41 protein-coding genes and 1 tRNA gene are annotated in these 44,750 nt (G+C 58.2%); 27 read left to right on the top strand and 15 right to left on the bottom strand.

Annotation, left to right across the window (positions count from 1 at the left end):
* The 12 genes from BRD58_RS12780 to BRD58_RS12725 all read left to right on the top strand — a co-directional run.
* On the top strand, nucleotides 1-2,671 hold a 2,671-nt coding region (locus tag BRD58_RS12780), incomplete at its 5' end, for a phage tail tape measure protein (protein WP_073383220.1).
* Nucleotides 2,672-2,724: 53 nt separating this feature from the next.
* Entirely contained in the window at nucleotides 2,725-3,072 is a 348-nt protein-coding gene (locus BRD58_RS17955; protein WP_073383217.1) for a hypothetical protein, read from the top strand.
* A gap of 58 nt (nucleotides 3,073-3,130) precedes the next feature.
* Complete coding sequence (locus tag BRD58_RS12770; protein WP_015461979.1) at nucleotides 3,131-3,460, top strand: phage tail protein; 330 nt, start codon at nucleotides 3,131-3,133, stop codon at nucleotides 3,458-3,460.
* 9 nt (nucleotides 3,461-3,469) lie between these two features.
* Nucleotides 3,470-4,168: a phage minor tail protein L gene (locus tag BRD58_RS12765; RefSeq protein WP_073383213.1), complete on the top strand. Its 699-nt coding sequence runs from the start codon at nucleotides 3,470-3,472 to the stop codon at nucleotides 4,166-4,168.
* A gap of 35 nt (nucleotides 4,169-4,203) precedes the next feature.
* On the top strand, nucleotides 4,204-4,938 hold the full coding sequence (locus BRD58_RS12760; RefSeq protein WP_015461977.1) for a C40 family peptidase: 735 nt from the start codon (nucleotides 4,204-4,206) through the stop codon (nucleotides 4,936-4,938).
* Nucleotides 4,833-5,480: a tail assembly protein gene (locus BRD58_RS12755; protein WP_034168787.1), complete on the top strand. Its 648-nt coding sequence runs from the start codon at nucleotides 4,833-4,835 to the stop codon at nucleotides 5,478-5,480. Before BRD58_RS12760 ends, BRD58_RS12755 begins: the two co-directional genes overlap by 106 nt.
* A gap of 59 nt (nucleotides 5,481-5,539) precedes the next feature.
* Nucleotides 5,540-8,635, top strand: coding sequence for a phage tail protein (locus tag BRD58_RS12750; protein ID WP_073383209.1), 3,096 nt, complete (start codon nucleotides 5,540-5,542; stop codon nucleotides 8,633-8,635).
* Nucleotides 8,632-9,633, top strand: coding sequence for a hypothetical protein (locus BRD58_RS12745; protein ID WP_073383205.1), 1,002 nt, complete (start codon nucleotides 8,632-8,634; stop codon nucleotides 9,631-9,633). The genes BRD58_RS12750 and BRD58_RS12745 overlap by 4 nt, the downstream gene beginning before the upstream one ends.
* A gap of 53 nt (nucleotides 9,634-9,686) precedes the next feature.
* A complete protein-coding gene (locus BRD58_RS12740; RefSeq protein WP_034162697.1) occupies nucleotides 9,687-10,349 on the top strand; it encodes an Ail/Lom family outer membrane beta-barrel protein in 663 nt (220 codons plus the stop codon).
* 179 nt (nucleotides 10,350-10,528) lie between these two features.
* Nucleotides 10,529-11,401: a hypothetical protein gene (locus BRD58_RS12735; RefSeq protein WP_071881868.1), complete on the top strand. Its 873-nt coding sequence runs from the start codon at nucleotides 10,529-10,531 to the stop codon at nucleotides 11,399-11,401.
* A gap of 60 nt (nucleotides 11,402-11,461) precedes the next feature.
* Nucleotides 11,462-13,192 carry a prophage tail fiber N-terminal domain-containing protein gene (locus tag BRD58_RS12730; protein ID WP_225865104.1) on the top strand — a complete coding sequence of 577 codons (1,731 nt, stop codon included), beginning with the start codon at nucleotides 11,462-11,464 and terminating at the stop codon, nucleotides 13,190-13,192.
* Nucleotides 13,192-13,548, top strand: a complete 357-nt coding sequence (locus BRD58_RS12725) for a tail fiber assembly protein (protein WP_321970052.1) — start codon at nucleotides 13,192-13,194, stop codon at nucleotides 13,546-13,548. Before BRD58_RS12730 ends, BRD58_RS12725 begins: the two co-directional genes overlap by 1 nt.
* Before the next feature lie 97 nt (nucleotides 13,549-13,645).
* Here the strand turns inward: BRD58_RS12725 and BRD58_RS12720 are convergent, their stop codons facing one another.
* From BRD58_RS12720 to BRD58_RS12700, 5 genes are all read right to left on the bottom strand, one after another.
* On the bottom strand, nucleotides 13,646-14,803 hold the full coding sequence (locus tag BRD58_RS12720; protein ID WP_034162696.1) for a tyrosine-type recombinase/integrase: 1,158 nt from the start codon (nucleotides 14,801-14,803) through the stop codon (nucleotides 13,646-13,648).
* Nucleotides 14,804-14,963: 160 nt separating this feature from the next.
* A tRNA-Arg gene (locus tag BRD58_RS12715) sits at nucleotides 14,964-15,038 on the bottom strand.
* 190 nt (nucleotides 15,039-15,228) lie between these two features.
* Nucleotides 15,229-16,893 carry an FUSC family protein gene (locus BRD58_RS12710; protein ID WP_073383200.1) on the bottom strand — a complete coding sequence of 555 codons (1,665 nt, stop codon included), beginning with the start codon at nucleotides 16,891-16,893 and terminating at the stop codon, nucleotides 15,229-15,231.
* A gap of 8 nt (nucleotides 16,894-16,901) precedes the next feature.
* On the bottom strand, nucleotides 16,902-17,891 hold the full coding sequence (locus BRD58_RS12705; protein WP_012849292.1) for an HlyD family secretion protein: 990 nt from the start codon (nucleotides 17,889-17,891) through the stop codon (nucleotides 16,902-16,904).
* Nucleotides 17,892-17,902: 11 nt separating this feature from the next.
* A complete protein-coding gene (locus BRD58_RS12700; protein ID WP_015461971.1) occupies nucleotides 17,903-18,112 on the bottom strand; it encodes a DUF1656 domain-containing protein in 210 nt (69 codons plus the stop codon).
* Nucleotides 18,113-18,873: 761 nt separating this feature from the next.
* Between BRD58_RS12700 and ccmA the strand changes: the two genes are divergently transcribed.
* The 10 genes from ccmA to mlaA all read left to right on the top strand — a co-directional run bounded on the left by ccmA (nucleotide 18,874) and on the right by mlaA (nucleotide 26,866).
* Complete coding sequence (gene ccmA / locus BRD58_RS12695; protein WP_015461970.1) at nucleotides 18,874-19,497, top strand: cytochrome c biogenesis heme-transporting ATPase CcmA; 624 nt, start codon at nucleotides 18,874-18,876, stop codon at nucleotides 19,495-19,497.
* Nucleotides 19,494-20,153 carry a heme exporter protein CcmB gene (ccmB, locus tag BRD58_RS12690; protein ID WP_012849289.1) on the top strand — a complete coding sequence of 220 codons (660 nt, stop codon included), beginning with the start codon at nucleotides 19,494-19,496 and terminating at the stop codon, nucleotides 20,151-20,153. Before ccmA ends, ccmB begins: the two co-directional genes overlap by 4 nt.
* Before the next feature lie 175 nt (nucleotides 20,154-20,328).
* Nucleotides 20,329-21,081, top strand: coding sequence for a heme ABC transporter permease (locus BRD58_RS12685; RefSeq protein WP_015461969.1), 753 nt, complete (start codon nucleotides 20,329-20,331; stop codon nucleotides 21,079-21,081).
* Nucleotides 21,078-21,311: a heme exporter protein CcmD gene (gene ccmD, locus BRD58_RS12680; RefSeq protein WP_012849287.1), complete on the top strand. Its 234-nt coding sequence runs from the start codon at nucleotides 21,078-21,080 to the stop codon at nucleotides 21,309-21,311. Before BRD58_RS12685 ends, ccmD begins: the two co-directional genes overlap by 4 nt.
* On the top strand, nucleotides 21,311-21,799 hold the full coding sequence (ccmE, locus tag BRD58_RS12675; RefSeq protein ID WP_015461968.1) for a cytochrome c maturation protein CcmE: 489 nt from the start codon (nucleotides 21,311-21,313) through the stop codon (nucleotides 21,797-21,799). The genes ccmD and ccmE overlap by 1 nt, the downstream gene beginning before the upstream one ends.
* Nucleotides 21,796-23,766, top strand: a complete 1,971-nt coding sequence (locus tag BRD58_RS12670; protein ID WP_012849285.1) for a heme lyase CcmF/NrfE family subunit — start codon at nucleotides 21,796-21,798, stop codon at nucleotides 23,764-23,766. Before ccmE ends, BRD58_RS12670 begins: the two co-directional genes overlap by 4 nt.
* Entirely contained in the window at nucleotides 23,763-24,317 is a 555-nt protein-coding gene (locus tag BRD58_RS12665) for a DsbE family thiol:disulfide interchange protein (RefSeq protein WP_012849284.1), read from the top strand. Before BRD58_RS12670 ends, BRD58_RS12665 begins: the two co-directional genes overlap by 4 nt.
* Nucleotides 24,314-24,817 carry a cytochrome c-type biogenesis protein gene (locus BRD58_RS12660; protein WP_073383195.1) on the top strand — a complete coding sequence of 168 codons (504 nt, stop codon included), beginning with the start codon at nucleotides 24,314-24,316 and terminating at the stop codon, nucleotides 24,815-24,817. Before BRD58_RS12665 ends, BRD58_RS12660 begins: the two co-directional genes overlap by 4 nt.
* Entirely contained in the window at nucleotides 24,814-26,028 is a 1,215-nt protein-coding gene (gene ccmI / locus BRD58_RS12655; RefSeq protein ID WP_078057747.1) for a c-type cytochrome biogenesis protein CcmI, read from the top strand. Before BRD58_RS12660 ends, ccmI begins: the two co-directional genes overlap by 4 nt.
* 70 nt (nucleotides 26,029-26,098) lie before the next feature.
* Nucleotides 26,099-26,866, top strand: a complete 768-nt coding sequence (gene mlaA / locus BRD58_RS12650; protein WP_012849281.1) for a phospholipid-binding lipoprotein MlaA — start codon at nucleotides 26,099-26,101, stop codon at nucleotides 26,864-26,866.
* Nucleotides 26,867-27,117: 251 nt separating this feature from the next.
* Here the strand turns inward: mlaA and fadL are convergent, their stop codons facing one another.
* A complete protein-coding gene (gene fadL / locus BRD58_RS12645) occupies nucleotides 27,118-28,434 on the bottom strand; it encodes a long-chain fatty acid transporter FadL (RefSeq protein ID WP_012849280.1) in 1,317 nt (438 codons plus the stop codon).
* Between the two features lie 397 nt (nucleotides 28,435-28,831).
* Between fadL and BRD58_RS12640 the strand changes: the two genes are divergently transcribed.
* Nucleotides 28,832-29,128, top strand: a complete 297-nt coding sequence (locus BRD58_RS12640) for a YfcZ/YiiS family protein (RefSeq protein ID WP_015461965.1) — start codon at nucleotides 28,832-28,834, stop codon at nucleotides 29,126-29,128.
* Nucleotides 29,129-29,519: 391 nt separating this feature from the next.
* The gene (gene sixA / locus BRD58_RS12635) at nucleotides 29,520-29,996 is read left to right on the top strand and encodes a phosphohistidine phosphatase SixA (protein WP_012849277.1); all 477 of its coding nucleotides are present in this window, start codon (nucleotides 29,520-29,522) and stop codon (nucleotides 29,994-29,996) included.
* 50 nt (nucleotides 29,997-30,046) lie between these two features.
* Here sixA and smrB read toward each other — a convergent pair whose 3' ends face one another.
* Entirely contained in the window at nucleotides 30,047-30,592 is a 546-nt protein-coding gene (gene smrB, locus BRD58_RS12630) for an endonuclease SmrB (protein WP_015461963.1), read from the bottom strand.
* Nucleotides 30,593-30,802: 210 nt separating this feature from the next.
* Here smrB and prmB point away from each other — a divergent pair, with 210 nt between their 5' ends.
* The 3 genes from prmB to mepA all read left to right on the top strand — a co-directional run bounded on the left by prmB (nucleotide 30,803) and on the right by mepA (nucleotide 33,756).
* Nucleotides 30,803-31,735: a 50S ribosomal protein L3 N(5)-glutamine methyltransferase gene (gene prmB / locus BRD58_RS12625; RefSeq protein ID WP_012849275.1), complete on the top strand. Its 933-nt coding sequence runs from the start codon at nucleotides 30,803-30,805 to the stop codon at nucleotides 31,733-31,735.
* A 91-nt stretch (nucleotides 31,736-31,826) separates the two neighbouring features.
* The gene (gene aroC / locus BRD58_RS12620; RefSeq protein ID WP_015461962.1) at nucleotides 31,827-32,912 is read left to right on the top strand and encodes a chorismate synthase; all 1,086 of its coding nucleotides are present in this window, start codon (nucleotides 31,827-31,829) and stop codon (nucleotides 32,910-32,912) included.
* 25 nt (nucleotides 32,913-32,937) lie between these two features.
* Complete coding sequence (gene mepA / locus BRD58_RS12615) at nucleotides 32,938-33,756, top strand: penicillin-insensitive murein endopeptidase (protein WP_034168301.1); 819 nt, start codon at nucleotides 32,938-32,940, stop codon at nucleotides 33,754-33,756.
* A gap of 131 nt (nucleotides 33,757-33,887) precedes the next feature.
* Here the strand turns inward: mepA and BRD58_RS12610 are convergent, their stop codons facing one another.
* The 8 genes from BRD58_RS12610 to BRD58_RS12575 all read right to left on the bottom strand — a co-directional run.
* Nucleotides 33,888-37,670 carry a type VI secretion protein IcmF/TssM N-terminal domain-containing protein gene (locus tag BRD58_RS12610; protein WP_073383192.1) on the bottom strand — a complete coding sequence of 1,261 codons (3,783 nt, stop codon included), beginning with the start codon at nucleotides 37,668-37,670 and terminating at the stop codon, nucleotides 33,888-33,890.
* Entirely contained in the window at nucleotides 37,667-38,317 is a 651-nt protein-coding gene (locus tag BRD58_RS12605; RefSeq protein WP_015461959.1) for a DotU family type IV/VI secretion system protein, read from the bottom strand. Before BRD58_RS12605 ends, BRD58_RS12610 begins: the two co-directional genes overlap by 4 nt.
* A complete protein-coding gene (gene tssK / locus BRD58_RS12600; RefSeq protein ID WP_034168299.1) occupies nucleotides 38,314-39,702 on the bottom strand; it encodes a type VI secretion system baseplate subunit TssK in 1,389 nt (462 codons plus the stop codon). Before tssK ends, BRD58_RS12605 begins: the two co-directional genes overlap by 4 nt.
* A gap of 98 nt (nucleotides 39,703-39,800) precedes the next feature.
* Nucleotides 39,801-40,442, bottom strand: a complete 642-nt coding sequence (locus BRD58_RS12595; RefSeq protein WP_012849269.1) for a type VI secretion lipoprotein TssJ — start codon at nucleotides 40,440-40,442, stop codon at nucleotides 39,801-39,803.
* Nucleotides 40,429-41,496, bottom strand: coding sequence for a type VI secretion system protein TssA (tssA, locus tag BRD58_RS12590; protein WP_015461957.1), 1,068 nt, complete (start codon nucleotides 41,494-41,496; stop codon nucleotides 40,429-40,431). The genes BRD58_RS12595 and tssA overlap by 14 nt, the downstream gene beginning before the upstream one ends.
* Before the next feature lie 13 nt (nucleotides 41,497-41,509).
* Nucleotides 41,510-41,812, bottom strand: coding sequence for a PAAR domain-containing protein (locus BRD58_RS12585; protein WP_012849267.1), 303 nt, complete (start codon nucleotides 41,810-41,812; stop codon nucleotides 41,510-41,512).
* A 94-nt stretch (nucleotides 41,813-41,906) separates the two neighbouring features.
* Complete coding sequence (locus BRD58_RS12580; protein WP_015461955.1) at nucleotides 41,907-43,892, bottom strand: type VI secretion system Vgr family protein; 1,986 nt, start codon at nucleotides 43,890-43,892, stop codon at nucleotides 41,907-41,909.
* Nucleotides 43,892-44,750 (bottom strand): AAA family ATPase (locus tag BRD58_RS12575; protein WP_139263915.1); only part of this gene is annotated, 859 nt, incomplete at its 5' end. The genes BRD58_RS12580 and BRD58_RS12575, both read right to left, overlap by 1 nt.

Genomic DNA, 44,750 nt, shown 5'->3' with positions numbered 1-44,750 from the left:
TGTAGTGTCCGGCGGGACGGTTGCCGGGAGCACCATTACATCGGCCCTGATCCCGGCGTTGGGGACGGGGCTGACCACGGCGATAGAGAAGAGCACCGGTGGGTTACAGCAGCAAAAAGTTGCATTTTTTGAGGCGATGACTGCGCAGGCCGAGCACGCGCAAGGAGTCATCAGCGGCATAAAGGCAACGCGAGAGCAGGCCCAGGCTCAGGCAGATATCGCCCGTAAAACGATCGACGCAGCAACTGCTCAGCGTGAGCAGGCGTTCGCGCTGGATGAGTATTTAGCGAATCAGTCTCAGGTCAATAAGGAATATGGCATCCTGCTTTCTTATGAAAAAGAGCATGAGCAAAATGCCAGGGTGATCGCTGAGGCTAACCTCGCTGAGGCCAACGCCAAGAAAAAGCTGGTTGCGGCCAATTTGCAGATGGTGGAGTTGGATTCCACCGAAGCGACAGCAAAGAAACAACTGGCAGCTGCAACGGATCAGTTATCCGCCGCCAATCAGGAGCTGTCGTTTAGTCAGCGCATGGCAGCCAGTAGCGCTGGCATGTTGCGTGGGGCGATGTCTCTTTTGGGCGGTCCCGTTGGTATCGGCATTATGGCGGCATCGGCTGCAGTCACGATGCTGTACTCAGCGTATAACACCGCCGAAATGGAGGCGCAAAAGTTCAATGCTGCGCTGATGAAAAGCGGCATGCAGTCTGTAATGACGGTTTCTGATCTGCGTCGGTTAGCCACCCAACTTGGCGGGACAGAGAGCGCTATGAAGGGGGTTCAGGCGGCGGTATCCGCTGGGTTCTCCGGGGGGGCATTGACTGAGGTTGCCGATCTGGCCAGGCAGATAGATGAAGCCGGCGGTAGTGCGGATGAGTTGGTCAGCCAGCTGAGCGCCCTGCGTGATGATCCGCTACGTGCCATGGAACAGTTGACGCAGCAGGGCGTGGTGTTAAATGAAACCATCATTCAGCAGATTGCCGCGCTGGAGCGCCGGGGGGAAAAGGTCGCTGCCGGTGATCTGGCGCAAAAGGAGGCGGCAGAGGCGGCCAAGCGCAATCTGGAAGAGCAGAAGCGCCTGACAGATGAACAGACCGAGTCGCTGAAGCACCTGGCGTTGGGCTGGCGCGGCGCCAACGTTGCGATGGGGGAGTTTGGTCTGTTATCTGCGCAGATACCGCAGATTAAGGCCGCCTCATCCTCCGCGGCCGATGATAAGGCAAAAGCCGAAGAGCGAACCCGTAAACTCAAGGATGAGCAGCAGCAGGCATTAGAAACACTGCGCACGGAAAGTCAGATCGCGGCTGTGATGAAAGCGGGCGCCGATAAGAAAGTCGAGGCTATCAAACTCACCGATGCAATCAACGCCCGCTATAAAGCAGGCAGGATGACGGCTGACGAGTATGCACAGGCGTTGAAAGGCGTCGATAAGATGTATAGCGAACGCCAGAAGAAAGCAACGGGAGCTCATAAGGATGATGAGGCCACTCGCCGCTTGGCGGAGTTAAAGCAGCAGGAGGTGGTGCTGCGCCAGCAGAATACGACGACTGAAGATCTGACCGCCGCTGAGAAAAAGCTGTTGGCCTTTAATCAGGAAATGGCAGAGATAAAAAGCAAACGGATACTGACAGCCAGTCAGAAGAGCTTGCTGAACGCCGAGGCCCAACTACGCGCCCAGCTGCAGATCAACGTCAGCCTGGAGAAAGCCGCGCAGCAGCATCAGATTGCGTTGAAAGCCCAGGAGCAGATGCGTGATGTGGCCGAATCTACCCGCCAGTTGCAGCAGGAGCATAACAACAAAATTGCGCAGATGAGCATGACCCCAGCCGCCTATGATCAGATGGTTGAGATCCAGCGCATTCAGGACGATTTTCGGAAGCGGAGAGAGCAATTAGATAAGTTATTCAATGATAAGAGCTCGAAGTGGTATTTAGATAGGGTAGAGCAGCTCCGCAATGCTGAAAGTGCGCAGCTGGCTATAGTTCAGGCTAGTAACGATAAAAAAGTTACGATTGAAGCCGATGGCTATGAGGGGATGAAAAAAGGGCTGCAGGACTGGCAAGAGGCTGCAGGTAACTCCTTTAGTCTGGCGCAGGATGCGGCGATGAATACCATGAACTCGATGGGGGATGCGGTAGCGAACTTTGTCGTGAAGGGTAAGGGCGATTTCCGCTCCTTTGCAACCTCAGTATTATCTGATATTGCCGCTATGATGGCAAAAATGGCCATATTTAATTTGGTTAAAGCCGGAACCAGTCTCATGGGGTGGGCCAGTGGTGGCTATACCGGTGATGGCGGAAAGCATGACGTTGCAGGTGTCGTTCACCGAGGAGAATGGGTTGTCCCTCAAGAGGTGGTAAAGCAACCGGGTATGTTGGGCTTTCTCAATCAACTGACTTATGGAAAGGGTTATGCTGATGGGGGGTTGGTTGGGGGGAGATCGCCATCGACGCCATCACCCTCTGCGTCAGTGGCAACGCCAAAGGCGCCGATTACGCTGAGCATTTCGGTTCCTATATCAGTGCATCAAGACAAAGGTGATGTCGATAATACGCAGCAGCCGGCTTTCACGAAGGAGGTTAAACAGTGGGTGATCGGCACGGTAGAGGCTAAGTTGCAAGATGCAATGCGTGATGGCGGCGATCTGGATCAGTTCGTCCGGCGTCGGTCTTAGCGTTTTCTCCTGGATTGTGCCAGTATTCGGGCACAACACAGATAGGAGGCGTTATGAGAAAATTAATATTGTTAGTCCTATGTGGTGTGTCGGCGTTTGTTTCGACATCTGTCATGGCGAGGGAGCTGGTGCAATCAGAAAAGCAAGTGATTATTGGTGTAATCAGCTCTCAACTTAAAGATCCAGACAGTGCCAAATATATTTGGCAAGATTACAAAGGCGGTGATACATACTGTGGATATGTTAACTCTAAAAATTCATATGGTGGATATGTTGGGAATACGCCTATTATCTTAGAGGTAAGAAAGAATAAAAGTGGCGTGATAAATTGGGCGCAAGGTATGGTGACTAATGATTCTATATTTTTCCCAACATGTACGGACGCCGGTTATAAAATATAAGTAATTCTATCTATCTAACCCGCCATTCGGCGGGTTTTTACTATTGAGATAAATAAATATGGATACTTTTCACTGGTCGCCACGGCCAGCTATGGGGGCGTCCATTAAGCCCAGCGTTACGGTGGTTAAATTTGGCGATGGCTATGAGCAGCGGCGGCCAGCTGGCATTAACCATATCCTGGAGAGCTATTCCCCGGTATTCCGCGTTAGCCATGACGAGTTTAGGGAGATCGAAGCGTTTTTCCGTCGTCAAGGTGCAGTAAAGGCGTTCCTGTGGCGCTCTCCACAGAGGCACGTCCTGATCCGTGTGGTATGCCGTGAATGGTCTGAGCAGGTCTATAACAACTATGTTGACGTATCCTGCAAGTTCGATCAGGTGGCGGCATAAGGAGGCTGTATGCAAGATATCCCTCAAGGCACACTGAGACAGCTGGGGGAGTTTACGCAAAATCCCCACCTCGATTTGTGGGAGATCGATCTCACCCCATTTGGCGGTACACGCTTCTTTTTCCACGATGGGGTTAATGAGCGCGGAAAGGCTATTATCTGGCAGGGGCGTAAATATGAACCATACCCTGCCGGTGGTGATGGATTTGAGTTTAACGGCAAGGGGCCCGGTAACCGCCCAACGATGAAGTTATCCAATCTGTTTGGCCTGATTACTGGGCTAGCAGAGGATTATGATGGCTTGGTTGGCGCTAGAGTAGTACGGAGACAGGTCTATGCCTGCTTTTTGGATGAGGAGAACTTTGAGCGTGGGAATCCTACGGCAGATCCCACCGAGGAGGTTGTATCTCGCTATGAGGTTCAGCAGCTGTCGGAGCTAACCTGTGAGTGGGCTATATTCACGCTCTCTATTCCGACAGAGACTGATGGCGCTCAGTTCCCTGGCAGGACCATGTTGGCGGACATTTGCTCCTGGGTATATCGCTCTGATGAGTGTGGTTACCGGGGGGCGGCTGTGGCCGATGAGTTTGATAAACCGACTAGCGATCCGCTCAAAGACAAGTGTGGGAAGTGCCGTAAATCGTGTGATCTGCGTAATAACATGGGCCGCTTTGGTGGATTCCTGTCGATCAGTAAGCTATCGAGGTGAACCCACCTTGGTGGGCTTTTTTCATTGGGAGTCATATGGTTGATGATCTCATCGCGTACGCCAGCCAATGCGCGCCTATGGAGGCGTGCGGTTATGTAGTACGCACACAACAAGGTGATATTTTCCTGCCGGCTGAGAATCGTTCGATTGAGCCAACGCAGTATTTTCGAATGACGCCAGAGGACTTTTTGACGGCACAGACCAAAGGCGATGTTATCGCGCTGGTGCATAGCCACCCGGATGGCCCCCCGCATTTAAGCTCTGCAGATCGGTTACTCCAAGTACAAAGTGCTTTGCCTTGGTGGTTGGTCTGTGATGGTTCAGTCCAGAGATTCCGCTGCGTTCCGCCGTTGTTGGGCAGGCAATTTGAACATGGCGTGATGGACTGTTACACCCTGTTCCAGGATGCCTATCATCTGGCTGGAATCGCTATGCCGGATTTTCCTCGTGAGGATGATTGGTGGCGACATGGGCAAAATCTCTATCTGGATAATATGGCGGCCACAGGATTCAGGCAGGTCAAAGGTGCGGCACAGGCAGGTGACATTATGCTGTTCTGCTATGGCTGCTCTGTCGCTAACCACGCCGCCATTTACTGTGGTGGGCAGACCATCCTGCATCACCTTCCAAACCAACTCAGCAAGCGAGAGGAGTTAACCGGATCATGGCAACGACGCATACACAGCCTGTGGCGACATGCGGAATGGCAACCTTCCTCCTTCACGGGGATCTGCAACGATTTGGCCGCAGAATTCCATTACAGGTCATGACGGCAGCTGAGGGGCTCCACGCCTTGCTAGTGCAGGTTAGTGGTTTACGTCAGCACTTACGCGCAGGGTGGTATCAGGTGCGTATTGCGGGTCATGATGTGGCACCAGACAAAGTAATGCAGCGTTTGCATGAGCCACTTCCCATCGGGGCGATTGTGCATATCGTCCCGCGTATGGAGGGCGCGGCGAAAGGCGGTATCTTCCAGTTTATTGCTGGTGCCGTACTCACTACCGTTGGTTTATTGACATCTTGGACAGGGATTAGCTCAGCCCTTACAGCGGCGGGTATCGGGATGATGTTGGGAGGTGTTGCTCAAATGCTGACGCCAACACCTCGGACGCCAGCGTCATCACAGAGCGATAACGGAAAGGGTAACAGTTATTTCTCTAACCTGGATAATGCTGTTTCACAGGGAAATGTCATGCCCATTCCCTATGGCGAGATCCTCACCGGGTCGCGGGTTATATCGCAGTCTGTCAGTGTATGGGATGGCAACGGTGATACCGATGTCGATCTCGGTAAGGCTGGTCAGAAGTTATAATTTTCGCGCTATTCAATAAGCCACCTTCGGGTGGTTTTTCTGTTTCTGGAGCACAGACCATGGGAAAAGGTGGGGGCGAGCAGCATACGCCTTATGAACAACCCGATAGCCTGAAATCAAAGCAGAAGGTTTCAATTATCGATGCGATCGGTGAAGGGCCAATCGAGGGACCGGTTAATGGCCTGCAGAGTGTCCTGCTGAAAATGACGCCGGCGGTGGACAGTAACGGCAACAGTAACGTGAATGGCATGAGCCTGCAGTGGGTAGCTGGTGAGAACGAGCAGCCGGCACTGAAAGGGTTTGAAGGGTCGGGAACGGAGGTGCCGGTAAACGCTGAAATTAAAAACGGCGCACCGTTGACTCGCACCATTACCTCTACAAACATTGACCGCCTGCGCTTTACGTTTGGTGTGCAGTCCTTGGTGCAGGTTAAGGACAACGGCGACCGTGTTGGAACGTCAGTTGATTTGCAGATCCAGATTATGCGGGATAAGGCGTGGGTGACAGAGCGAAACATTACGATCTCTGGGAAAACAACATCGCAATATCTGAATGCGTTGGTGATCGACGATCTCCCGCCGCGTCCGTTTGATATCAGAATGGTGAGAAATACACCTAACAGCAGCAGCGACACACTACAAAACAAAACGCTGTGGGCCAGTTACACCGAGATTATTGACGTACAACAGCAGTATCCCAATACGGCAGTTGTCGGGTTGACATTTGACAGTGAGCAGTACGGTAGTGAAATCCCAAGTCGTAACTATCACATCCGTGGGCGCATTGTGCAAATCCCCGCGAATTATAACCCGCTGACCAGGGAGTATAGCGGTATATGGGATGGCTCATTCAAACCAGGATGGACAGATAATCCTGCTTGGTGTCTATACGATGTGCTGACCCATCCCCGCTATGGTCTCGGTAAAAAAATTGGCTCAGTTATTGTGGATAAATGGGCTCTTTACGCAATAGGACAATATGCTGATGCCATGGTGCCCAATGGTTATGGCGGTGACGAGCCGCGTATGCGCTGTAATGGGTATATTACCGATCGCCGTTCTGCTTATGAGGTGATTAGCGATTTCTGCTCCATCATGCGGTGTATGCCCGTCTGGAACGGTCAGCAACTTACCTTTATTCAGGATCGCCCCGCTGATTGCGTTTGGCCCTATACCAATGCCAATGTGGTAGATGGTAAGTTTTCGTATACCTTTAGCCCAAAATCATCTAGGCATAATGCGGTACTCGTTCGTTGGATTAACCCTGACAACGGGTGGAAAGAGGATTTTGAGTATGTATCAGATGATTTATCGATTGCTGCTAATGGGTTGAATCAGATCGATGTCGACGCCTTTTGCTGTACAAGCAGAGGACAAGCGCATCGACATGGCCTGTGGATTTTAACGACGGAAAAACTTGAGGTGCAAACCGTATCTTTCAAAGTCGGTGCTGACGGGCTCAAGCATTTACCGGGTGATGTGATCGAGGTCGCTGATAATGACTATGCCGCTAACCAGATTGGCGGGCGATTGCTTCATGTTGATGTTGCGCGGCGGACTATTACCTTGGATAGGGCCGTCACTCTGCCAAACGGTAAGGTTACCGTAAACACTATTGGTGATGATGGTCGTCCTGTTCGCCTGGATGTTGAAGGGCATCCGGCCCCTGATACGCTGTTGTTAAAGCGTATCCCCGTCGGGCTAAAAGAGTTTGGCGTGTGGTCATTGCTGTTGCCGTCCCTGCGTCAGCGTTTATATCGTTGCATATCTATCAAGGATAATCGAGACGGCACTTATAGCGTTGTGGCCATTCAACATGTCCCAGAGAAAGAGGCAATTGTTGATAATGGTGCTAACTTTGACCCCAAACCAGGCTCAGATAGCTCCTCTATTCCTCCAGCCGTAGAGCATCTCGCTGTAGAGGTAACCCCGGACGATGGTCAATACCAGGCCATTGCGCGGTGGGATACGCCAAGGGTAGTTAGCGGTGTGCAGTTTGAGCTAAAACTGAATCGCTCTGATCGTGTTGTCGGAACGCAGACAACCTCCGATATGGAATATCGTTTTTCATTACTTCCTCTCGGTAAATATGAGTTGTCTGTAAGAGCAATTAACCAGTTCGGTCAGAAAGGTGATCCATCCTCTGTGGCGTTCAATATATCTGAACCGGAGGCGCCAGCATTTATTGAGTTAACGCCAGGCTATTTTCAGATAACGGTTAATCCGCGTCTTAGTTATTACCAGAAAGATACGCAGTTCGAATTTTGGTTTTCTGAAAATCGAATTGTTGATGTACGGCAGATCGAATCACAAGCATCGCGGTTGGGGATCGCGAGTTATTGGGTAAAAGATCAGTTGTTGAAGTTAGGTACAGATTATTACTTTTATGTTCGCAGTGTTAATCAGGTTGGAAAGTCTGTTTTCGTTGAGGCTGTTGGTCAGGTAAATAGTGATGCTGATGGTGTCCTCGATATTCTGAAAGACAAAATCACCTCTGACCAAATGACGCAGGATTTTCTGAAAGGCATTGATAATAATCTGGTGCGTGATGAGTTTAATAAAGCTCTGGATGATTCAGAAGCTAAAGTTGATCAGGCGCTGACGGTTCTGGAGTCTGCTGTTGGTGACTCTAAGGCTCAATTGCAGGCGTTGTCTCAGACTGTTGCGACGGAGGATGCTGCGTTATCTCAGAAGATTGATAACGTTAATGCTCAGGTCGGTGAAAATGCTTCTGCTGTCCAGGTGATTTCTAAGGCGCAGGCAGATCTTAAGGGCGATGTGTCTGCCATGTGGTCAATGCAGGTTCAGACCACACAAGACGGTAAAAAGGTTATTGCCGGGATTCAGGCCACGGCTGAGGGAGGTGTTGGCCAAGTGCTGATACTTGCCGATCGTTTTGCCGTTATGAATCCCAATAATGGCAGCGAGTTGTTGCCTTTCATCATTCAGAATGGCCAGGTTATTATTGATGAGGCTTTTATGAAATCACTCAATATTAACGATAGGTTTATTGTTACTCCAGATGGACAGCTCACCATTCGATCTCACAAAGATAGCCACGTTGGTTTAATGATGGATAGCGATCTGATACAGATTAATGATGAATCAGGCCGGCCAGTTATAAAATTGGGAGATTTGAGGAAAACGCTGGTATGAGTGACTATGGTCTGAGAATTTTTCGTGATGATGGTTCATTCCTAACGCTGAACAGCGAGACAACCGTATCAAAAATTTTGGGAGTATCAAGAGTTCCTGGTGATGGCTTAAATCTCGCCAAGGCGCCATTCAATACAGGTGTCGTTATTCCTGATGGGTACGATTACTATTGCTGGAATAGTGCCCCCATCGCTGGTTATGACAGGTTATCGATAGGAGGGCCGTGGGGGTTTCATCGGAGATACTCGCGCCTTGATGGCGCAAGGCGAGTGCTTATAGATACAACCAATACCGCCGATTATCGTATTCCTGCCCTGTTTTATGCTGTCATTGCGTGGCCGACTAAAACGCAGCAGAAAGCCACATATGGTTTGGAAGTGTTAAATGGGTCTGCATTATTTAGGTTGACAGGTGATACATCATTTAGCACTGAGCTTTTCAGAGGAGAGGTAACCATAGATTACGGATGGGCTCCGTCCAGAATCAACCCAGCATTTAATCGATATAACTCTGTGGTATTTTTCTATACTACTGATCCTAATGTTTGTATATCGTGCCATGAGGAACCGCAGCAAATAAATTTTTACCCGGTAGATATCAGTAATGCGGCGCCAAGATCTGTTCGTGCTAAAGTTGTTATCTTTGGTACAGGAAATGGAGGTGGCGGGCTTCAACGTGATACCTATGGCCTTGAGCTATACAATAATGGCGTGCTGGCCTATAACTCAGGGTGGCGTATGCTAACACGACCAATACTATTAAATATGAATGGCATGGCTCAAAATAGTATGACCGGGGTTTCCGGCGTTCGCAGGCCAATGTATATGCCTACTGGTGTTGGTCAGTGTGGGGTTCGCAAGCTATATCAGCGTAGCGATGGCTTTTCGATCGGCGCAGCAATGGGGCGGGTTTCTGGTGAGTTTGCTCATTCATCGCCATGGTTTGTTGGTGACTCGCCATTGATGGTACTCGACGCAGAAGATTACTTCTCCTTTTAACTTCCTCCCTTATTTCTACTATTTCACATTAACCCTTCATAAAAGGATCTGGTATGCGTGTATGCATTTTATGTCCTGCTATTTTGCTTTTTGCTGCTGGTATGGCCCAAGCGAGTTCAGGTGATTCAACAATAACGCTGAATTATATACAGCAATCGAATATCCAGGTTGAGAAAGATCTGGTTGAGTTTAAGCAGATTACAGATCAGTTTATTGGATCTGAACACTTTGGTGCGTCCACGGCGCCATACCGCGATGCTGAAGGTGTTGCACTTTCCTATCGCTATGAGTTTACCGACTGCTGGGGCGTGATAGGGCGGCTAAGTTACACGGGATTACGCCGGGGAATGCAGATCCGGCGCGGGCATAATTATGGACCGGGTGTCCCTGTACTTGTTGATGGGCGTAGCCGTTCCCAGCGATGGGGGATCATGGCGGGTCCATCGTATCGAGTTACCGACAATCTCAGTTTATATGGGCTGGCGGGTGCCAGCGTTGATCGGCTGAGCTGGCATATTCAGGTGGATGATGGCGCTAACGATGCGCTTGGGACGGCTTTGCACACTGCGGAGCAGCAGTTAACCCGTGTATCGATGGCTTACGCCGCCGGAGTCCAGCTTAACGCTGGAGGTTATGTCCTGGACTTCTCATATACCGGTGTTGGCGGTGATGACCGCAGCCATGGCTTTTTGGTTGGGGTTGGTCTTATTTTTTAGAGTTTTGACATGACGGGTAAGTGTGGTGCGATTAAATGTTATTGGTTCGCTTTGCACTTTCTTATAAATCAATAAGATGTGTATTCATTTTGTTGTTTTCTCTCTATGGGGTGGAGAAAGCATCCACCTGTATCTATTCTTAATTAAAGAAAAGCCTAAGGATGGTTGAGATGAGATAAATGAATAAGAGAAAATATGTTTTTTTATTGTTTTTTATTTTTCCGATATGTGCTTTTGGTGCTGATGGTGCAGAGGACTCTGTTCCCGTGTTTACCACCCCGTGGTCTCGCCTTTTTTCTGGTTCAGAAGCGAGATTGTCTACAGCTATTACTTATAATGCACCATTGTCTAATCAAGACAAGTATATACCAGTAAGTTATACTGAGAGTGAGACCAAAAACATATATAACCAAAGAGTCTTTGTTAGTTTTCAGTACTCCCCATTAAGCTCTTTTTTTGCTAATTTGACGGTTAGGACACCATTGCAAAATATTAATCGTTATAGAGCTGATTTTGTTTATAGTTTTGGCTATGATGATTGGAGGCCAGGAACATTCAGCCTAGTATATAGCAATTATGGTGACAATAATAAATTCTTCCCACAAGAAGGTGATCGCAGAACAAAAATAGAGCAAGGAATGATTACTGCGGCATATAAGTTTTCGCTTCCGAACTCATGGAATAAAAATATATTGATATATCCTAGTGATAGCCTAACATGCCAAATAGGCTATTTATATGGCCCAAGATATTACTCGACACAAGAGAGTAGAATACGGAAAGGGAAGAGTGTATTGCTTGGAAGTTGCGGGTATACATTAAAACATAATTATTTTTTCAGGGTTTCGACGTTCTTTTACCCAGATAGATCTCAGCAACAACCATGGGATGCAGACTATACCTATAGCATTGGCTATGTTTCAGGTTATCAACCTGGTGATTTATCAATTTCATATAGTAACTATAGCGGAACACGGTATTTTTGGCGAGGTGATCGTAATGCTAACTTTCGAGATGGGACCATTAGTATTACTTGGACTCTCCCATTCTGAATAAATAGTCACTAAGTAACAGGGCCACCATCGGTGGCCTTTTTTATTTATGGAGTCAATATGGCACGCATTACCGGCATCCTAAAAAATGGGATGGGGAAACCTATTACCCATTGTGAAATTGCGTTGAAAGCGCTACGAACGAGCGCAAGCGTCATTGTTCATACTGTCGCATCACAGAGCCCTGGAGAGGCAGGGCTATATGACATGGCAGCGGAGCCAGGGCAGTACCGCGTAACGCTCTGTGTGGATGGATATCCGCCGGAGTATGTCGGGGATATTCAGATTTACCACGACTCTCCTGATGGTACGCTGAACTATTTTCTTGGGCTCCCACAGGATGGTGATTTACGCCCTGACGTGATGAAAGAGTTTGAAGTGATGGTGGCCAAAGTGTCGGCCCAATCTGCAGAGGTTGAAAAGAATAGGGATGCCACCGCAGAGAGTGCTCGCGCTGCTTTAGATAGTCAAAATGCTGCCCATGCATCTGAATCAGCAGTAGCTGCGAGTGCTTCCGCAGCGCTGGCCAGCCAGAACGCCGCGAAAGCGTCGGAGTTGGCGGCTGCTAGTGGCGCCCAGTCTGCGCAGTCCAGCCAGCAAGCGGCCAAAGCCTCGGAGTCTGCGGCAGCAGACAGCGCAGCTGCAGCGCTGGCCAGTCAGAATGCAGCTAAAGAATCAGAACGGGCGGCGGCCAGTAGCGCCCAGGCCGCGCAGGCCAGTCAGCAGGCGGCGCATGGTTCAGAATCGGCAGTGGTAGACAGCGCAGCTGCGGCGCTGGCCAGCCAGAACGCCGCGAAAGCGTCGGAGCTGGCGGCGGCCTCCTCTGCGGAAACTGCAGCAACAGATGCCGCTGTAAAAGCGGCACAGGCAACCGAGGCCACTCTGAGGGAGGCTGTGCGTGCAGATGCAGATCGCGCCGCATCCAGTGCCACGGAAGCACATTCCTTTGCAGAGCAGGCTGCAGGATCGGCAAGCGGTGCTCATAATTCGCAAACAGCAGCCGCTCAGTCAGCATCACAGGCGGCGGGATCGTCCAGTGCTGCAACTGGCAGTGCTAGTGCTGCTAAAGCCTCGGAAACTGCAGCAGCTGGGAGTGCATCATCTGCTGCGCAGTCAGTGTCACAGGTATCAAGCTCCGCCAGCGCAGCAGCTGGTAGTGCTAGTGCAGCGAAAGCCTCGGAGACAGCCGCTTCCGGTAGCGCATCAGCGGCGGCAGGATCAGCTCAGAGCGCCAAGACTGAGGCCGATCGTATTCTTGGGAAGCTGGACACAAAGCAGGATAAGGCCCCCATATTATCTGCGATTGCTGCGTTGCCGGCTGCGGCAAATAAGCTATCGTATTTCACTGGCGCTGACCGTGTAGGACTTGCTGATTTTTCACAGGTAGGTCGTGATATCGTGGGGGCTGGTACTGCTAATGATGTTATCCAATACCTTAAATTGGGGAATGCGGCAAAACTGGACGTTGGTATAACGGCAGGAAGCGTTGCCGCTGGTGATACCACAATGGGGGGAAGCTACACAAACGTAACAAGCGGCAGGGTCATGGGGGTAACATATACAAATAGTTCTACACGGTCGATGCTGGTCATATTTTCTTATCACGGCGCAAGCTGGGGAACTGTAGAAGCAAGGGTTGGTGGTGCTATTGTTGCTAGGGCTGTTAGCGTTAATAACTCATCAACCCATTCTGGGCCATCACTATCATTCATCGTCCCATCAGGCGAAACTTATTCAGTAACAAAGACGGACGGGGCAGTCGCTTCTATTATTTGGTCGGAGATGGTGTGATGATGAAGTATTTTAAAGATGCTCATGATGTTGTGTATGCTTACGAGTCTGATGGCAGTCAGGATGACTATATAAGCGAGGGCCTTACGGCAATCACGGAGCGCGAGGCCATGGCAATTGTTAACCCTCCGCCAACGCACGAAGAACTTGTCATACAGGCTGAAGCGTACAGGCAGTCGTTATTAGATGAAGCTAATGCTGTAACTGCAGACTGGCGGACTGAACTAGCGTTAGGCGTCATCAATGATGTCGATAAGGCGAAGCTTATTGCATGGATGGAGTATATCAAGGCGGTGAAAGCTGCAGATACTTCAACCGCTCCTGATATCACATGGCCGCCAAAGCCAGCTGGTTGAGTGATTGGGGGGGCATGGACGCCATAAACACGTGGGACGGTGTGAGCGCGGCGTTGGTTATGTTATAAGGCAATTCTTTGAGTTCGTAACGCGAAGGTCATGCGGCATTGCCGTCTATCCAGTCAGCCCACCACTGCATCATCTCTCGCCTTTTATCCATATATTGTGCATGGTTATAGATCCCGCGCACGGACTGTTTATCTGTGTGAGCAAGCTGGCGCTCTATCGCCTCAGAAGGCCATTCGTGCTCGTGTAGAATGGTGCTAAATTGGTGGCGGAAACCGTGACCACTCGCCAGCCCTTCATAGCCGATTTGGCGAATGACCAATAGAACGGCATTTTCACTGATCGACTTATTTTTATCATTTCTACCGGCAAATACAAACTGCGATACAGGTTCAGTGACTGGCTTTAATGCTTTGAGCAACTCAGCGACTTGGTGCGACATAGGGACAATGTGAGGCTTACGGCTCTTCATTTCCGATTCGTCGATCGTAATTAGTCCGGAAGTGAAATCGACGTTAGGCCATTTCATAGATCTGAGCTCTTTGGTTCGCAAGGCTGTATACTGCAACACCATAGTGGCAATCTTCGAAACTATACTGCCTGAATATCCAGCCAATGCCTGGTTGAATGCAGGGATCTGTTCAGCAGGAAGGAAAGGGAAATTTTTCTTCCTGTATCCCTTCATTGCATCAGCGAGATCCGGCGCTGGATTGTATTTTGCTCTCCCCGTTACTATGGCGTAACGAAACACCTCACCACAACGACGCCGGGCCTTGTTTGCTCTCTCCATGGCTCCGCGCTCTTCAATCCGCCTCACAACAGACAAAAGGGCCATAGGCTCGATTTCATTCATCTCCATCGCGCCTATGAGCGGGAGAATATCAGTTTCAAACATCCGCTGTAATTCATTCGCATACCCTTCAGACCATACCTGGCGCTTGTGGGCGTACCATTCCTTATAGATCACTGAGAATGAGTTATCCTTCTCGCTTTCCTTTTTGGTCCTTACTGGATCTATACCATCGGCAATATCCTTTCTTGCCTGGTAGGCTTTGTCGCGAGCTTCTTGTAAAGAAACAAGAGGATATTTACCCACGGTTAAAATTTTCTCTTTACCGCCTAGTTTGAAACGCAGTTGCCACACCTTTTTTCCAGAGGCTGGTATGTAGAGGTATAGCCCGTTGCTATCCAGTAGGCGATAGGGCTTGTCTTTTGGCTTTGCTGCTTCAATCTGTTTAACCGTGAGCATGGGTAAAATCCCGGTGGGTAAAATGTTTTACCCGCTTTTTACCCGCAAAAGAGTGCGGCTGTCAACGATCTAAATCGAACGGTAGCGGACGGAAATTATCTGTGATTGCTTATCTGGCGTGGGGTTAGCGAACTTATGCGGATGTTGACGAACTATGTAATGGCGTTCCCTGCAGGAATCGAACCTGCAACTAGCCCTTAGGAGGGGCTCGTTATATCCATTTAACTAAGGGAACACGTGTATACGGTGTGGCGCAGCGGCGCTATCCGTGCCGAAGCATTGAGCTATCCTACCGTATTCCCTCTCTTTTTTTCAAGCCGATCCTCGGGAGAGGGGACAGAACGCGCTCTTTTTGCGCGGCGCCGCCTACTAAATGCGCAGTCCGCGGCGCCGCGCTGAGCGGGGGCGCCGTAGCCCCGCCGGCATCAGGCGCTTGTCGATGCCGCGGGGGTATCGAGATGTTCCCAGCGCTGGATGCGCGTCAGCATCAACGGTATTGTCGATACCCTTTTACGCCAATTCTCCTGCTGCGCCGGATCGAGCTTGCTGTACATGCTAAGGATGATGTCGGTGCGGCGCTCTAGGCGTACCAGTATCTTGCTCCGCGCCTGGCTGCGGCGGTTGAAAAAACGCTGGCGCTCCTTGACCCATCCGTCGATCTGCGCCTTGAGTCGGGTCTCGGTATCATTCACCACCAGTAGGCTTAGCGCTCCCGAGCTGATGGTGATGACGGCGACCAGGGCGAAGAGAAAGGTGGTGTAGCCGTTGAAATAGTCATTGCCAGGAACATAGTTGTGGCTATTGGCGTTGACCATGACGGCGACCGCAAAGGCGATAAAGGGGAGCGTCCGCACTTTATATTGCCCATTTATCACAAAGGCCATCGGAAAATAGATTAACAGCATACTGAGCCAGAATGCGTTGGCGCTGTGCAGGCTAGGCAGGAGAAAAATAAAGATCGGAAAAGCGAACAGCGTGCCGAGGCTAAAGCCGATGGCGAACCCCTTGGGCGACATTCGCTCGCCGTATTGGCACATCACGAGCAGCACCGCCGTCAAGAGCATCACCTGAGGACCGCCGGGCCAGCCATAGCGCCAGAGCAGCATGCTGAGAATACAGCTGACAAAGAACAGGAGCGCGCTGCTAAAGGCGGAGTCGGTTCCGGCGCTGAACATGCGGTTTTGCCACTGCCAGCGAAAGCGGCTTTGTGCGTCAGTGGTGGCATTTTTCTGCACGATGTCGTACAAATCGGCGGCGATCAGCGTCAGCAGCGAGGCGTAGCGCGGGGAGTGCGCCATCGTCATCGACGGGATGGTCTGGTGCGCCTTGGCCGCGGCGATGGCGGCGCTAATCCATGCCTTTGTCTGGCTATCCAGCGCGTGCTGCATTCGCAGGGAGTAGAGGTGGCGGCTGAGCTTCTCCAGCGCGTAGATTTTATTGATCAGATTGTATTCATGGGAGTAGATGGCGCGGTAGTCGCTATAGTTTAAGGACATGGATTGACGCAGCAGGTCGATCTTCTGCGACAGATCCAGGTATAGCGTCACCGCATCCACATCCTCTTTATTGAGCAGGGAGTCCAGTTTTTCCAGGATAGCGTGATACTGACTCTGCCACGACGCGGCATACTCCAGCGGCCACAGCAGGTTGAAGATGAAGATCACCGAGGAGCCGATGAACACGCAGCCTACGCGGTCGAACAGTACGCTGAAGGCGTGACTGGGATTGGAGAGAGAGGCGCTAAAGACGATGATGAAGCCGATGAGCACCCAGCGCCACATATCCTTATATTGAAAATTGGTCAGGCTGATATAGGTGCAGACGCTGCCAAACAGCGCGGCGCAGAGCATGATGGTAAAGGGATCCTGCGCTAACCACCAGATGACGAAGAACCCGATGCAGCCACCGACAAAGTTACCGACGATGCGCTGCCACCAGCGGCTGCGGACTTGGCCTATCGTCCCCAGCGAGACGATGAGCGCGCTGGTTACGGCCCAATCCGGCGAGTGCATCCCCAGTCGCATGGCGATATAGAGCGAGAGCATCACGGCAAGGGTGAGCCGCAGGGCTTTTAAACTTTGCAGTAGCATGGGACGCCCTATTTAACGATATCGACGGTAGCGCTGAGCCCCGGAATCAGATTCGCCATGTCACTGCCAGGGTCCAGCTGAATATTGACCGGGACGTTTTCCGCCAGGCGAACCCAGTCAAAGACCTGGGGCAGCTCCGACAGCAGGCCCGGGTTTGGCAACTCCTTGGAGTTGATCGCGGAGCCGATGCTCTGTACATGGCCGCGGTAGACGATGTGGGTATCGGCCATCAGGTAGACCTTGGCCTGATCGCCGACGCGAATGCCGGCGATGACGGTTTCTGGAAAGGCGCCTTCTACCCAGATGTTATCGGTATCGACCTCGGCTAGGACGGCGCTGCCGGGGCGTGCGTAGTCGCCGACGTTGAGGTTGACCGTGGCGATGTTTCCGTTGCTGGGGGCATAGATGTGGGTGCGGGCCAGGTCCAGCTCGGCCTTCGCCAAGGCGGCCTTGGCCGCCAGCAGCTGCGCATTGTCTGGGCCGATAGCGCCGCGGGCGGCGATCGCCTGTTGCAGCCGCGCCTGCGCGGTGGCCACATTTCCCTTGCTCACGCTGAGATCCGTCTCGGCCTGCTGGTAATCGTTGGTCGAGGCAAAATTACGCTGCTTCAGGTTACTGATGCGCTGGAAGTTCGCCTGCCGATAGCGGTACTGGCTCTGCGCGTTTTGCAGCGCCGCCTTGGCCGAGAGCACCGCGGCGCTCTGCTCAAGCAGCTGCTGCTCGACGTTCGCCAGATTCGCCTGGGCATTCTGGAGATTGATCTTGTAGTCGCTGTCGTCGATGGAGAAGAGCAGATCGCCTTTCTTGACCGCTTGGTTGTGACGCACATTGACCTGAGTGACCAGGCCGCTCACCTGCGGCGCGATATTGATGATATTCGCCCGCACGACGCCGTGGCGAGTGCTCAGCTGCTGATTGTATTTATGGATGGCAAAGATAATGATCGTGAAGGTGATGGCGAGAAATAACGCCGTGCGTGAAGCAGGTGACTTTAGCATATCATGACCCGTTAAATATAAAGCGTGGCGATAACCAGTAATGCATAGACGGCCGATGCATAAGCCCAGACGATCAGGCGCGGATGCCAGAAATAGCGTAATAGACGATAGCGTGCGGCAAATTTAACCGACAGCTGAGTGATAATGAAACAAAGAATACCTAATACCACCAGCTTGGGGATGAAGGCGTTAAGCAACACGACATCGTTGAAGAGTTCCATGATTACCTGTGGCTATTATAGTAGTTCTATTTAGGTACTATATAACACACCATTGATAATGATAATTACTATTTCGTGTGGTAATGAAACAGATCTTTATAAGTAAATCCAATGTATCACTAAAGCCGACGCGCGCTATCTGGGATTGTCGGGTTTCTAACCAAAATCATCATATTTATTATGCTATTATAGCTGCTATTCTCCATCGTATCGCCGTAAATCGACGCCGAGGGCGCGCGCCGTATCGCCGAGGCATCACATTTACGGGGCCGCGAGAGACGCGGTGTTTGCGCTGTAGTGCGGGGATGTATTTTCATAATATATATACGCGATATATTTGCTATATATCAGCCTAATCTAATTAAGAAATAATGAAGTCTTTCTTTATTGTGCTTAATTCTTTCTTTATTGTGCTTAATGATGATGGGGCGGGATAGGAAAGCGCGCGGTTCGCGGAGGCTGACGCCAACGCGATGGGTGAGGTGCGCTACGCCGTCTTTTCTTGGCGCAGATCGCAGCGCGTTTTCTCCGGCCGCTTTCCTCCTGTCGACGGAGCGCGCGCCGGGCGTCGGGCGGTAAAATGTGAACTGCGTCGGTATGGGCGGCATTTCCGGTGCCTTGGCGGGATCTACCCGGTGATTATCCTTGATCTCACGCGTTATTTTACCCCGAATGAGTTAGGAGGAGTGTCACCTACGGGGTTCGGGGGACGAAGGGCTTATGCTATTATGCAGCGATTAAAATCAGGACAGAATCTATCCATGTTGACCATTTCCCGGCTGGGCTGCCGCCGCGATGAGCGTGTGCTGTTTGACGATCTGGACTTTCGGGTACAGGCGGGGGAGATAATTCAGATTGAAGGCCCTAACGGGGCGGGGAAGACCACGCTGCTGCGGATGATGGCGGGGCTGGCCTTACCGGATCGCGGCGAGGTTCTGTGGCAGGGGCAGCCCATCCGTCGTCAGCGTGAGACTTATCAGCAGAATTTGCTGTATTTAGGGCATCATCCCGGCGTCAAAAGCGTGATGACGGCGTTTGAGAACCTGGCGTTTTACTGCCGGGTGCTGGGGCAGACGGATGAGGCCGCCATTTGGGATGCGCTGGCGCAGGTCGAGCTGGTCGGCTTTGAGGATGTTCCGGTCGCCCAGCTGTCGGCGGGGCAGCAGCGTCGGGTGGCGCTGGCGCGGCTGTGGCTGAGCCAGGCGCCGCTGTGGATCCTGGATGAGCCGCTGACGGCGATCGATAAACGCGGCGTGGCCCGGCTGATCGGGCTATTTGAGCGCCACTGTGCGGCCGGGGGCGCTATCGTGCTGACGACCCACCAGGATCTGAATTATCCCGCCATGCGTCGCCTGCGCCTGCGCGGTGAGGAGAAGGCGGTATGATACTGGCAGTCATTCGACGCGAGCTGCGCATTGCGCTGCGCAGCGGCGCGGAGATCATCAACCCGCTGTGGTTTTTTCTGATTGTGGTCACGCTGTTCCCGCTGAGTATCGGGCCGGAGCCGCAGCTGCTGGCGCGCATCGCGCCGGGGATCGTCTGGGTGGCGGCGCTGCTGGCGGCGCTGCTGTCGCTGGAGCGGCTGTTCAAGGACGATTTTCTGGACGGCTCGCTGGAGCAGCTGGTGCTGATCCCGGCGCCGCTGACGCTGACGGTACTGGCCAAGGTGATCGCCCACTGGCTGCTGACCGGGCTGCCGCTGCTGATCCTGTCGCCGCTGGTGGCGCTGCTGCTGTCGTTTAACGCGGCAACCTGGCAGGCCGTCGCGCTGACGCTGCTGCTCGGTACGCCGACCCTGAGCTTTATCGGGGCTATCGGGGTCGCGCTGACGGTCGGGCTGCGCAAGGGCGGGGTGCTGCTGAGCCTGCTGGTGCTGCCGCTCTATATCCCGGTGCTGATTTTCGCCACCTCGGCCATCGACGCGGCGTCGATGGGGATGCCCATCGGCGGCTATCTGGCCATCCTGGGCGCGATGCTGGCGGGCAGCATGACGCTGGCGCCCTTTGCCGCCGCCGCCGCGCTGCGGGTGAGTATTCAGTAGGGTGACAGTTATAGGCCGGTTCTTGCATGCAGCGATAACTAAAACCGTGTTGATGCTAGGGCTATCGGCAGGACAAAATTTGCGGCGTTTATTGTATATAAATGCCGAATTTGAATGACTTTTCATCACTCCGGGCGCCAGCCCGGACCATTCATTACAATTGTGAGCAATCGCTATGTGGAAATGGCTTCATCAGCTTGCCATGCCGGAACGGCTCTATCGGCTGTGCGGCAGACTGACCCCCTGGCTAGGGGGGCTTGGTATCCTGTTTCTTCTGGCCGGCCTGATCTGGGGATTCGGCTTTGCGCCAGCGGACTATCAGCAGGGTAACAGCTACCGCATTATGTACCTGCACGTTCCCGCGGCCATCTGGTCGATGGGGATCTACGCGGGCATGGCCGTCGCGGCCTTTGTCGGGCTGGTCTGGCAGATGAAGATGGCGGATTTGGTCGGCGCGGCCATGGCGCCGGTCGGCGCGGTGTTTACCTTTATTGCGCTGGCGACCGGATCAGCCTGGGGTAAGCCGATGTGGGGAACCTGGTGGGTGTGGGACGCTCGCCTGACCTCCGAGCTGGTGCTGCTGTTTCTCTACCTGGGGGTGATCGCCCTGTATAACGCCTTTGAGGATCGCCGTCTCGCCGGGCGGGCCGCGGGCATTCTGGTGCTGGTCGGGGTGGTCAACCTGCCGATCATCCACTTCTCCGTCGAGTGGTGGAACACGCTGCACCAGGGGTCCAGCAATATGCAGCAGAGCATCGATCCCAGCATGCGCGCCCCGCTGCGGCTGAGCATCTTTGGCTTCCTGTTTTTCTTTGTCACGCTGACGCTGATGCGTCTGCGTAACCTTATTCTGCAGCAGGAGCGGCACCGCCCCTGGGTCGCCGCGCTGCTGTCGTCGCCGGCTTCGCGAGGGAGGCGCCCGCAATGACACCGTTCTTTAATTCTTGGCAGGCGTTTTTTGCGATGGGCGGCTACGCCTTCTATGTCTGGCTGTCGGTTGCGCTGACGCTGCTGCCGCTGCTGGGGCTGGTGCTGCATACCCGCCTGCGCCGGCGCGCGCTGTTCGGTGAGATCCGCCGCCATCAGGCGCGGGAGCAGCGGATACGCCGGGCGCAGCAGGCCGCGGATGACGATAACAGGGAGAGTGACCCCGTATGATGAATTCACGACGTAAACACCGTTTGTATCTGGCCGTGGGCGTATTGCTGGGGCTGACCGTCACGGTCTCGCTGGTGCTGTACGCCCTGCGCGCCAACATCGATCTGTTCTACACCCCCGGTGAAATCATCATGGGGAAAGGGGCGCAGCATGAGAAGCCGGAGGTGGGCCAGCGCCTGCGCATCGGCGGCATGGTGATGCCCGGATCGGTGCAGCGCGATGCCGATAGCCTGAAGGTGAGCTTCAAGCTGTATGACGCCCGCGGCGCGGTCGAGGTGACCTACAACGGCATTCTGCCCGACCTGTTCCGTGAAGGGCAGGGGGTCGTCGCCCAGGGGGTACTGGCGCCGGGCAACGTCATTCAGGCCAAAGAGGTGCTGGCCAAGCATGATGAGAAATACACCCCGCCGGAGATCGAAGAAGCGATGAAAGAGAACCATCATCAGCCCACGTCGGGCGCAGAGCAACGGGACGGAAATCCATCATGATCCCAGAGATCGGTAACTTTTTACTGTCGCTGGCGCTGGCGCTGTCCGTGTTGCTCAGCGTCTACCCCTGCTGGGGCGCGGCGCGCGGCGATCTGCGCATGATGGCCCTGGCGCGGCCGCTGGCCTTTGGGCTGTTCGCCACCATCACCCTGGCCTTTATTTGCCTGGTGTATGCCTTTATTGCCAATGACTTTAGCGTGGCCTACGTGGCGGCCAACTCCAATTCGCAGCTGCCGGTCTACTTCCGTATCGCCGCGACCTGGGGCTCCCATGAGGGGTCGCTGCTGCTGTGGGTGATGCTGCTCAGCTGGTGGACGCTGGCGGTATCGCTGCTGAGCCGCCGTATGCCGCTGGATTCGGTCGCGCGGGTGCTGTCGGTGATGGGGATGATCAACATCGGCTTCCTGCTGTTTATCCTGCTGACCTCCAATCCGTTTATTCGCACGCTGCCGGGCTTTCCCATCGATGGGCGAGATCTGAACCCGCTGCTGCAGGACGTGGGGCTGATCTTCCACCCGCCGCTGCTGTACATGGGCTACGTCGGTTTCTCCGTCGCCTTCGCGTTTGCCATCGCCTCGCTGATGGCCGGGCGCTTGGATACCGCCTGGGCACGCTGGTCGCGCCCCTGGACCATGGCCGCCTGGGTATTCCTTACGCTGGGGATCGTGCTGGGATCGTTCTGGGCCTACTATGAGCTGGGCTGGGGCGGCTGGTGGTTCTGGGATCCGGTGGAAAACGCCTCTCTGATGCCCTGGCTGACCGGCACCGCTCTGCTGCATTCGCTGGCGGTGACCGAGAAGCGCGGCACCTTTAAGGCCTGGACGGTGCTGCTGGCCATCACCTCCTTCTCCCTGTGCCTGCTGGGCACCTTCCTGGTGCGTTCCGGGGTGCTGGTCTCCGTCCATGCCTTCGCCTCCGATCCGGCGCGCGGCATGTTTATCCTGGCCTATCTGGTGGTGGTGATCGGCGGCTCGCTGCTGCTGTACGCGCTGCGCGGTGGTCAGGTGCGCAGCCATACCCGCCATGAGCTGTTCTCCCGCGAGACGCTGCTGCTGGGGAACAACGTGCTGCTGGTGGCCGCGACGCTGGTGGTGCTGCTGGGGACGCTGCTGCCGCTGGTGCATAAGCAGCTGGGGCTGGGCAGCATCTCCATCGGCGAACCGTTTTTCAATACCATGTTCACCTATCTGATGGTGCCGTTCGCCCTGCTGCTGGGCGTCGGCCCCCTGGTGCGCTGGCGCCGCGATACGCTGGGCCGCCTGCGCACGCCGCTGCTGGCCGCGCTGGTGATCAGCGCTGCGCTGGCGCTGCTGCTGCCGTGGCTGCTGCAGGATCGCATCGTGGCGATGACAGTGCTGGGGCTGCTGATGGCGCTGTGGGTGGTGGTGCTGACGCTGGTGGAGCTGTACCAACGGGCGACTCACCGCGACGGTTTTTGGCGCGGGCTGGGTAAGCTGTCGCGCAGCCAGTGGGGGATGGTGCTGGCCCACCTCGGGGTGGCAGTAACGGTGATCGGTATTGCCTTCAGCCAGAACTACAGCATTGAGCGCGACGTGCGCATGAAGTCCGGCGATAGCCTGGAGATCCGCGACTACCGCTTTGTCTTCCGCGATGTGCATGAGATCAGCGGTCCGAACTACAGCGGCGGCGAGGCGCTGATCGACGTGCTGCGAAACGGCAGGCCGGAGACCACGCTGCGCGCCGAGAAGCGCTTCTATACCAACGCGCGCAGCATGATGACCGAGGCGGCGGTGGACGGCGGCCTGACGCGCGATCTGTATGCCGCGCTGGGCGAGGAGCTGGATGACGGCGCCTGGGCCGTCCGGCTGTACTACAAACCCTTTGTTCGCTGGATCTGGTACGGCGGCGTGCTGATGTCGCTCGGCGGCCTGCTGTGTATGCTGGATCCACGCTACCGCAGCAGCGCGCGCCGCGCCAAGGATGCTCAGGAGAAGAAAACGGCATGAATCGTAAACTGCTTTTTATTCCGCTGGCGCTGTTTTTACTGCTGGTGCTGGCGTTTCTGATCCAGCTGCAGCGTAACGCCAGCGGTGAAGATCCCACGATGCTGGAGTCGGCGCTGATCGGTAAACCGGTGCCGGCGTTCCGCCTCGCCTCGCTGGATACGCCGGGCAAAACCTACAGCCAGTCGGTGCTGCGCGACGGCAAGCCGCTGCTGCTGAACGTATGGGCCACCTGGTGCCCCACCTGCTATGCCGAACATCAGTATCTGAATACCCTGGCGGCGCGCGGGATCCGGGTGGTCGGCCTGAACTACAAGGACGATCGGCAGAAGGCGATAAAATGGCTGAACGAGCTGGGCAATCCCTATGCGCTGAGCCTGTATGACGGCGACGGCATGCTGGGGCTAGATCTGGGGGTGTACGGCGCGCCGGAGACCTTCCTGATCGACGGTAACGGCATTATTCGCTATCGCCACGCCGGCGATCTGAATGAGCGGGTCTGGAAAGAAGAGATTGAGCCGCTGTGGCTGAAATATCAGGGAGGTCAATCATGACGGGGCTACGCGGCGCGCTGCTGGCGCTGGGACTGCTGCTGCCGGGCGCCCTGTGGGCGGCGGTGATCGACACCTACAACTTTACCAGCGAGGCGCAGGAGCAGCAGTATCGCGAGCTGACGGAGCAGCTGCGCTGCCCCAAGTGTCAGAACAACAGCATTGCCGACTCCAACGCCATCATCGCCTCGGACATGCGCCAGAAGGTGTATGAGCTGATGCAGCAGGGCTATAGCCAGCAGCAGGTGGTGGACTATATGGTGGCGCGCTACGGCAACTTTGTGACCTATGAGCCGCCGGTGACGCCGGCGACCCTGATCCTGTGGATCGGGCCGCTGCTGGCGATCCTGGGCGGGGGATGGGTGCTGGTGCGTCTGGCCCGTCGCCGTCCGGCGCGCGCGGCGCAGCGCGATAGCGAGGCGGCGCAGGCTGACCTCAGCGAGGCCGAGCGGCAGCGCCTGCGGCGCTTGCTTAACCAAGAGCATGATGGAGAGCCGCGATGATAACCTTTTGGCTGATAGTGCTACTGCTGCTGGCCGCTGCCGCAGCGCTGTTTCTGGTCCCGGCGCTGTGTACGCCGCGCGGCGACGACGGGGCGGATCGCGATCGCCTGAATACCCAGCTGTATCATCAGCGCCTGCGCGAGCTGGAGCAGGATGAGGCGCAGGGGCTGGTAGAGGGTCACGCAGAGATGCTGACGGATCTGCAGCATAACCTGCTGAATGACGTGCCGAAGCACGGGGCGCCGCGCGCTCAGCCGATCGGGCGCTGGGCGCTGCTGCCGGGCGTGCTGGTGCTGGTGGCGCTGTCGCTGGGCTTCTACCTGAAAACCGGCGGCTGGAGCCAGGTGGCCGAGTGGCAGCGGGTGATGACGCAGCTGCCGCAGCTGCGCGAGCGGGTGATGCACGAAGATCAGCAGCCGCTGGATCGCGAGGAGCTGACGCGCCTTGGGCTGGGGCTGCGCACCGAGCTGCAGTCGCAGCCGAACAACGTGGCGGACTGGGTGATGCTGGGGCGGATCGGGATGGCGTTGAATAACGCAACGACGGCCACGCAGGCGTTTGCCCATGCCTATAAGCTGGCCCCCAACGCGCCGGAGGTGGCGCTGGGCTACGCCGAGGTTCTGACGCGCTCCAGCGATGCGCAGGATAACCGCGACGCCGCCGCGCTGCTGCGCCGTCTGCTTAGCCAGGATCACCAGAATACCCGGGTGCTGAGCCTGCTGGCGTTTAACGCCTTCGAACAGGGGGAGTTCCGTCAGGCGATCGGCGCCTGGGAGATGATGCTGAAGCTGCTGCCGCCGGACGATCGGCGTCGCGATATGATCGAGCGCAGCATTGCGCAGGCGCGGGTGCAGGCGGGGATCGACGCCGCGCAGGTGCGGGTCGATATCAGCATGGATCCGGCGCTGGAGCGTCAGCTGCCGTCCGGCAGCCAGCTGATGATCACCCTGACCGACGGCCGCAGCCCGCTGCCGGTGGCGGTAAAACGGCTGCCGCTGGGCCATTTCCCGCAGTCGGTGACCCTGTCAGACGGCGATGCGATGATGCCGGAGCGGCTGCTCTCTTCGCTGACGCAGTTTTCCATACGGGCGCGGGTGGTGCCGCCGGGCGCGGAGGTGGACGGGCCGAGCGATGTGTTCGGAGAAAGTGCAGTTTTACCCTATACTAGCGGTAAAACGGTGGCGATAACCCTTAGCCGTCAGGCGCCTTAAGCGGCTGAGCGGTGCGTAAGGCTGGTGAAGGGCGCCCCGTAGAGGGGCGTTCTTGTTTATGGAGTGAATTATGAAATATCGTCTGGCGGGGGTGGCCCTGGCAAGCGTGGTATTGGCTGGCTGTGCCACGGGGTCTTCCCAGCAGGATACACAGGGGCGATCGGATCCGCTGGAGGGCTTTAACCGGGCCATGTTCAGCGTGAACTATGATTACCTTGACCCCTACCTGGTGCGGCCGGTGGCCGTGGTATGGCGTGACTACGTTCCTCGCCCTGCGCGTAACGGATTGATGAATTTCTTCGTTAACCTGGCGGAGCCGGCCAGCATGGTGAACAGCTTTGCCGAGGGGCGGATTTATGACGGCTTCCGTCACTTTAACCGCTTCTTCCTCAACACGACGCTGGGGATGGGCGGGCTGATCGACGTTGCGGCGATGGCCAACCCTGACAAGCTGGGCAAGCAGGATCCGCAGCGCTTCGGCAGTACGCTGGGCTACTACCATATCCCCTACGGCCCCTACGTCGTGCTGCCGGGCTACGGTAGCTTTACCCTGCGCCAGGAGGGGGGGGATTCGGTGGATTACCTCTATCCGCCGCTGGGGTGGCTGACCTTCTGGATGTCGGCCGGTAAGTGGGCGCTGGAGGGGATTGAAACCCGGGCCCAGCTGCTGGACTCCGACGGCCTACTGCGCAACTCGCCCGATCCGTACATCACGGTGCGCGAGGCTTATTTCCAGTACAATGACTTCTTGGTCAACGGCGGCCAGGTTCAGCCGGAGACCAACCCCAATGCGCAGGCGATCCAGGACGATTTGAAGGACATCGACTCGGCTAACTGAGCCATATAGCCGCGCGGGCGCCCAACGGGCGCCCGTTTTTTATCTCTGCCGCGCCGCGCTCGCTGTGCGTCCCTCTCTCGTGACCCTTGCTATGCCGCCGGACTTTGCCGCGTCGGCGCCTCTCTATCGCCATCATCACTCTCGCGCCATCATCGTTGGCACCGAATGGCGGTGGTTTGCCGGGCGGCCGCGGACGTGGAGATAAAAAAAAGCGCCCCCGCAGGGGCGCTTGGTTTGCAACGGCGTCGCGATTAGAACGCGTAGTTCAGGTTGGCGCCGTACAGCCAGGCTTTGCCGACGGAGCGGAAGGTGTAGGGGCCTTCCTTGAAGTCAACGTGGGAGCCGTGCATATAGGAGGCGCCGACGTCCACGGAGAGATCGCGATTGAAGGCGTAGCTAAAGCCGCCGCTCAGCCAGGCGCGGTTCTGATCCGGGATGGAGATGGAGCGGTGCTCCGCCGGCACCGGCGTCGCGTCAAAGGCTACGCCGCCGCGGAAGGTCCAGTTATCGTCGTAGTAGTAGGTGGCCCCCAGCGCCATACGATAGGCATCGTGGAACTGCTCATCCTTCTGGAACAGGGTATCGTTGCTGTTATCGGTGGCCTTCAGCTCTTTAAACTGGCTCCAGGTGGTATAGGCCAGGCTGTAGTGGATAGCCCACTGCGACGCCACGCGGTTATAGCCGGAGACCTCCAGCATCGCCGGCAGGGTCATGCTCAGCTTGCCGGGGATGACTTGGCCGCTGCTGCCCATCGGCAGGCCGATGACGCCCAAGATCGGGTTCAGGTTAGCGGGCAGGGCGCTGCTGTAGTCGCCTTTAAAGTCGAGCTTGACCTCTGAACGGTAGGTCAGGGCGTAGCGGTTACGCTCGTCTACCTGATACAGGATCCCGGCGTTCCAGCCGTAGCCCCAGGTGTGACCTTTCAGGTCGGCAATCTGGGTATTGGCGGGAATGTTCATGGCCATGGACTGATACGGCTGCGGCAGCTTAGGGGCCAGCATCTGCGGCAGATCGCCGGCATAGCGTTCGATCTTCGCCTTGGCGTATACCGCATTGACCCCCAGGCCGAAGCTCAGCTGCTGGTTGAGACGGTAGGCGGTGCTCAGGTTAAAGTTGGCGGTCATCAGATCGGTGGTGCCGCCAAAGGCGCCGGCGGTGTAGTTATCGTTGAACTCGGTGGCCAGACCGTAGTTGCTGGTGGCGGAGGCGCCGATGGACCAGCGATCGTTCAGCGGCTGCACGTAGTGCAGGTTGGGGATCATCGCGCCCGGGGCGATGTCGTGCGCGTTCAGGCTCTTACCGGTCGGCGAGGTGCCGGTGATATCGACGCCCGGATCGATATAGATGCCGCCGACGGAGATCGCCGGACGGTCGAAGGTGCTTAGCACGGCCGGGTTGCGGCTGGCGGAGGCCGGCGTATCGGTCATCGCCCCTTCGCCGGAGAAGGCACGGCCCAGTCCGGCCGCGGAGAATTCATTGAGCTGAAAGCCCGCCGCGTTGACGTTGGAAGAGAGTAGTGCTACCGCCGCGGCTAACGCCGATCGAGTAAACATTTTTTTCTGGCGCATATCCGAAGCCTCGTAGAACTTTTTTTAAACAATGTTACACGTCGTAACAAGGAGCGCGGATTGTAGGGGGGAGCGGCGGCCTAACAAATCAGACCAGTGTCATATCGGCGCGGGGCAATCGCTGAATGTTGCAATATTGTTCTTTAATCTCAGGGGATTACTGTTTTTGATTTGTTATTTTTGTTGTCAATTTATTACCAGCAAGGGTAAAAATAGGCGAAAAAACGCCGCCGACTGCGGCGATGACGCTATTTTAGCGCGATGCGTAATTCCGCCTTCCTGGCGCTAGTGTGAAAAAGGCGGGCGAGGTAAAATAAGCGTAAATATCCTGTTTTTTGAGCCAGATCATCATTGGCACGACTATCGGGGCGGTTGCCCCACTGAGGAGACAAGCGAAATGACCGATGCAATCAATAAATGCAGCGCGACTGAAACCGCGGCATGCTGTTGTGTAGACGTAGGTACCGTGATGGACAATACCGACTGCACCGCATCTTACCGTCATCTATTTGCCAGCCAGGATGAGGCTCAGGCGATGCTGGCTCAGCTGACTGAAAAGGCGCAGTCCGTCGCGTCAGAGCCGTGCCAGATCACCAGCAGCATTGCGCAGAATGCGCAGGGTTTTGAGCTGAACATCGATTTCCTGTTCTGCTGCCAGGCCGAGACGCTGATTTTCCAGCTGGGCCTGCGCTAAGCTGCACGCTGGGCGTCAAAACGCACGGGAGACCGTGCGTTTTTTTGTAACCGGAGGTCATCCGCCGCGCGGGCCGACGGTGTCGGGCCCCCCGCAGGGGGATGAGAGCCGGATCACTGGCTGCAACTCTTTTGCCTTTAAGATCTGTACAGTCGGCGGTGAACGGGGTAGTTTTCGTCCCTGCGGCGTACGGGGTGCGTCGTTAACAGCGCGCTTATACAGGCGCGCGCCGCCACGTGATAACAATAAATCGGCGGTAGCCCCACCGCGATCCTTTGCTCTTCCGACTTGGCGCGGAAAAGGATGCATTGAGCAACGATATTTTTCTTTCCACCAGGGTGTAAAGGCCGCGCACGGTGGCGTCGGCGTTTACCAACAGTAGCGGTGCAATATGCAAGTTTTTATTATGCGTCACGGTGAAGCGGCGCTTGAGGCCGCCAGCGATGCGCAGCGTCCGTTGACGCAGGTCGGTCATGCGGAGTCCGTGCGCATGGCGGCCTGGCTGGGTAGCCAGGTTGAGAACATCGATCGGGTGCTGGTCAGCCCCTATCTGCGGGCGCAGCAGACGCTGGCCGCGGTGCGCGAGGCGCTGTCGCTGCCGAGCGAGGTCGAGATCCTAAATGAGCTGGTGCCGGGCGGCGATGCCGACGTCACCGCCAGCTACCTTGAGGCGCTGTCACAGCAGGCGTCGCAGCGGGTGCTGGTGATCTCACATCTGCCGCTGGTCGGCTATCTGGTTTCTGCCCTCTGCCCACAGGAGACGCCGCCGATGTTTTCGACCTCGGCTATCGCCGCCGTGACCCTGAACGGGGCTGCGGGGGAGCTGGCGTGGCAGGTGAGCCCATCCCAACTGGCCGACGGCCTCTGATCCTCTTTTCGGCCCCGTCGCCCGACGGCGGCCGGCGAGGAACCCGCGTCTCAGAGGCGCGGCGTCTCCCGTTCATCGACGTCAATGAGCACCAGCAGCGCGGCATCGCCGCCCCATTCGCGCGGCGCCTGATAAAAGGCGCGGACGTCGGGATGCTGCGCCAGCCACAGCGGCGTCTGCTGCTTGAGAACGTGCTTGCCGTGGCCGTGCATGACGCAGGCGCAGCAGAGGTGTTCGCGGCGGCAGGCGGCAATCAGCGCGCCTAGCTCCTGTTTGGCCTGTAGCTGGGTCAGACCGTGCAGATCGAGAAACATTTCCGGGGTGTAGTCGCCGCGGCGCAGCTGCTTGAGCTCAAAGTGGCTGACGTCAGGGCGGACGTAGCGGGTTGGCCCGTCGCTGCTCAAGTTGGGCTGAAACTCATCGGAAAAGTAGAAGCTGGCGTCGATCTGCTCCTGCAGCACCTTCTGCGGCGCCGCCTGGCGCGTCAGGCGCGCCGGGCGATGGGTCACCTTGTCCTGACTCAGGGGGCGGATACCGGCGACGACGGTGCGGAACAGGGCGGCGTCATCGCCATTGATGGAATGTTTCTTGCTCATGCTGTGACGGTTCGCTGATTTCTTGCTGATAATCACAGTGTAACCGCAGATGGGCGCCGCGCTAAGTAAAACCGCCGTCGGCAGCGGATCCTTGCTGATTTGTCCGTGGCTTCATGGCACACTACAGCCGCTATACCCAGACGGGTATCACTCAATATTATGTAATCTATGCCGTGAGGCATGACTTTCCGAGCGCTGCTGGAGGCTACTTTGGACAAGATTTTCGTCGATGAGGCGGTAAACGAACTGCACACCATTCAGGATATGCTGCGCTGGACCGTCAGCCGCTTTAACGCCGCTGAGGTTTACTACGGCCACGGCACGGATAACGCGTGGGATGAGGCCGTGCAGCTGGTGCTGCCGTCGCTCTATCTGCCGATGGACATTCCCGAGGATATGCGTAGCGCCCGTCTGACCCTGAGTGAGCGTCACCGTATCGTTGAGCGGGTGATCCGCCGTATCAATGAGCGTATTCCGGTCGCCTATCTGACCAATAAGGCCTGGTTCTGCGGGCACGAATTCTATGTGGACGAGCGGGTGCTGGTGCCGCGCTCGCCGATCGGCGAGCTTATCGACAATCGCTTCTCCGGCCTGATCGGCCATGAGCCGCAGCATATTCTGGATATGTGCACCGGCAGCGGCTGCATCGCCATCGCCTGCGCCTATGCGTTCCCGCAGGCCGAAGTGGACGCGGTGGATATCTCCAGCGATGTGCTGGCGGTGACGGAGCATAACATTCAGCAGCACGGCCTGGAGCAGCAGGTGACGCCGATCCGCTCCGATCTGTTCCGTGAGCTGCCGCCGCTGCGCTATGACCTGATCGTGACCAACCCGCCCTATGTCGATGAAGAGGACATGTCCGATCTGCCCGACGAGTTCCGCCATGAGCCGACGCTGGGGCTGGCCGCCGGCAGCGATGGCCTGAAGCTGGTACGCCGTATCCTGGCCTGTGCGCCGGACTATCTGAGCGATGACGGGGTCTTGATCTGTGAAGTGGGTAACAGCATGGTGCACCTGATGGCGCAGTATCCGTCGATCCCGTTTGTCTGGCTGGAGTTCGATAACGGCGGCGACGGCGTCTTTATGCTGACGCGTCAGCAGCTGCTGGCGTGCGCGGAGCACTTCGCCCTTTACCGCAGCTGATCGCGGGGGCGGGCGCGAGGCCTGCCCCCCTTTATTCCGAATGCAGAGACAGGCAGTCCCCTGATGGCGTCAGGGTAACCAGGAGAGTGACATGGCGGGAAACAGCATTGGTCAGGTATTCAGAGTCACCACCTTCGGCGAGTCACACGGTGCGGCGCTGGGCTGCATTGTGGACGGCGTTCCGCCGGGAATGGCGCTGAGCGAGGCGGATCTGCAGCACGATCTCGATCGCCGTCGCCCCGGCGCATCGCGCTACACCACGGCGCGGCGAGAGGATGATCGGGTGCGGATCCTGTCGGGCGTCTTTGAGGGGGTGACCACCGGCACCAGTATTGGACTGCTGATCGAGAACACCGATCAGCGCTCGCAGGACTATAGCGCCATCAAGGATCTGTTTCGTCCGGGTCACGCCGACTACAGCTATGAGCAGAAGTATGGTCTGCGCGACTACCGCGGCGGCGGGCGCTCCTCTGCGCGGGAGACCGCGATGCGCGTCGCCGCCGGGGCGATCGCGAAAAAATACCTTCAGCAGCAGCATGGCATCGTTATCCGCGCCTGCCTGAGCCGGATGGGCGATATCGTCTGCCGCCAGTATGACTGGGCGCAGGTAGAGCAGAATCCCTTCTTCTGTCCCGATGTCCAGCAGCTGGCGGCGCTGGATGCCCTGATGCGCGATCTGAAAAAGAGCGGCGATTCGATCGGCGCCGAGGTGACGGTGATGGCGACCGGGGTTCCCCCCGGGCTGGGCGAGCCGGTCTTCGATCGCCTGGATGCCGACGTGGCCCATGCGCTGATGAGCATCAATGCGGTGAAGGGCGTCGAGATCGGCGACGGCTTTGCGGTGGTGGGGCAGCGCGGCAGCGAGCACCGCGATGAGATCAGCCCGACGGGCTTTCTCAGCAACCATGCCGGCGGCATTCTGGGCGGGATCAGCAGCGGTCAGCCGCTGCTGGCGCGTTTGGCGCTGAAGCCGACGTCGAGCATTATGGTGCCGGGGCAGACCATTACCCGCGACGGCGAGGCGACGACCATGGTCACCCGCGGCCGCCACGATCCCTGCGTGGGGATCCGGGCGGTGCCGATCGCCGAGGCGATGATGGCGCTGGTGCTGATGGATCATTTGCTGCGCCAGCGTGCGCAGTGTGCGGATGTCGCCTGTACGATACCGCGCTGGTAAAGGAGTGAACGGCGTGCGTAAACGCATGTGGTTGTGGCTGGCGGCGCTGTGCGCGCTGCCGGCGTTGGCGCAGACTCAGACGCCCTGGCAGCGGATTACCCAACCGGTGGCCGGCGCGCCGCAGGCCATCGGCAGCTACGCCAATGGCTGCATCATCGGCGCCCAGGCGCTGCCGCTGACGTCAGAGAACTATCAGGTCATGCGCAGCGATCAGCGGCGCTACTTCGGCCATCCGACGCTGCTGGCGTTCGTGGCGCGTCTGGGCGCCGAGGCCCGTGCGCAGCGTCTGGGCACCCTGCTGATCGGCGATATGGCGATGCCGGCCGGCGGGCGCTTCAACGGCGGTCACGCCAGCCATCAGTCGGGGCTGGATGTGGATATCTGGCTACAGCTGCCCCACGCGCGCTGGACGCCGCAGCAGCTGCGGCAGCCGGTGCCGCAGGATCTGGTGGCCGTCGGCGCCGACAGGGTGATCCCGTCGCGCTGGACGCCGCAGGTCGCTGAGCTGATCAGGCTGGCGGCGCAGGATCCTCAGGTGACGCGTATTTTTGTCAACCCGGCGATCAAGCGTCAGCTGTGCGATACGGCCGGCGGCGATCGCGCCTGGCTGCATAAAGTGCGCCCGTGGTTTGCCCATCGCGCCCATATGCACGTGCGTCTGCGCTGTCCACCGGGCAGCGCAGCCTGCGAGGCACAGACCCCGCCGCCGGCCGGCGATGGCTGCGGCGCGGAGCTGGCCAGCTGGTTCCAGCCGCCGCCACCGCATAGCGCGCCGGCCAAACCACAGACGCCACCGCCGCTGCCGCCGGCGTGTCAGGCGCTGCTGACGCAGCTTCACGGCTAACTCAGCGCCTGCCCGCGCCCGTCGTGATCGCCGGGCGCTGATCGCGGCGCGGCGCTCGGCAGGCTCGGCCGCCCAGCGCCGTGCGCCGCGGTCAGCCGCGCATCCCGGAAGCGGGCACCTCGCCGGCGCCATTACGGCTTGTCGCTTAACTGTTTCGCGACCAGTTCACTCATCAGCCGGCCAATGCCGTCGTTTTCTCTGGCCAGGCGAATATCCCCCCGCCAGCACTGCCCGATGCGCTCCGGCACACTCATCATCGTCAGCCCCGGCAGCGTATCCAACGGCGGAAGGCTCTCCGATGCGCTCGGCCTATTCAGCGTCAGCAGGGCCTGCTGCGCCTGCTGTTGGCGGGTCTGGGCTGACTGAATATCGCGCTCGGCCTGCGCCAGCTGAGCGGCGTCCTGCAGCAGCGTCTCCTGTCCGGCGATGCGGTAGCGTACCGTAATCTGGGTTAGCCCGACCGCCGCCATCCGACTTTTGTCGACGGGGAAGTCCGCCGGGGTAAACCGGCGGGCCCCGCCCGGGAAATCCCGTAAAAAGTGGACAAAGCCCTGAGGCCCGGGATAGCTGCGCGTCAGCGTGAAGGTCGGGAGCCGGATCTGCAGCGTCACCTGGCCACACTGCTGCTGTGACCAGAGTACGCTTTGCATCACGGCAAAGTTAAGGTTGTTTAGCCGCAGCGTGGCATTGGTACACTGCATGGTCAACAGGGTTCCCACGACCTTGGCCTTGGCGTTGCTGTTGACGTCCGTCGGCAGCCCCGTCAGGGCGACGGGATAGCTTTTCGCCTTCAGGGCGGCGGCGGCGGTGTTCAGCTCGGCCAGCTTTTCGCCAGACTCGGCGGCCACGGTTTGCCAGCGCTGCTTTTGCTGCTGCTGGGCCAGGGTGGCCTGCTGCTGTTTCTGGTGCAGCGCGATTTTCCCGGCCTTCAGATCAACCTGGCGGATAAGGGCCCGGTTGATGAATGGCAGAAAGTCTGCGGTAAAGGGGACGGACTGCCCCAGCGTATCCACCTCCTGCCAGCCGCTATCGTTACGTTGGATAAACGGCTTAATCGGCCCGGATAAAAAGGTCCAGAGCAACCCATTGTCACCGTACAGCTTATCCGCCCGCTCGGCCTGATTGAGGGTCCAGCGCGATGGCGCGATGACGCGGTCCTGCCACGCGCTCTGCAGGAAGCAGGAGGCCTGCTGATCGGCATAGCGAATGACCAGCTGCAAGGGGCCCGCCATCAGCCCCCAGGTGAGCTGTTCATCGGGCCGATTGTATCCCAGCAGGCTGCGCAGGCTCATCAGGCGTGCATAGGCCGTCTGCAGTGAGGACTGCCCGCTCTGCTGGCTGTCAAAGCCATGGAAGTCCGCCGCCACTTTGGTGGCCTGGGCCTGGCTGATGACGACGCTGTTCATGGCCTGGGTCATGGCCGCCTGATACTCCTGATACAGGCGGATGGCATCCAGCCTGCCGACGAACTGGCTGCGGGTCTGATCCAGCGCCCCCTTCTGCGCCGTCCCGCGCAGGATCATGCCGCCCACATCGCTGACCAGTCCGGGGACCCTGACGAGGGCCTGCTGGTGGGCGCGCTGGCGTATCTCCAGCCACTGCGGGAGCACCCGGAGCCAGCCCGGGCGCAGGTCATCCGGCATCTCGGCAAACTCGGTCAACAGGCGGAGGGCAAGGCGCAGATACGGGTTGTCATCGTGGGGCAGTCTGTCAATGGTGCTCTGCCACTCTCCCTGACCTGCCAGGATCCGCTCTCCCTGAGAGAACTGTCCGGCGAAGTCCTGCCAGGCCTGCAAGCGCTTCTGCGCATATTCATGCCAGAAGGCGGCCCGTTTTTTGTCGAAGGCGATGTCGTTCGGCATGCTGCTGCGCATCTCCACCAGGAATGCGCGGATACGCTGCTGCCCCTCCAGGGTGTAGGCCGCATCGACCTCCGGCAATTTATCCGGCCGCAGTGAGCCCTGCCAGAAGTCGTCCAGGGTCACGCTGGTCAGATCCGGCTGGGCGTTTGCCCAGGGAATGATCCAGTCCAGGGTGGCGCTTTGCGCCGCCAGCTGCCGGAGCCGCGCCTGCAGGTGCAGCAGGCGGGCGTTCTGCTGCTGGATATCCGTTGACCAGGCCAGCTGGGCCAGGAACAGGTCATTGAAACGGGATACCGTATCCGAATCCAGCGCCGGGTACAGTAACCGCAGGGGGGGCGTCGGTATCGGGGGCATGGCCATCAGCGCCCCGTAGCTGGAGCCTCGCAGCCTTGCCCGTAGTAGGTTGGCGCGGCGGACCTCCACCTGAATGGCGTTCACCAGCCCGTCGGGATGGGATGCGATGCTGTCCGCCGTGGTGCTCTGCTGAATCGCCTTGTCCAGGCTGGGTAAAATATATTGGCTAAAGTCATTTACATACTGCGATTTTGCATCCGCTTCAACCGAGAGCAGCTGATGCTGGAATGCCAGTACCCGGCTGGCCCACTGCGCGTTTCTGTTTTCCAGCCAATAAATCGCATCCCGCTGGGCTATCATCATCTGCATGTCGTGGGGCAGGGCGCGATTCATGGCCATGGTCGCCGGATAGCGCTGGCGCAGATCGTCCAGCGTGTGCTGCCAGTACACGACCGATACGCCGAGATACCCGAGGGCGGCGGCCACGCACAGCCACCAGGCGAACAGGCCCAGATGGCGGTTCAGGCGCCGCCAGGGACTGGTCACGGCGACAGGGCGGTTCAGATGACGGTCGGCCGGCAGGACGCGGTTAAACAGATCCCGGACAAAGACCCCGCGTTTGACGGTGTCATGCGCCGCCTCCTGCAGCGCAATCTCCTGCTGATCTTCGGGCCCGCTGCGGGTGTTTCCCTTCTGGACCGCGCTGGCGAAGAATACGCCGCGCAAGATGGGCGACTCCAGATAGGGGCTGTCTCCCAGGGCATGATAGACATAGCGCTTGAGGGGCTCGGCCAGCCTGGCCAGCTCGGTGGGGAACATCAGTAAGGCCGGATCGGCATCCGGGTGCTGCAGCAGCATCGTCAGCTGCATGGTTTTCAGCCGGCTATTGACCCGACCCAAGGCGATATCTATCACGTCGCGGACGTCGCGGCCGTTCTCCGGTTCGTCCACCACATGGCCCATGGCCTGATCCAGCGCCTCCGGGGTCAGCAGGTGGGACCAGGCCTCCATGCCGTACAGGCTGTCGATTTGGGTCACCAGCACGTAGACGGGGAAGCGCCTATCGAACAGACGGATCAGCTGCTCTATGCGAGTGCGGATCAGCCGTCCCTCGTCGACCACGCCGCCCCCGTCTGCGGACAGCAGGGTCTGGGCCGATACCGTGAGCACCAGCCCGTTCAATCCGGCCCGGGCGCGATCGCGCCCCAGCAGATCCAGCATCCGGTTCCAGGTGGAGCGGGTCTCCTGCGATGCCTCCGGCTGTACGAACTGGCCAGAGATATCCAGGATGACGGCCTTGTCGAAATACCACCAGTCGACGGGCGCCTTGCCGTCATTGAGCTCATGGGGCAAATCCAAGGGGGCGGCCAGGCCCGACTGCGCCAGCAGCGCCGATTTTCCCGATCCCGGGCGGCCCAGCAGCATAAACCAGGGCAGAACCTGCAGCGGGTGGCGGAACCGGCGCAGCTGAGAGTGCTTCAGCAGGGTCGTGGCGGCTTTCCACTGGCGCTGTAGCGTCATGGGATGGCGCTCCGCGGCTCGGGCTTTTTCAACCGGCTCCGCCTCCAGGCTGCGGGTACGCCATGCCCGCACCTTACGCCAGAGATAGCGGGTCAGCAGGGCGCCGGCCAGAATGGCGAGAAACAGCACCCATGCGGCGGCGGCGGGCCAGCGTTGCCACAGCGTGAGCAGCCAGCACAGCATCGCCAGTACGCTCAGGAGCACGACAATCGCTATCCATTTGAAGAGACGTTTCATGGCAGCCACTCCAGCGCGAGATCCGCGTATTCATATAATACCCAGTTTAAAATGCCGTACAGGGCGACCAGGATGACCAGCGGCACGACGACGGTGGTAAAGCGGCTTTGGGTCAGCCATCGCGTTTGCTGCGTCGGCGTGACCGAGGATCTCGGGTAGGCCTCTGGAAATAAACGCCGCGACGCCTCCCATACCTCGCCGTGCAGATCCCTCAGCTGGTGCACCCTGATCTGCGTCAGCGCGGTCTGGCCCGCCGGGCCGGCATAGCGCCCCTCAAATCCCAGGGCCAGGCACAGCAGATAGACCTCCCTGACGTCATCGGCCTCGGGGCTCAGGGCGGTCAGCTTGTCGAAGAAGTCAACCCCGGCGCAGACGGTGTTGAAGTAGCTGGCCTGCAGGGGGTCACGTCGCCATGTCGCCACGCCGTCCCACGTCGAACACATGATGGTCTCATCCATCCAGGCCACAACGGCATACAGGGCGGAGTCGATCGCGGCCGGACTTTCCCCCGCCTCTTGGGCCCGGAGCTGGCTGTGGTGCAGGTATGACTGCAGCCGCTCACGGAATAATGACGCCTCGCCTTCGGGCGCCTGGAGATACTGCCGCACGTAGAGCATGGGCTGAATAAACGCTTCCGATAAACTCACCGGCTCACTCCTACCAATTCTACTTTGAGGTCATCTGGGGCATCGAACCAGTTGAACGCGACGTGGCAACTCTCGGCGACCTGCCGCCAGGCTTCACTTTGGGTATCGATCTGGAAATAAAACGAGCAGGAGCGCCGGGGCAAGCCTTCGGGAACGGACGATAGCGGCGTCAGCGTGATCCCCGGCAAGGCGCGCTGGATCAGTAAGGGCAATGCGTCGGCCTCGGCCAGCCTGGCGCGGGCCCGGAAGGCGGCCTGCAGGGTATCCGGCGCCATGTCACTGCGGACGATCAGGTAGAAGCGGTTACGATCTTCCAGCAGGCTCTTGGGGAGCCGCGCCGTCAGGTACTCCCCGCTCGGCTCCAGGGCGATCAGGAAATCGGGTCCGATCGATATTTCATTCAATAAACGAATAATCAGATCGCGTACGGTTAACAGCCCCGGCGCGATGTCCTGATGGCGGTAGGGGGGGAGCCCCGGGCTGTTTTCGCCGCTGGAGCCCAGCATGTCGCAGCGCTCGCTGAAGGTGGACAGCTCGCCGACGATCTGCCGCAGCACGTCGTAGACCTTGCGCGGATGGACCTGCGGCGATTCGGTCAGCTGGTACAGCAGCGGCACGTAGCGGTTGAGGGTGCGCAGGGCCAGCAGAAACATCAGAAAGCTGGCATCGAACTCCGCCTTGCGGATTTCGCGCGGGCTTTTATAGGCCTCCAGCTGGCGGGCGCGCCCCGCCAGATCGTCCCGGACATCCCGGACCACCCGCATCAGGGTCTCGGAGCCGCCCATGATGTAGCACGGCGGAATGAAGCTCTTGGATAGCTGAACCACCTCGCCCTGGCGCTCCAGCCGGGCGATGGGCAGGATATTGTAATCCGTCAGCTTTTCAACCTCGCTCTCCCACAGCACCTGCAGCACGTAGTGCAGGCTCTGGATCTCGGCTTCAGGCCCATCCGAATATAAGTCCGCGTGCTTGTCTCCCTGCTGGGTCGTCACGCAGCGGACGTTCCGCCCTGCGCCATCCTCAAGCTGTGGCACGACGGCCACATTGGACTCTATCGTGTCCAGCTTTTTCAGCCCCAGGTAGACATTGAACGGCCGGCTCTGATCCTGCCAGGCAGAGGCGAAGGAGCGCGGCTTACAGATGGTATTGCCCGGCCATACGACATAGCTGTGGTCGCGGAAGAGCAGCTCAGCCGACAGGATATTGAGCTGCTGGTTGCCTAGGGCTGACTCCGAAATGGTCAGCGCTCCCACTCCCCAAAAATCCTGCAGTCCGGAGTCCAAGAATGGCTTGAGCTGAAATTGGCTATGCAGGTCTGCCAGCTGAAAATGCTGCGGCTGTAAAAACATGCCCTGATGCCAATAAACTGGTTTGTGAATTTTCATCTATCACCCTAAAGGCCAGTGTGGAGAGTTGGCGCAGTTTTTTAATCTAACTGCATGTTTAATTTTTAATTTATAACGAACGGATCGCCGGGGAGCACCTAGGGTTCGCCGCTATCGCTCAGCCGGATCGGCGTAGCCGCCGTCGGCGCGCTGGCCGGATCGGGGGCCGCGGGAATGCGCTCCAGCGGATGGCTCTCCGCCTCGCCGATCCCGCTGTTCCCCAGCTTCAGGTCCAGCGCCAGGGGGGAGGGGGCGGCTTGCCAGTCCGGGAACAGTATCCCCGAGCGGGTCACGCTGACCGGGATATCAAACAGGCGGGAGGTCTGCGTTAGCGGCAGGCCGTAGAACGCGGCGATGAACCCCACCTGGCGCGCCTCCTGCAGGCGATCCAGGACCAGGCGGAAAGCGTGGCCGGGCTCCAGGGCATAGCGGCTTACCTGCAAAATTCCGTCAGGGGGACGCCCGCCCTGCAAGACGAGGCCGGCGAGTTCGGGGGTTTGGATTAACTGATAGAAGGCGTCCGGCGAGCGAGTCTGCACCACCGCCAGCACCAGGCTGTGCGACTCGCCGTCGTAGCTGTTCAGATCCGGGGCGGTTTGTGCATTCACCAAGATGGCCTGGCTGCCGTACCGCCAGGATACGCTGCTGCGGGCCTGCTGCTTTGCCGCGTCGGAGGTGCAGCCGCTCAGGCTGAGCAGCAGGCAGCCGATGGCACTCCAGATCGCCTTATTCTTCATCATAGCCCAATACACCTTTGAGCATCCGCCGGGTGCCGTCATCTTCCACCACCTCTCGGATCCACTCATCCAGTCGCATATTGCCCCAGCGGGCGGCTTTATCCACGATGTAGGAGACGGGGCTGTGCGGTTCGGTCTCCTTGAAAAACGCGGCGATGCCGCTGAGCTGCCGAATGGCCTCCTCGCGGGTTCGGGGGGCGCCGGCCACGCCGGGAGAGGAGGCGTTAACCGCGGCGGTCTCTGCGCCCGCCGGCGCCTCTGCGCGCTCCTGGGCCTCGCGGGGTCGCGCCACGCCCTTACCCTCTACCAGCCGCGTTACCAGCCTGAGCATCTGCTCCAGCCGCTCAGCCACATCGCTGATCCGCGGGGCATCCCGCCCAAATAGGGGGTCGAGCCGCTGGGATAATCCCTGGAATGCGCGGATGGCCTGCTGCAGATCGTCCTGTAACGTCAGGTAAAAGGCGCCGGGCGTATGGCTGACGGCGAGATCCCAGGCATCCGGATCCAGCTTTCCTTCGCTGAGGGCCGCCTGAGCCGCCTCACTGTTCAGCCGCTTCAGGTTATCGACCTCTCGGGAGACCTGCCAATCCAGCCAGCCGTAGGCGCGTCCATCCTGGGCGGCCGTCAGGGGCAGCAAGCCCAGCGCCGGGGGAAGGATCTGATTGAGCCACTCCAGACGGCTCACCCGCCCCTCCAGATCCCCGTCGCTCAGTGCCGGATACATCTCCGCCCAATAGCGCTCCAGCAGGCTATCCAGTAACAGCAGCCCCTCGCGCAGCCCCGGCAGCCCATGCCGCTGCACCAGGGCTTCGCACAGCCACACCGCCAGCTGCAGATCTTTGCTGCGCGTCGCCAGCGCCTCGCTGGTCAGGCGGATCACCTCGACCCAGTTGGCCTGCTTGAGCGAGCTGACCCACTCTCCCTGCCCAAGGTAGTCGGCATCGGCCCGGCGGGCCTCCCGAATCTGGTCATACAGCGGGTCGAAGCTGATATCCTCTCCCGCCGGATGAGCTTCACCGATCGGGGCCAGCAAGCGCGCCATATCTAAGATAGTCATATCGTCCTCTCCCTTAGCCGCCAATCAACACGGTGGGGCAGCCCAGCGTGATCGTGCCGCCATGCGCCGTGCTGTCCCCCATGCGGGCGGCGGGCTTGCCGCCGATCAGCACCGTGGCACTGCCCTTGATAATGGTGTCGGGCGGGCCGACGCAGGTCAGCATGTCGCCCAGCACCGCCGCCGGCAGTCCGCCGATCAGCACCGTGGGAACGCCGGGGCCGATGACCGGGCCGCCGACGTGCGGCACCGGGGGAACGCCCGGGGTCTGCATCGGGCAAACGTGCATATCCGTCAAACGCGCGGCAGGTTGTCCCATGGATAGCCTCCTTATTCAGTTGCACAAGTACCGCTCCCATGCCGCAGCGCCTGAGCCGAAAAGGGGGGCTCTGCGGGGGCGCGGATAGCGAAAATCAGTTGATCTTGACAATGCCGCCCTTGATGGAGGTCATCACGGACGAGGAGACCTCCGCCTCTGCCGAACTGCTCAGGCTGGCCGATTGGGTGCCCGTTATCGCGACGCTGAGGCCGGATAGCGCAATGGACTGTTTCCCCTTCACCGTGATATTCATGCCCTCGATGAGCACGCCGCCGCTGTCAATGACGATACGGTTGCTGCCCACGCTCAGGGTTATCGCGGTTCCTGCCTTCAGATGGAGGCTGCCCGCCGAGGCGGTGGTGGCGTGATCCCCCTTGTTCACCTGCAGCGTACTGTTGCCTGACTTCACCTCCGTGAGGGCATCGCCCTCGATCACCCGGGTATGCTTGCCCTTGGTGATGCTCTGCAGGTAGTTCCCCTCGGAGACCGTCTCGGCGCAGTCATTCTTGATGGTTACCCGGCGGTCGTGCTCGACCGTCAGCTCGTCATCGTGTTTCACCCGGCGGCGAAAATCCCGCTCCGCCTGCATGAACACCTCTTCCGCCCCCATCTTGTCCTCGAAGCGCAGCAGGCTGAAGTGCTCCGGATTGCCATTGGGGGTGCTGCGGGTCTGAATGCCGCTTTGGGTCTTATTGTCAGGCAGCTTGAAGGGGGGCGTCTGGTGGGCGTTATAGACCCGGCCGGTGATCAGGGGGGCGTCCGGATTGCCATCGACAAAATCCACGATCACCTCCTGCCCTACGCGGGGCAGCTGCATCCCCCCCCAGCCCAGCCCGGCCCAGCCCTGCGCCACCCGGATCCAGCAGGAGCTTTTATCATCCTGCGTTCCCAGGCGATCCCAGTGAAAATGAACCTTAACCCGGCCATGCCGATCGGTATGGATCTCCTCGCCCTGCGGACCGGTGACCACGGCAGTCTGTACGCCATGGATCACCGGGCGGGGCGTTTGGCTCAGGGTGCGGTAGGGCAGGGATTTGGGGAGACAGATAAAGTGGTTCTGGTAGTTCACCTCTTGCTCCTGCCACGGCAGGTTGTTGACGATCTCGTGCCGTACGCTTAGCAGCAGATAGTCACCGTTACAGTCTTTGCGGAAATGTTTTTGCAGGCTGAACCCATAGCCCGGCGCCAGCGTGCGGCAGCGTCCGCCGCCCTCTATCCGGGCCTGCATGGCCTCTAGCCCCTCCATCTTCAGCTTGGCGCGGCGTTCGCCCTCCCGGGTCTGCGTATAGTCATCGGTGAAATCGTAGACCGCCACGTCGCTCAATTTGCCCTGCTTGGCCACGGAGGCGCTGGAGGTCAGCAAATGGGCGGTCGGCTGCTCAAAGGTATAGGCATTCAGGAAGACGTTGGCCGGCACGACCGCGAGGGAGGGCATCCACCACTGGATATCATCGCCGGATTCGCTCCTATGCTTAGGTCGATAGACGATGTCTGAGCGCACCTTGCAGGGTTGGACCGCGGCATTGCCATCGGCCAATACCAGCACATGGCGGCTTTCGCTGTGTTCGAACCAGTAGAAAATGCCCTCTTCCTCCATCAGTCGGCTGATGAAGCTGAGGTCCGATTCGCGATACTGTACGCAGTATTCCCGGGGGGCGTAGCGCTGCGACAGCGAGAGGCGAAAATCGCTGATGCCCCGCGCCTTAAGCACCGCTTCAATAATCTGCGGGACCGTCTTCTCCTGGAAGATCTGACACTCCTGGGCGTGCTGCAGCCAGGCCAGGCGCGGTACCAGCTCGGCATAATAGGCAAATCCGTGTTGCTCGGCGCCCCGGTAGGCGGCCCGGCCGATCACGCCATGCCAGTAGCGGGTCTGGCCATTCGGCAAGGCCAGCCGCAGCGCGGCGGCCTGCCCGACCAGCGATTGCCACGCCAGCGCGGGGTCCGTGGAGAACAGCTCCAGCTCAAAGCGGTAGAGATCGGCGATCGCCTCTTCGCCCCGGCACTGCACCACCTGTAAGGCATCCTTGCCCAGCGGGGTGGACAAGGACAACAGCCGGCTATCCGACGTTAATCCCATCAGTCACTCCCCTCTAACGATCCCGTCAGTCGGCCGTGCTCATCCATCGAGACGGTGATATCGGACACCGGCTCACCGGCGGCCATGCGCGCCAGCACCGCGTCCGCCATATCGGACAGCAGCTGGGCCGACAGAATGTTATCGATCAGGCGGGCGCCGCTCTCCGGCTGGGTACAGCGCTCGGCGATGCCCTCCACCAGGGCCTCATCGTAATGGAAGGTGGCCTGATGATTGCGCTGGAAGCGGCGGGCAATCTTATCCAGCTTGAGGCGGATAATCTGTTTTAGCACCGCGCCCCGCACCGGGTAGTAGGGCACTACCTGCAGGCGTCCGAGGAAGGCCGGCTTGAAGGTCTGGATCAGCTCATCCCGCAGCGCCTCACACAGCAGCGCCGGTTCGGGCGGCGTCATGCCGTCCTGACAGTAGGCCATCAGGGTGTCGCTGCCGACGTTGGAGGTCAGCAGTATGACGGTATTGCGGAAGTTGATCTCCCGCCCCTCGGCATCGTCCATGACCCCCTTGTCAAACACCTGGAAGAACAGCTCCAGGACATCCGGGTGGGCTTTCTCCACCTCATCCAGCAGCACCACGCTGTAGGGTTTGCGGCGTACCGCCTCCGTCAGCACGCCGCCCTCTCCGTAGCCGACGTAGCCCGGCGGCGAGCCCCGCAGCGTCGAAACGGTATGGGCCTCCTGAAACTCCGACAGGTTGATGGTGATCAGGTTGCGTTCGCCGCCATACAGGGTTTCGGCCAGCGCCAGCGCGGTCTCGGTCTTTCCTACGCCGCTGGAGCCGACCAGCAGAAACACGCCGATGGGCTTGTTGGGATCCTCGAGCCCCGCGCGGGACAGGCGAATC

Origin of the sequence: Edwardsiella piscicida (assembly GCF_001896205.1) — a bacterium.
Taxonomy (GTDB): Bacteria; Pseudomonadota; Gammaproteobacteria; order Enterobacterales; family Enterobacteriaceae; genus Edwardsiella; species Edwardsiella piscicida.
The sequence above is the reverse complement of the archived record's forward strand: the minus strand, read 5'-3'. Positions and strand labels throughout refer to the sequence as shown.

Coding starts and splice junctions, on each gene's coding strand:
- BRD58_RS17955 (WP_073383217.1), top strand. CDS start 2,725: ATGAGAAAATTAATATTGTTAGTCCTATGTGGTGTGTCGGCGTTTGTT.
- BRD58_RS12770 (WP_015461979.1), top strand. CDS start 3,131: ATGGATACTTTTCACTGGTCGCCACGGCCAGCTATGGGGGCGTCCATT.
- BRD58_RS12710 (WP_073383200.1), bottom strand. CDS start 16,893: ATGCTACTGCAAAGTTTAAAAGCCCTGCGGCTCACCCTTGCCGTGATG.
- BRD58_RS12745 (WP_073383205.1), top strand. CDS start 8,632: ATGAGTGACTATGGTCTGAGAATTTTTCGTGATGATGGTTCATTCCTA.
- aroC (WP_015461962.1), top strand. CDS start 31,827: ATGGCGGGAAACAGCATTGGTCAGGTATTCAGAGTCACCACCTTCGGC.
- BRD58_RS12640 (WP_015461965.1), top strand. CDS start 28,832: ATGACCGATGCAATCAATAAATGCAGCGCGACTGAAACCGCGGCATGC.
- BRD58_RS12765 (WP_073383213.1), top strand. CDS start 3,470: ATGCAAGATATCCCTCAAGGCACACTGAGACAGCTGGGGGAGTTTACG.
- BRD58_RS12760 (WP_015461977.1), top strand. CDS start 4,204: ATGGTTGATGATCTCATCGCGTACGCCAGCCAATGCGCGCCTATGGAG.
- BRD58_RS12580 (WP_015461955.1), bottom strand. CDS start 43,892: ATGGGATTAACGTCGGATAGCCGGCTGTTGTCCTTGTCCACCCCGCTG.
- BRD58_RS12670 (WP_012849285.1), top strand. CDS start 21,796: ATGATCCCAGAGATCGGTAACTTTTTACTGTCGCTGGCGCTGGCGCTG.
- BRD58_RS12750 (WP_073383209.1), top strand. CDS start 5,540: ATGGGAAAAGGTGGGGGCGAGCAGCATACGCCTTATGAACAACCCGAT.
- BRD58_RS12740 (WP_034162697.1), top strand. CDS start 9,687: ATGCGTGTATGCATTTTATGTCCTGCTATTTTGCTTTTTGCTGCTGGT.
- BRD58_RS12610 (WP_073383192.1), bottom strand. CDS start 37,670: ATGAAACGTCTCTTCAAATGGATAGCGATTGTCGTGCTCCTGAGCGTA.
- BRD58_RS12685 (WP_015461969.1), top strand. CDS start 20,329: ATGTGGAAATGGCTTCATCAGCTTGCCATGCCGGAACGGCTCTATCGG.
- BRD58_RS12720 (WP_034162696.1), bottom strand. CDS start 14,803: ATGCTCACGGTTAAACAGATTGAAGCAGCAAAGCCAAAAGACAAGCCC.
- BRD58_RS12735 (WP_071881868.1), top strand. CDS start 10,529: ATGAATAAGAGAAAATATGTTTTTTTATTGTTTTTTATTTTTCCGATA.
- BRD58_RS12585 (WP_012849267.1), bottom strand. CDS start 41,812: ATGGGACAACCTGCCGCGCGTTTGACGGATATGCACGTTTGCCCGATG.
- BRD58_RS12660 (WP_073383195.1), top strand. CDS start 24,314: ATGACGGGGCTACGCGGCGCGCTGCTGGCGCTGGGACTGCTGCTGCCG.
- ccmE (WP_015461968.1), top strand. CDS start 21,311: ATGAATTCACGACGTAAACACCGTTTGTATCTGGCCGTGGGCGTATTG.
- fadL (WP_012849280.1), bottom strand. CDS start 28,434: ATGCGCCAGAAAAAAATGTTTACTCGATCGGCGTTAGCCGCGGCGGTA.
- ccmB (WP_012849289.1), top strand. CDS start 19,494: ATGATACTGGCAGTCATTCGACGCGAGCTGCGCATTGCGCTGCGCAGC.
- mlaA (WP_012849281.1), top strand. CDS start 26,099: ATGAAATATCGTCTGGCGGGGGTGGCCCTGGCAAGCGTGGTATTGGCT.
- ccmD (WP_012849287.1), top strand. CDS start 21,078: ATGACACCGTTCTTTAATTCTTGGCAGGCGTTTTTTGCGATGGGCGGC.
- BRD58_RS12665 (WP_012849284.1), top strand. CDS start 23,763: ATGAATCGTAAACTGCTTTTTATTCCGCTGGCGCTGTTTTTACTGCTG.
- ccmI (WP_078057747.1), top strand. CDS start 24,814: ATGATAACCTTTTGGCTGATAGTGCTACTGCTGCTGGCCGCTGCCGCA.
- ccmA (WP_015461970.1), top strand. CDS start 18,874: ATGTTGACCATTTCCCGGCTGGGCTGCCGCCGCGATGAGCGTGTGCTG.
- tssA (WP_015461957.1), bottom strand. CDS start 41,496: ATGACTATCTTAGATATGGCGCGCTTGCTGGCCCCGATCGGTGAAGCT.
- sixA (WP_012849277.1), top strand. CDS start 29,520: ATGCAAGTTTTTATTATGCGTCACGGTGAAGCGGCGCTTGAGGCCGCC.
- BRD58_RS12595 (WP_012849269.1), bottom strand. CDS start 40,442: ATGATGAAGAATAAGGCGATCTGGAGTGCCATCGGCTGCCTGCTGCTC.
- BRD58_RS12730 (WP_225865104.1), top strand. CDS start 11,462: ATGGCACGCATTACCGGCATCCTAAAAAATGGGATGGGGAAACCTATT.
- BRD58_RS12725 (WP_321970052.1), top strand. CDS start 13,192: ATGATGAAGTATTTTAAAGATGCTCATGATGTTGTGTATGCTTACGAG.
- BRD58_RS12755 (WP_034168787.1), top strand. CDS start 4,833: ATGGCAACGACGCATACACAGCCTGTGGCGACATGCGGAATGGCAACC.
- BRD58_RS12700 (WP_015461971.1), bottom strand. CDS start 18,112: ATGGAACTCTTCAACGATGTCGTGTTGCTTAACGCCTTCATCCCCAAG.
- smrB (WP_015461963.1), bottom strand. CDS start 30,592: ATGAGCAAGAAACATTCCATCAATGGCGATGACGCCGCCCTGTTCCGC.
- mepA (WP_034168301.1), top strand. CDS start 32,938: ATGTGGTTGTGGCTGGCGGCGCTGTGCGCGCTGCCGGCGTTGGCGCAG.
- BRD58_RS12705 (WP_012849292.1), bottom strand. CDS start 17,891: ATGCTAAAGTCACCTGCTTCACGCACGGCGTTATTTCTCGCCATCACC.
- tssK (WP_034168299.1), bottom strand. CDS start 39,702: ATGAAAATTCACAAACCAGTTTATTGGCATCAGGGCATGTTTTTACAG.